This window comes from Bacteroidota bacterium, from assembly GCA_037133915.1.
In the GTDB taxonomy this organism is placed as follows: Bacteria; Bacteroidota; Bacteroidia; order Bacteroidales; family CAIWKO01; genus JBAXND01.
Map to the genome: position 1 here is coordinate 1 of JBAXND010000027.1, position 55,165 is coordinate 55,165.

At 43.6% G+C, this 55,165-nt stretch carries 41 protein-coding genes; 22 read left to right on the forward strand and 19 right to left on the reverse strand.

The window, feature by feature from the left end; genetic code table 11:
* Positions 1-79 precede the first annotated feature (79 nt).
* A complete protein-coding gene (locus tag WCM76_10155) occupies positions 80-1,492 on the reverse strand; it encodes an aldehyde dehydrogenase family protein (GenBank protein ID MEI6765994.1) in 1,413 nt (470 codons plus the stop codon).
* A gap of 142 nt (positions 1,493-1,634) precedes the next feature.
* Here WCM76_10155 and WCM76_10160 point away from each other — a divergent pair, with 142 nt between their 5' ends.
* The 9 genes from WCM76_10160 (at position 1,635) to WCM76_10200 (ending at position 11,710) form a co-directional block, all read left to right on the forward strand.
* On the forward strand, positions 1,635-2,408 hold the full coding sequence (locus tag WCM76_10160) for an enoyl-CoA hydratase-related protein (GenBank protein ID MEI6765995.1): 774 nt from the start codon (positions 1,635-1,637) through the stop codon (positions 2,406-2,408).
* 71 nt (positions 2,409-2,479) lie between these two features.
* Positions 2,480-3,817 carry a 3-hydroxyacyl-CoA dehydrogenase family protein gene (locus tag WCM76_10165; protein ID MEI6765996.1) on the forward strand — a complete coding sequence of 446 codons (1,338 nt, stop codon included), beginning with the start codon at positions 2,480-2,482 and terminating at the stop codon, positions 3,815-3,817.
* 24 nt (positions 3,818-3,841) lie between these two features.
* Positions 3,842-5,077 (forward strand): 3-ketoacyl-CoA thiolase, encoded by a 1,236-nt coding sequence (locus WCM76_10170; protein ID MEI6765997.1) that lies wholly within the window; start codon positions 3,842-3,844, stop codon positions 5,075-5,077.
* A gap of 126 nt (positions 5,078-5,203) precedes the next feature.
* On the forward strand, positions 5,204-6,421 hold the full coding sequence (locus tag WCM76_10175) for a hypothetical protein (protein ID MEI6765998.1): 1,218 nt from the start codon (positions 5,204-5,206) through the stop codon (positions 6,419-6,421).
* Between the two features lie 33 nt (positions 6,422-6,454).
* Positions 6,455-7,171 carry a head GIN domain-containing protein gene (locus WCM76_10180; GenBank protein MEI6765999.1) on the forward strand — a complete coding sequence of 239 codons (717 nt, stop codon included), beginning with the start codon at positions 6,455-6,457 and terminating at the stop codon, positions 7,169-7,171.
* A 20-nt stretch (positions 7,172-7,191) separates the two neighbouring features.
* Positions 7,192-7,767 carry an RNA polymerase sigma-70 factor gene (locus WCM76_10185; GenBank protein MEI6766000.1) on the forward strand — a complete coding sequence of 192 codons (576 nt, stop codon included), beginning with the start codon at positions 7,192-7,194 and terminating at the stop codon, positions 7,765-7,767.
* 5 nt (positions 7,768-7,772) lie between these two features.
* Complete coding sequence (locus WCM76_10190; protein ID MEI6766001.1) at positions 7,773-8,792, forward strand: FecR family protein; 1,020 nt, start codon at positions 7,773-7,775, stop codon at positions 8,790-8,792.
* The gene (locus WCM76_10195; GenBank protein MEI6766002.1) at positions 8,773-10,629 is read left to right on the forward strand and encodes a hypothetical protein; all 1,857 of its coding nucleotides are present in this window, start codon (positions 8,773-8,775) and stop codon (positions 10,627-10,629) included. Before WCM76_10190 ends, WCM76_10195 begins: the two co-directional genes overlap by 20 nt.
* A gap of 136 nt (positions 10,630-10,765) precedes the next feature.
* Entirely contained in the window at positions 10,766-11,710 is a 945-nt protein-coding gene (locus WCM76_10200) for a nitronate monooxygenase (protein MEI6766003.1), read from the forward strand.
* Here WCM76_10200 and lipB read toward each other — a convergent pair.
* Positions 11,690-12,421: a lipoyl(octanoyl) transferase LipB gene (gene lipB / locus WCM76_10205; protein ID MEI6766004.1), complete on the reverse strand. Its 732-nt coding sequence runs from the start codon at positions 12,419-12,421 to the stop codon at positions 11,690-11,692. The genes WCM76_10200 and lipB overlap by 21 nt on opposite strands.
* Before the next feature lie 216 nt (positions 12,422-12,637).
* Between lipB and lysS the strand changes: the two genes are divergently transcribed.
* Positions 12,638-14,359: a lysine--tRNA ligase gene (lysS, locus tag WCM76_10210; protein MEI6766005.1), complete on the forward strand. Its 1,722-nt coding sequence runs from the start codon at positions 12,638-12,640 to the stop codon at positions 14,357-14,359.
* On the opposite strand, the gene WCM76_10215 is transcribed toward lysS, so the two are convergent.
* Complete coding sequence (locus tag WCM76_10215) at positions 14,348-14,839, reverse strand: hypothetical protein (protein ID MEI6766006.1); 492 nt, start codon at positions 14,837-14,839, stop codon at positions 14,348-14,350. The two genes, lysS and WCM76_10215, sit on opposite strands and share 12 nt — an antisense overlap.
* 283 nt (positions 14,840-15,122) lie before the next feature.
* Positions 15,123-15,995 (reverse strand): T9SS type A sorting domain-containing protein, encoded by an 873-nt coding sequence (locus WCM76_10220; protein MEI6766007.1) that lies wholly within the window; start codon positions 15,993-15,995, stop codon positions 15,123-15,125.
* 171 nt (positions 15,996-16,166) lie between these two features.
* Here WCM76_10220 and polA point away from each other — a divergent pair, with 171 nt between their 5' ends.
* Positions 16,167-18,968, forward strand: coding sequence for a DNA polymerase I (gene polA / locus WCM76_10225; GenBank protein ID MEI6766008.1), 2,802 nt, complete (start codon positions 16,167-16,169; stop codon positions 18,966-18,968).
* Between the two features lie 36 nt (positions 18,969-19,004).
* On the opposite strand, the gene WCM76_10230 is transcribed toward polA, so the two are convergent.
* Both WCM76_10230 and WCM76_10235 read right to left on the reverse strand, forming a co-directional pair.
* Positions 19,005-20,417, reverse strand: a complete 1,413-nt coding sequence (locus tag WCM76_10230) for a hypothetical protein (protein ID MEI6766009.1) — start codon at positions 20,415-20,417, stop codon at positions 19,005-19,007.
* A 78-nt stretch (positions 20,418-20,495) separates the two neighbouring features.
* Positions 20,496-21,038, reverse strand: coding sequence for a DUF6141 family protein (locus tag WCM76_10235; GenBank protein ID MEI6766010.1), 543 nt, complete (start codon positions 21,036-21,038; stop codon positions 20,496-20,498).
* A 200-nt stretch (positions 21,039-21,238) separates the two neighbouring features.
* On the opposite strand from WCM76_10235, the gene WCM76_10240 reads away from it, so the two are divergent.
* The 6 genes from WCM76_10240 (at position 21,239) to WCM76_10265 (ending at position 29,338) form a co-directional block, all read left to right on the forward strand.
* Positions 21,239-21,997 carry a CDP-alcohol phosphatidyltransferase family protein gene (locus WCM76_10240; GenBank protein MEI6766011.1) on the forward strand — a complete coding sequence of 253 codons (759 nt, stop codon included), beginning with the start codon at positions 21,239-21,241 and terminating at the stop codon, positions 21,995-21,997.
* Between the two features lie 46 nt (positions 21,998-22,043).
* Complete coding sequence (locus WCM76_10245; GenBank protein MEI6766012.1) at positions 22,044-22,400, forward strand: DUF6150 family protein; 357 nt, start codon at positions 22,044-22,046, stop codon at positions 22,398-22,400.
* A gap of 206 nt (positions 22,401-22,606) precedes the next feature.
* Entirely contained in the window at positions 22,607-23,563 is a 957-nt protein-coding gene (locus WCM76_10250; protein MEI6766013.1) for a TIGR01212 family radical SAM protein, read from the forward strand.
* A gap of 181 nt (positions 23,564-23,744) precedes the next feature.
* On the forward strand, positions 23,745-25,652 hold the full coding sequence (gene dnaK, locus WCM76_10255; GenBank protein ID MEI6766014.1) for a molecular chaperone DnaK: 1,908 nt from the start codon (positions 23,745-23,747) through the stop codon (positions 25,650-25,652).
* Between the two features lie 201 nt (positions 25,653-25,853).
* Positions 25,854-28,262: a T9SS type A sorting domain-containing protein gene (locus WCM76_10260; protein MEI6766015.1), complete on the forward strand. Its 2,409-nt coding sequence runs from the start codon at positions 25,854-25,856 to the stop codon at positions 28,260-28,262.
* A 20-nt stretch (positions 28,263-28,282) separates the two neighbouring features.
* The gene (locus tag WCM76_10265) at positions 28,283-29,338 is read left to right on the forward strand and encodes a T9SS type A sorting domain-containing protein (protein ID MEI6766016.1); all 1,056 of its coding nucleotides are present in this window, start codon (positions 28,283-28,285) and stop codon (positions 29,336-29,338) included.
* Positions 29,339-29,529: 191 nt separating this feature from the next.
* Here WCM76_10265 and WCM76_10270 read toward each other — a convergent pair whose 3' ends face one another.
* The 8 genes from WCM76_10270 to WCM76_10305 all read right to left on the reverse strand — a co-directional run bounded on the left by WCM76_10270 (position 29,530) and on the right by WCM76_10305 (position 43,463).
* Entirely contained in the window at positions 29,530-30,477 is a 948-nt protein-coding gene (locus tag WCM76_10270; protein MEI6766017.1) for an FISUMP domain-containing protein, read from the reverse strand.
* A gap of 484 nt (positions 30,478-30,961) precedes the next feature.
* Positions 30,962-37,144 carry an alpha-2-macroglobulin family protein gene (locus WCM76_10275; protein ID MEI6766018.1) on the reverse strand — a complete coding sequence of 2,061 codons (6,183 nt, stop codon included), beginning with the start codon at positions 37,142-37,144 and terminating at the stop codon, positions 30,962-30,964.
* A gap of 125 nt (positions 37,145-37,269) precedes the next feature.
* Complete coding sequence (locus WCM76_10280) at positions 37,270-37,770, reverse strand: cupin domain-containing protein (GenBank protein ID MEI6766019.1); 501 nt, start codon at positions 37,768-37,770, stop codon at positions 37,270-37,272.
* Between the two features lie 3 nt (positions 37,771-37,773).
* The gene (locus tag WCM76_10285; GenBank protein MEI6766020.1) at positions 37,774-38,430 is read right to left on the reverse strand and encodes a porin family protein; all 657 of its coding nucleotides are present in this window, start codon (positions 38,428-38,430) and stop codon (positions 37,774-37,776) included.
* Positions 38,431-38,477: 47 nt separating this feature from the next.
* Positions 38,478-40,613: a Tex family protein gene (locus WCM76_10290; protein MEI6766021.1), complete on the reverse strand. Its 2,136-nt coding sequence runs from the start codon at positions 40,611-40,613 to the stop codon at positions 38,478-38,480.
* Positions 40,614-40,692: 79 nt separating this feature from the next.
* Positions 40,693-41,595 carry a hypothetical protein gene (locus WCM76_10295; GenBank protein MEI6766022.1) on the reverse strand — a complete coding sequence of 301 codons (903 nt, stop codon included), beginning with the start codon at positions 41,593-41,595 and terminating at the stop codon, positions 40,693-40,695.
* 172 nt (positions 41,596-41,767) lie between these two features.
* Entirely contained in the window at positions 41,768-42,559 is a 792-nt protein-coding gene (locus WCM76_10300) for a DUF4476 domain-containing protein (GenBank protein ID MEI6766023.1), read from the reverse strand.
* 82 nt (positions 42,560-42,641) lie between these two features.
* Complete coding sequence (locus WCM76_10305) at positions 42,642-43,463, reverse strand: type 1 glutamine amidotransferase (GenBank protein ID MEI6766024.1); 822 nt, start codon at positions 43,461-43,463, stop codon at positions 42,642-42,644.
* Positions 43,464-43,522: 59 nt separating this feature from the next.
* Here WCM76_10305 and WCM76_10310 point away from each other — a divergent pair, with 59 nt between their 5' ends.
* Positions 43,523-44,611 carry a chorismate mutase gene (locus WCM76_10310; GenBank protein MEI6766025.1) on the forward strand — a complete coding sequence of 363 codons (1,089 nt, stop codon included), beginning with the start codon at positions 43,523-43,525 and terminating at the stop codon, positions 44,609-44,611.
* Between the two features lie 50 nt (positions 44,612-44,661).
* Here WCM76_10310 and WCM76_10315 read toward each other — a convergent pair whose 3' ends face one another.
* Both WCM76_10315 and WCM76_10320 read right to left on the reverse strand, forming a co-directional pair.
* Positions 44,662-46,050, reverse strand: a complete 1,389-nt coding sequence (locus WCM76_10315) for an aminopeptidase P family protein (protein ID MEI6766026.1) — start codon at positions 46,048-46,050, stop codon at positions 44,662-44,664.
* A gap of 94 nt (positions 46,051-46,144) precedes the next feature.
* Positions 46,145-47,440 carry an aminopeptidase P N-terminal domain-containing protein gene (locus WCM76_10320; protein ID MEI6766027.1) on the reverse strand — a complete coding sequence of 432 codons (1,296 nt, stop codon included), beginning with the start codon at positions 47,438-47,440 and terminating at the stop codon, positions 46,145-46,147.
* A 169-nt stretch (positions 47,441-47,609) separates the two neighbouring features.
* Here WCM76_10320 and WCM76_10325 point away from each other — a divergent pair, with 169 nt between their 5' ends.
* The 3 genes from WCM76_10325 to WCM76_10335 are packed head-to-tail and all read left to right on the forward strand — an operon-like array spanning position 47,610 to position 51,059.
* Entirely contained in the window at positions 47,610-48,260 is a 651-nt protein-coding gene (locus WCM76_10325) for a succinate dehydrogenase cytochrome b subunit (protein MEI6766028.1), read from the forward strand.
* A gap of 34 nt (positions 48,261-48,294) precedes the next feature.
* On the forward strand, positions 48,295-50,235 hold the full coding sequence (locus WCM76_10330) for a fumarate reductase/succinate dehydrogenase flavoprotein subunit (GenBank protein MEI6766029.1): 1,941 nt from the start codon (positions 48,295-48,297) through the stop codon (positions 50,233-50,235).
* Positions 50,236-50,285: 50 nt separating this feature from the next.
* On the forward strand, positions 50,286-51,059 hold the full coding sequence (locus tag WCM76_10335) for a succinate dehydrogenase/fumarate reductase iron-sulfur subunit (protein ID MEI6766030.1): 774 nt from the start codon (positions 50,286-50,288) through the stop codon (positions 51,057-51,059).
* Positions 51,060-51,131: 72 nt separating this feature from the next.
* Here WCM76_10335 and WCM76_10340 read toward each other — a convergent pair whose 3' ends face one another.
* The 3 genes from WCM76_10340 to WCM76_10350 form a co-directional block, all read right to left on the reverse strand.
* Complete coding sequence (locus tag WCM76_10340; protein MEI6766031.1) at positions 51,132-51,797, reverse strand: ferritin family protein; 666 nt, start codon at positions 51,795-51,797, stop codon at positions 51,132-51,134.
* Between the two features lie 56 nt (positions 51,798-51,853).
* A complete protein-coding gene (locus tag WCM76_10345; protein MEI6766032.1) occupies positions 51,854-52,291 on the reverse strand; it encodes a DUF2231 domain-containing protein in 438 nt (145 codons plus the stop codon).
* Positions 52,292-52,478: 187 nt separating this feature from the next.
* On the reverse strand, positions 52,479-54,632 hold the full coding sequence (locus WCM76_10350) for a S46 family peptidase (GenBank protein MEI6766033.1): 2,154 nt from the start codon (positions 54,630-54,632) through the stop codon (positions 52,479-52,481).
* Positions 54,633-54,735: 103 nt separating this feature from the next.
* Here WCM76_10350 and WCM76_10355 point away from each other — a divergent pair.
* A partial coding sequence (locus tag WCM76_10355; protein ID MEI6766034.1) for a hypothetical protein occupies positions 54,736-55,165 on the forward strand: 430 nt, incomplete at its 3' end.

Consider the following 55,165-nt stretch of genomic DNA (forward strand, 5'->3'; position numbering starts at 1 on the left):
CATTTTTTCATTTTTTCATTTTTTCATTTTTTCATTTTTTCATTTTTTCATTTTTCACTCCCCTACGTCGCAACCGCCTTCACTTCACCATTATCTTCGGCTCCAGCATATCCAGCATGGCGTACTTCACGCCTTCACGGCCGAGACCCGAATCCTTGATGCCGCCATAAGGTGTATGGTCAACGCGGAAAGTCGGACCGTCGTTGATAATCACACCTCCCGCGTCAATGTTGTTGAATGCATAATCTGCTTCGCGCATATCGTTGGTGAAAACTCCTGCCTGCAGTCCGAAAGCAGAGTCGTTGATGCGGTCAACCGCTTCTTTGAAATCATTATACGATTCCAGAATTACCACCGGACCGAATATCTCGCAACAGCAAACGTTCATGTCTCGTTTTGTCGCGGTAAGTACGGTTGGCTCCATCATAGTGCCGCTGCGTCTGCCGCCGCATAACAATTGCGCACCCTCTTTTATGGCATCGTTTACCCATTGCTCTACCCGAATGGCGTTTGCTTCATCAATCATAGCGCTGATATCTGTTTCCGCATCCAGAGGATTGCCCTGTTTCAGCAGCCTTACTTTTGCAATAAACAGTTTGCTGAAATCTTTGATTACCGATGCATGCACATATATGCGCTGCGTGTGGATGCACACCTGTCCGGCATATGCAAAACCTCCGACTACACATTTTGCAACAGCACTTTCAAGGTCACAGGATGGAGTTACAATAACGCCTGCATTTCCTCCCAGCTCAAGAACAACTTTTTTCTTTCCCACATCATTCTTCATTTTCCAGCCAACTTCGGGACTGCCTGTAAACGTAAGCAGTTTAAAACGTTCATCGGTAACAAGCAGGTTTCCGGTAATGCGATCCATCGGAAGTATAGAAACGACGCCTTTCGGAAGTTCGGTCGCATCAATTATTTTCGCAACTTCAAGCATTGTGAGCGGTGTGGAAGTGGCCGGTTTCAAAATAATGGGGCAGCCTGCCGCGATGGCGGGAGCTATCTTGTGGGCCGAAAGATTCAGTGGGAAATTAAAGGGTGAAATGCCGGCTACAAGTCCAACAGGAAAATATTTTACAAGTCCTTCGCGACCTGCTGCTGCAGGCGTCCAGTCGAGGCGCAGATACTCCATAGGTAGACGCTTGCTTTCTTCAGCGGCCACGATAAACGTCTGAATGCCGCGATCAACCTCAACTAACGCATTTTTTATCGGCTTACACGCTTCTGCCGAAAGTACCGCGGCAATATGCTCTTTGTTCTTACGAATACCTTCTGCAATGCTCATCAGAATTTTATATCGCATATACGACGGCATTTCTTTCATCGCGGGAGCGGCTTCGGTCGCGGCCTTTATGGCGCGTTCAAGTTCTGTCTGTCCTGCAAGATAGGTTACACCCGCTTCAGACCCGTCGAACGGATTCCTGACGGTAATCCTGTTTTCAGTTGTGATGAATTCACCTGCGCAATAAATGAGAAAATCAGTCATGGTTTAAAAGTATTTAACATTGCCAAAATTACGATTTAGAACGGATTTTTAATTTTATAAGCCGTTAAGTTTTTTTAACATTTCAATCCGTATATCTTAGTAAATTTGTATTTTACATTCACACAAACCAAAACAAACAAGCATGGACTATAGTATTTTAAAAATAACTATCGCCGAAGGCATTGCCACCGTAGTGATAAGCCGCCCCGAGGCGATGAACGCTCTGAATACGCTATTTTTCACTGAATTGAACGCATTTCTTGATGATGCTGCGGGCAACAGCGGAATTAAAATAATTATCCTTACCGGCGAAGGAAAAGCTTTTGTTGCCGGTGCCGATATTGCCGAGATGGTGAATAAGAACAGTGCAGAGGGAACTGCCTTTTCAAAAGTCGGGCAGGATACGTTTGCACGTCTTGAAAATATTGATATTCCGGTAATAGCTGCTGTCAATGGATTCGCGTTGGGTGGCGGTTGTGAACTCGCCATGGCTTGCGATATCCGTATTGCAAGCAACAAAGCCAAATTCGGACAGCCGGAAGTGAATCTCGGACTAATTCCCGGTTATGCCGGAACCCAGCGTTTGGCAAGACTTACAAGTCTTGGAAATGCATTAATGATGCTCTATACCGCCGATATGGTTACTGCCGATGACGCACTCAGAATGGGTCTGGTTCAAAAAGTGGTAGAGCCCGAAGCACTGATGACGGAGGTTACAGAGCTTGCAAAGAAAATAATTACGAAAGGACCTCAATCGGTAAAACTTATAAAATACGTTACACGTAAGGGGTTGATGATGGATTTCAACAAAGGCTGTGAACTGGAAGCGGAAAAGTTCGGGACACTTTTTGGCACAGGCAGTGAAGGAGAAGAAGGCATGAAAGCCTTTCTGGAAAAAAGAAAACCTTCGTGGTAAATCAGTAATTACGAATCTGTTTTTAAGGAATCATGTATCGTGGAATTAAGAAAAATCAATAATTATACAATATGACGTACGAAGAAAGATTGCAGAATGTGACGGTACTCGGTGCCGCGGGCAAGATGGGAAGCGGAATTTTACTGCTCACTGCGGTAGAAATGGCCGACCTGAGCCTGAAACCGGAGAACAGCGGAAAAACTTTTGTCCTGAATGCCATGGATGTGTCGCATGCAGGACTGGCGGGGCTGATGCGCTATCTTAAAGTGCAGGTTCTTAAAGTGGCTGAAAAGAAAATAGGGCAGTTGCGTAAAGTCTATGAGAATCGTGCCGACCTCATTGAGAATGGTGAAATCATCGACCAGTACGTCTTTGATGTGATGAATGTTGTAAGACCTGTCACTTCTCTTGAAGCAGCCTATGAGTCAACCCTTATTTTTGAAGCCATTATTGAAAATCAGCCGTTGAAAGTGAAATTGCTTTCGCAGATTGATAACAACAATCCTCATAAACCATGGGTTTTTACAAATACCTCATCGATTCCTATTAAAGAACTCGAAGATCAGGTGAAGCTTGACGGCCGGGTACTCGGTTTTCATTTCTACAATCCTCCCGCAGTGCAGAAACTCGTGGAACTGATTGTGACCGATAAAACAAAACCTGAACTGCTTGAGTTTGCTCATGCGTATGCGAAAAATCTGAAGAAAATCATTGTCCCGTCAAACGACTATGCCGGTTTTATCGGTAACGGACATTTTATGCGCGATGCATTATACGGCATCAATGAAGCATTACGGCTGTCAAAAGAAGTAAGTTTTGCGGAAGCTGTTTACATGGTAAACAAAGTAACACAAGATTACCTGATTCGTCCGATGGGCATCTTCCAGCTGGTTGATTATGTGGGTGTGGACGTGGTCAAATTTATCATGAATGTAATGAATCCGTATCTCAAAGATGAAGACCTGCACAGCCCCTTGCTTGACGAACTCATGGAGTCGGGCGTAAAGGGTGGTCAGAATTCAGACGGCTCGCAAAAAGACGGAATTCTGAAATATGAAAAAGGAAGAGTTGCTGGAGTGTATGATCCTTCAAAGAAACAGTATGTTTCTGTTTCCGATATACAGGCAAAATGCGACGAAAAGCTCGGGAAAGCTGCGGAGTCATTGCTGCCGTGGAAGGCTGTTGTGGGAAGAAAAGATAAGGACGAATATTTCAAAAAGTATTTTACGGAATTAAAATCGCTGAAAACTTTTGGTTCTGAACTCGCATGCCGCTATGCAAACCGTTCAAAAGAAATTGGTGAAAAGCTGGTAAGCGATGGCGTTGCTTTGAAACCAGAAGATGTGAACACTGTACTGCTCACGGGTTTCTTCCATGCGTATGGCCCAATCAACAATTATTTAAATTAAGAGGAGGACACGACAATGCAAAAAATGAGAACAAAGGTTTATATGGCCACCGGATTCAACACCACTTCAATGGGAACGGGACGTAAAGAATTTCATCCCAAAAAGGAGCGTCCCGGTTTGGAATATTACATAAAAGAGGCAGGACAGGGAACGCTGAAAATGATTGGTGGTGCGCAAAATGTGGATGAATGCGTGATTGGGAATTTTATGGCATCACGTTTTAATAAACAGGCACATCTCGGCGCATTCATGGGCCATATTGACGAAGGGTTGCGCTTCATACCATCAACACGCGTTGAAGGTGCTTGCTGCTCAGGTGGTCTGGCACTGATGAACGGTATCCGTTCTGTGCTTGCAGAAACTGCCGATGTGGTGCTGTGCATGGGCGTTGAAGTCCAGAACACCGTCAAAGCAATATATGGTGCGGACATCCTTGCCGGTGCCGGTTGGTTTGCCGAACGCAAAGCCGGACATGCTTATTTTTTCCCGGGGCAGTTCAGCAACAGAGCCGGCGCTTATTACGAAAAATATGGTCGTGAGAATACACGCAAAGCTCTGGCACGCTGGTATCGGAATGCTATTGAAAATGCCCGCCTTTGCCCGACGGCACAGGAATATCATAATACAATCAAAGACCTTGAAGCTACCGGGCTCACCGAACCCAATCCCAAAGGTTTTGTTGATTCACTGAATGTGTTTGATTGCTCAAAAGTTTCGGATGGCGCATCAGCCATTGCTATTATGTCTGAAGCCGGTTTAAAGAAATGCGGTATTGCACTCAAAGATGCTGTTGAAATCAAAGGCTGGGGACATGTTGTGGATGATATCACACGCAAACCTGCTGACCTCACTTCTATGGATACTACTGCAAAGGCCGTTCATGAAGCGATGAAAACTGCCGGCATCACCAAAGAACAGATTGGGACGGTTGAAACACATGACTGCTTTACGATTGCCGGTATCATGGCTGTTGAGGCCATCGGATTTGCAGAACACGGCAAAGGTCCCGATTTTGTACTTGCCGGAAATACGGCACGCGATGGTAAAGTGCCGTTCAACACTACCGGCGGACTGATTGGCTGGGGGCACCCAACGGGCGCTACAGGAGTGCATCAGGCAGTAACCATTTGGGAACAGCTCACCGGAAAAACAGGGGATGCCCAAATTAAAATCGATCCTCAGCGTCCTTACGGATTATCGGTAAATATGGGCGGCGATGATAAAACACTCGTTTCTATCGTTTATAAGAAAGCGGAATAAATATTATTTTTCTTTACAGAAGGCCCGTCAATAAAGAGACGGGCTTTTTTTTTGAAAATATTTTCATAAGTGATTGGGGGTTTTTTGTTTGATTCCGTCTTCATAGCAGAACAAAAACTTCTGAACATGAAAACACGCCTGGTAACACTTCTCATTTTACTTTTAATAATTCAGACTTCTAAGAGTAGCGCAGACAATGACTCAACACTTACAAGACGATTTCAAATCTCTTTCATTTCGCCTGTTTCCACAAATGGTATGGAATGCGGACGTTGTGTGAACAATTTTTCGTTGAACATGTTTCTTGGATTTTCTTCCGGTACAGAAGGTCTTGAAATCGGCGGATTTGCAAATATCAATAAGCATAATACCAAAGGATTTCAGATTGCCGGCTTTACGAATTATTCGGGTGGAACACTCAATGGTTTTCAGATTGCCGGTTTCGGGAACATTGTTGCCGACTCCTCGAATGGATTTCAGGCAGGCGGTTTCGGATGTTATACCGGACGCTCACTCAAAGGAATTCAGTTGGGTGGCAACAGTTGTGTAACGCTCCGGAATCTTGACGGTATGCAGATTGGCGGATTAGCCAATTATGCAGGCAGTGTTAAAGGAGCACAGATTACGGGTTTTGCAAATGCCTGCATAGGTAAGCTGGATGGCTTTCAGGTTGCGGGTTATGTGAACTATGCCGACACAATGAAAGGTGCACAGATTGCCGGTTTTGCAAATGTTTCAAAGAAGTATGTAAAGGGTATTCAGATTAGCGGTTTCTTCAATTATGCCCGTAATATCAAAGGGACACAGATTGGTATTGTGAATATTGCCGATAGCGTGAAAGGCGTTAGCATCGGCCTGATTTCTTTTATCCGTAAAGGTTACAGACGTTATGAATTTGCAGCCAACGAGGTTTTTTATCTCAATGCCTCCTTTAAAACTGGAACGAATAAATTTTATAATATTTTCTCTGCAGGTGCGCGCTATGATCATCAACACGCCGGATGGGGGATAGGATACGGCATCGGAACCCAGATAGATTTTTCCAAAAAAATCTTTATGAATGCAGAAGTGAGCAGCTATTATCTGTCGTACGATAATTACATTGTTACCGTTGCCAATAATCTGAATCGCGTGAATGTGGATTTTGGTCTGCAGCTTTCAAAGCATTTTGATGTGTTTCTGGGTGCTTCATACAACATCTATATCTCTCAATGGTACAACCCCGATACCGGAAAATATGGCCAGCAGATAGCTCCTTATAAAATGGTTTCGGAAACATGGGCCGATTCTGATATGCACATGTGGATTGGTGGCCAGGCAGGCATTCGCTTCAAGGAATTTTAATAGAACTCACAAATAATTTAATTCAATAATCAAATGAAAACAAAAATTGGCGGCATCTTGCTGATCGCTGCGATCGCAACCGCAACAACATTCACATCATGTAAAAAGGACACTTACGGAACCGGTCCGGTTGTTTCACAGACCTTGAGTTTGCAAACAATTACAGGAATCAATAACTGCATTGATGCCGATGTTTACCTGAGTCAGGGTACGGCGCAGGAGGTGCGCATTGAAGGTCAGGCTAACATCATTGACCATATCAGACAAGGCGTTCACAACGGAACCTGGGATATTGAGTTTGACCAGAATATTCACAGCCATCGAAAAATTACCGTGTATATCACTATTGCGAATCTCAGTGCAATTACCATCAGCGGCTCGGGAAATATTTACAGCGGGACCTTCGATTCGGTGGATGTCGTGCATTTCAACATCAAAGGGTCGGGAAATATTGAAGCAGGAATTCATGCCAATTCGGTGTATACTGAAATTGATGGCTCCGGAAATGTTTCATTGAGCGGAACTGCCGCATATGAAGAAGTTAAGGTGAATGGTTCCGGTGATGTCGGGGCATTTGCGCTTGGTGCTGTCGATACAAAAGTTTACATTTACGGCAGCGGAAAAGTTGAAGTTAATACAAGTCAGTCGCTGTATGTAAAAATAAATGGCAGCGGTGAAGTTTATTACAAAGGAAATCCTTCCATTCAAATGGATAACAACGGTTCGGGTTCAGTTTATAATTCAAACTAAGCCGGAGTATAATTAGGTATATGGTTGAAATAAAGGCGCAGGAAAGCAGAACGGAAACAGTCGACATGGTGGCTTTTGAGAAATTTTTCAAAAGCCACTATTCCGGCTTGTGCGGATATGCCTTTAAGCTGATACGGGACGTCGCAACAGCCGAAGAAGTTGTGCAGGATACCTTCGTTAAGATATGGGAGAAACGAGCCGCGCTGAACATCACATCGTCCTTTGAATCATACATTTTCAGAGCACTTCATAATAATTGCATGAATGTGATTCGCGAAAACGCCAGAAGGAAGGACATGGAGAAGGAAGTGAAGTTGATGACCGAATATTTTGATGAACCGGAGGACGATAATCAGCTGCGCCAAAGCTTGCTTGAACAAAGAATTATTGCTGCTATACATGGTTTGCCCGAACAGTGCCGGCAGGTTTTTGAACTGAGCAAAATTGAACGGTTAAAATATAAAGAGATTGCTGAAAAAATGAATATTTCAGTGAAGACGGTTGAGAACCATATGGGCAGGGCACTGAAAAAACTCAGAGACGATCTCGCTGATGAAGTGTTTATAATGATGATTTTTTTATTTGCGAAACAATAAGCACCATGACTGATTTTCACGACACTGAAATGGTTGACCTTCTGGCAAAATATTTTGCCGGAGAAGCTGATGCCGATGAGGCTTCACGAATATTGTCGTGGAAAGATGCATCGCCCGGCAACATCGCTGAATTTGAAAAAATGCAGCAGCTGTGGACTTCGGCCGATGAGGTCGACTGGGCATCGGCACCTTCTTATAATGCAGAAGCCGCATGGGAAAATATGCAGTTCCGGCTGGATGACAGCGCTGATATTTCACAGAAAAAATTCAAAATATTTTCTTTGAAAACACTTTCGCGAATCGCAGCCATACTAATTATTACTGCTGTTTGCGGATATGTTGCGTGGTACATGAGTACAAAACCTCAAGACATCATCCGCATTGCTTGTTCTGGCGAAAACGTAGAACAAACGCTCAGCGACAGTTCGGTTATAACCTTGCGTAACAACTCGGAGCTGTCCTATTCACATGCGGCCTTTGGAGTTAAAGACCGCAAAGTAACCTTCAGGGGAACCGGTTATTTTAAAATTGCTGCCAATAAGGAAAAGCCTTTCACCATTGACCTGCACGGGCTGAACGTGAAAGTTGTGGGTACTGAATTCAACATCGATTCACGGGCAGATTCTGATACAGCAACGGTTTCGGTAATTAAGGGAACGGTGATGATGTACGACAGCCTGGGTCATAAAGCAATACTCACGGAAGGTCAGCAGGGGTTGTATTCTCGAAAAAATGCGGTATTGATATGTCGCACCAATACGGATAAAAATGTGGCCGCATGGAAAACAAAGACAATAATTTTTGAACGTACTGAAATCAGGGAAGTGGTGAAGGTGCTGGAAATGGTCTATGGACATAAGATTACCGTAAAAAAGAACCAACTCAACTATTGCCGCATTACCGCGACTTTCAGCAACGAAAATCTTGATAATGTTATTCATATTATTGCGGTTACTTTTAATATGAACGTCAAACGCGATGCGGAAAATTATATTCTTGACGGAGATGGCTGCCAGAATAACTAAACTACTGTGTGCTTTACTGCCGGTGTTTCTTCTGTGTTCAGAGTCAAAGAGCATTGCTCAGAATATGCCTTCGGCAAGGGTTATCTCTTTAAATGCATCTGCTCAACGGCTCGATGCAGTGCTTCAGAATATAGCATCACAGGCCGGGTTCAGCTTTTCGTACGACGCAGACTGTGTACCTTTCGACAGCATAATCAGCATTAATGTTCAGAATCAGTCTGTGGGAAATGTGTTAAAAAAGCTGCTTCCTTCACGCAATATCTTTTCAGATAAAGGCAATTATATCATAGTGCAATGCGCCAAAAAGCAGAAACGTGCATCAAACCGTAAAAAAATTACGGCGTACAGCGTAAGCGGCTACGTAATTGACCGCATCAGCGGAAAGCGTATTCCTTATGCCAGCGTCTATGATAAAAGCAATCATGCTCTGGCCCTGACCAATGATTATGGATATTACAGTTTGTTGCTTCCGGGCGAAAGCGAGAAAATTCGGCTAAGCATAAGTAAGAAGAATTATTTGGATACGGTTATCATTGTGCGCCCTGCCGATGGCGGGAACGAGATGAATGTAGAGATGATGCCGCTGATAAGCCATGTGGTACCCATAAAGGCTGCAACAATACCCGAACAACGGCAAATCGAAGATGTGGGTTTGGTAAAAGCTATCGTTCCTGAGAAACAGCTAGAACAATCAAAAAATATTGCCGTAACCGAACAGCGCACGTTCAATATTTCGCTGCTTCCAACACTCAGTACTAACAGACTCTTTAGCGGAATTGTGGAGAATAAAATATCATTCAATGTATTAATCGGATATAATAATGGAGTGAACGGTTTTGAAATGGGCGGTCTCGCCAATATCGATAAAAAGGATGTTAAAGGTCTGCAGCTTGCCGGCTTGGCCAATCTCGTGGGAGGCAGAACAGAGGGAATTCAGCTTGCCGGACTGGCAAATTTTACGCTTGGAAGAGTCTACGGTATCCAGCTTGCCGGAATTACGAATCTGCTCATGGATACGCTTACCGGCATTTCTGTCTGCGGATTGGCAGGTTTCTCAAAGTCAGTGATTACCGGTGTGCAGGTATCGGGTTTTGGAAATGTAGCTGTAAATAACCTTGACGGGATGCAGCTTGGAGGGTATTTGAATGTTACACTTCAAACAGTGAACAAACTGCAGGTTGCGGGATTCTCGAACTATGCCGGAGCTGTAAAAGGATTGCAGATTGCCGGTTTTGCGAATATTGCCCGTAATAGCATGCGGGGCGCACAATTGGCAGGATTTTTTAATTATGCACGCAGGGTTGACGGAGCGCAACTGGGTATTATTAATATCAGCGATACGTTGAATGGCTTTGCACTTGGATTGCTCAGCTTTTCACACTCGGGTTTTCATAAACTGGATATTACAGGCGGCGAAACGTTTTATGCGCAGGCAACGTTCCGCACCGGAATGCCGCTGTTCCATAATGTAATCAGTGCTGGTTACCGCCCATCATCCGGTAATATGTTTGCTGCAGGATACGGACTGGGCTCGGAAATAAAATTTGGAAAACGCGCAAGTATGGATGTTTCATTAATCGCGTATAAGATTTTTGACAATGGCTTGAAAGCAACTCACGATGCATTGTTCTCTTACGAAATGACACTCGGCATCCGCCTGACAAAAAAGCTTGCAATTATCGCAGGACCGGCTTTGTATTGTAACTATCAGCAAAAACTGAGCGGTCAGGAAAGTTATAACAAATCACTTTCTCCCTATTCCATTTACATGACGGAAAACTCGGCTTCATATTTCAACTTCTGGGCAGGAGGCAATCTCGGAATACGCCTGTTTTGATTCATAATTTTCCTGTTTCTTTTTTTATCTTTGCGAATATTGAATAGCTGTTTTGTCATTTTTTTTGAATACAAATTGCTAATTATTTATTTTTTTTTAATCCCTAATCCTCAACCCCCAACCCCCAACCCCCAACATGAACAGAATAACCGAACTTTTTAAAATCAACATTCCTATTATACAGGCAGGCATGATTTGGTGCAGCGGATGGGAACTCGCATCGGCCGTAAGCAATGCCGGTGGTCTTGGTCTGATTGGCTCCGGCAGCATGGATCCTGATATTTTGAAAATACACATCAGCAAATGCAAAAATGCCACGGACAAGCCTTTTGGTGTGAATATTCCCTTGCTTTTTCAACATTCGGAATCCTTTATAAATTTGGTTATTGAAGAAAAAGTTCCTGTTGTTTTTACCTCGGCGGGAAGTCCGTCGAAATATACTTCAAAACTTAAAGAACATGGTATTACCGTTGTACATGTGATTGCGAATACTAAGTTTGCCCGAAAATGTGAAGAAGCGGGTGTGGATGCCATTGTTGCCGAAGGCTTTGAAGCCGGTGGTCATAACGGTATTGAAGAAACTACCACCATGACACTGATTCCGATGATACGCGATGTGGTGACTGTTCCGTTGATAGCTGCAGGCGGCATAGCGACCGGCCGTTCAATGTTAGCGGCATTTGCGCTTGGCGCTGAAGGTGTCCAGATTGGAACCCGCTTTGTGGCCTCCGCGGAATCCTCAGCTCACGAAGCATTCAAACAAGCGTTGATAAATTCTAAAGACGGCGATACGATGCTGGCGTTGCGCAAGGTGGTTCCTGTGCGTCTGCTGAAGAATAAATTTTATAACGAAATCAAAGCCGCCGAAGATGCAGGTGCGAATCCGGAAGAATTGAAATTACTGCTGGGTCACAGCAGGTCACGCAAAGGTATGTTTGAAGGCGACCTTGAAGAAGGCGAGCTTGAAATCGGTCAGGCATCGGGATTTATCAAAGAGATAAAACCGGCAGCACTTATTATTGATGAAATAATGAAGGAGTTTATGCTTGCAAAGCAAGAATTAGCTGGCCTGTTTTGGTGAAAATGAATTATACTCTTTCAGGTCCATATCAAACACTTCGCAGAATTGTTTTTTTACGGTTTCTTTTACCTTGTCCATATCCTGCAATGCGCCCAGTTCACGCGCTAACGAAGTCACCGACTTATCTGTGAAACCACAAGGGTTAATATAGTTGAAATAATTCAGGTCGGTATTTACATTGAATGCAAAGCCATGCATAGTAATGTAACGGCTGCTTCGCACACCAATCGCGCATATTTTACGGGCACGGGGCGTATCCGGATTCAGCCACACACCGGCTGCTTTTTCCATGCGACTCGCTCTGATGCCATATACTTTTAGCGCACGGATAATGCTTTCCTCAATATTGTAAATATAATTACGCAGCGACATTCCGAACTGTTCCAAATCAATCACCGGATAACCGACTATTTGACCGGGACCATGGTAGGTGATATCTCCACCGCGGTTTGTTTTGAAAAAGGTGGCTTCCTTCGACTTCAACTGCAGGTAATCCAGCAGCAGGTTCGATTCTTTACCGCTTTTTCCTAACGTATAAACATGCGGGTGTTCACAGAAAATCATGTAGTTGTCAGGAACAATAGCTACACTCGAAGTGTCAGGCATTCCCTTAATTGCGAGCGACTCGGAAAACAGCTCTTCCTGCAGAGAAAGGCATTTTTCATAATCTATGAGTCCCAGATCGCGGAATTGTGCGTTTACCATTATCATTTCTGTCTTAATTACAAAGTTAATACTTCTGATTGTAACGGAGTGCTCCGTTTTATAAATTGTCCTTCTTCCCCCCGGAATTACAGCCTTGTACGCATCACAAAAAAAAAGGTTCCGGACAGGTTAATTTTTTGGTTCCGTTACCGGAATATTTTTTTCAAGGCGTTTGTGTATCTTTGCGCAAATTTCCGGTTAACCGGAATAAATCATATTATTATGCAACTCAGTGAACAGGAAACCATTCGGAGGCAGAGCCTCGAAGAACTTTATAAACTCGGCATCAATCCTTATCCTGCCGATACCTATAACTGCAATGCTACGGCTGCAGATATTAACAATCAATTCAAGGCTGAATCAGGTCTTTATCAGGATGTCGCAGTAGCCGGACGTATCATGAGCCGCCGCATCATGGGCGCAGCTTCGTTTATGGAGATTCAGGATGCTTCGGGACGTTTGCAGCTCTACATAAAACGCGATGATATTTGTCCCGATGAAGACAAAACGATGTACAATACCGTGTTTAAAAAGCTCCTTGATATCGGTGATATTATTGGTGTGAAAGGATTTGTATTTATCACTCAGATGGGCGAAATTACGCTGCATGTAAAGGAGTTCAAACTCCTGAGCAAATCGCTGCGTCCGCTGCCTATTGTTAAAGAAAAAGATGATGTGTTATTCGATGCATTTACTGAACCGGAACAACGCTATCGTCAGCGTTATGTCGACCTTATTGTGAATCCCGGCGTCAGAGAAACTTTTGTGAAACGTGCAAAGCTGGTAGGTTCAATGCGTTCATACCTCGCCGAAAAAGGATACCTTGAAGTTGAAACACCCGTATTGCAGCCCTTATACGGTGGTGCTGCTGCACGACCTTTTAAAACGCATCACAATGCCCTCGATATTACGTTGTATCTCAGAATAGCTAACGAGCTTTATCTGAAACGTTTGATAGTGGGCGGATACGAAGGCGTATTTGAATTTGCCAAAGACTTCCGTAACGAAGGAATGGACCGTTTTCATAATCCGGAATTTACGCAGATGGAACTTTATGTGGCGTATAAAGATTATGAATGGATGATGGATCTGGTGGAAGAAATGGTTGAGCGCATTGCGCTTGATATTCATGGAACCACCATTGTTGAAGTCGGTGCACATAAAATTGATTTCAAACGTCCGTGGAAACGTTTTACCATGTTTGAAGTAATCCGGCATTTTACGGGTATTGATATTTCAGCTATGGATGAAGCCGCTTTGCGCGAAACTGCTGCAAAACTGAACGTTGAACTGACGCCGTCCATGGCAAAAGGAAAGATTATTGATGAGATTTTTGGCGGAACCTGCGAACCCAATCTTATTCAGCCCACATTCATCACCGATTACCCTGTGGAGATGTCGCCGCTTGCCAAAAAACATCGCAGCAAAGAAGGCATGGTGGAGCGTTTCGAAGCAATTGTGAATGGTAAAGAACTCTGCAATGCGTTTTCTGAACTGAATGACCCCATTGATCAGCGCAACCGCTTCGAATCACAGCTCGAGCTCGGCAAAAGGGGCGATGATGAATCTATGGTCCTTGACGAAGATTTCTTACGCGCACTTGAATACGGAATGCCGCCAACAGCTGGCCTTGGCATTGGTATCGACCGTTTATCGATGATTATAACAAATTCAAATTCAATTCAGGATGTGCTGTTCTTTCCTCAAATGAAACCTGAAATTGTAGCTGTTGCTACAGAAGGCGATGATCTTGTGTCGAAAGGTATACCTGCCGAATATGCTGAACTGATTATGAAGGCAGGATTTGCAACACCAGAAGCACTGAAAACTGCGAATCCGAATAAATTATTCAATGATATCTGCGGACTTCGCAAAAAACTCAAACTCGACATCAAAGCGCCGACTGCTGAAGAAGTAAAAGACTGGGTTGCCTTAGTGAGCTGATAGATTCATGTCACAATCGCAGGGCGGATAAAACCCTTTGGTGATGGTTGTATATTCTTCGACGAAGCGTGCTTCGTCGTGTTCGGGCTGCGTTGTGAGCATATACGAAACACCTAAGGGCAACTTTACATCGAGCAGATTTCTGAGCCCCGTTTTTTTCTTGCTTGAAAGAAGTGACAACAGCCGTTTTTTCAGGCTGCCATCCACTGAGCTTCCGGCATATACCAGAAAGGTAAATACATTGTCTTTATTATTGATGACGAGCATCGGATCCGAATCCTCAATTTTTTTACGGTTTGCTTCCGTCACATTAAAATCAGCGGTCCAGTAAACCGAGCCGTCGTCATCGCGCTTCAGTATGAACTGCACATCTCCGGCGGTACGAAGTCTGTAAATGCCCAGTTCGTCCGGTAAAAAAGCGTTAACCGTTTCTTTATCAAAGACCATCCAGTCGCTCCAGCCAATTTGTTTTGCTTTCATAAAATGCAATTTATATTATCTTTTATCTTTTTACTTTTGACTCTCGACATTTGCGGCGCATGAGACATCATAAATTCCAATCAAAATCATTCGTGCGCCCCCGGTATCTAATCAATCATTCCTTCTACTGACCTTAAACCCCTCCGGGGTAATGCTCAGATAATACATTTTATTTTATCTTTTATCTTTTTACTTTTTACTTTTGACTTTTGACTTTTGACTCTCGACTCTCGACTCTCGACTTACGACTCCCGACTTACGACTATCGACTCTTGACTCTCGACTATTTAATAATAAACTTCCCACTTTCAACACTGCCACTACATTCTGCTCTGTAAAAATACATTCCTTTTTTATAATCGGCGGCATGTAATAAAAGATATGGTTTTGCCCGGCAATCTAAAGAGCTCACACATCTGCCGTTGATATCAAATATTTTGAAAACCCCGCAATCATGATGGTTTAACTCAATTACAGAAATTCCTGTTACAGGATTGGGCGAAATTGAAATCACCTCAGGCAATGTAGTATTTTCCTGAGTTCCGCTTACCACACAGTTGTTGAAAGCCGGATTGGTCCACACAATCGAAGTTTTACTGTGTACGCAGGTAACATGATATTCAAGATCTGCTACACAGAAGTTCCAGTGCGGTTTGATAAGTGAAAAACTGCTGCCGATGCCTTCGATACTGTATTCGGGCATTCCGGATAAACTGAGGCCGTAAATCTGCCGCATTTTCAGTGCGCCATCTATGTAAACCGAATCGACCGAATCAACCGCATAGAACATGGGAGCGCAAACGTATGATTGCGATGAATCGCCTTTGTGAAGCGAAAAATCAGCAATGGTTTCTTCGGGTCCGCAACCTATATCCCAACTTCTGAAATACACTTTTTTGTTCAGTGTATCCTGCCTGATTCCGCCTTCATACGTGGATAGTGAAAAAGCGGAATCACCGGAACTATAAAGTTTTTTATAATTGTTGGCACCAAACACCGTATCGCCTTTCATTCGTAAATACGCGGTGGAATAGTTATTGGCGAAGCCTATACTCAAGACCGTCCATGTGTACGTGCTGTCAATATAGCGTGCTTCCTGTGCAAACAGTGAAACCGGCAATAGAAAAAACATGAGCACTTTGAATTTTCGAATCATATTTATCGTTTGCTTTTAATGCAAATGTAGTCAGGAACTAAGAATTAGGAACTAAATATTTTATTTCTACTTTATGAACTCTCGACTCTCGACTTACGACTCTCGACTCTCGACTTATGACTTTCTACTATTTCCCGATTATTTGACTAATTTTACCACAAAGAACACTTTATGCCCGACGATAAAAGATTATTCCTGCTTGACGCCATGGCTCTTATTTACCGTGCGTACTATGCATTAAATAAAAATCCGCATGTCAATTCAAAAGGACTGAATACATCAGCAATTTTGGGTTTCGCGAATACCATTTATGAAGTATTGAAAAATGAAAAACCTACTCATATTGGCGTTGCATTCGATACACAGGCACCGACGGTAAGGCATGATGATTTTGCTATGTATAAAGCAAATCGCGAAGCCATGCCTGATGATATCTCTTTGGCGCTTCCTTACATCAAAAGACTTATTGAGGCATTCAATATTCCTATAATAATGATGGAAGGCTACGAAGCGGATGATATTATCGGCACACTTTCTGTAAAAGCTGAACAAGCCGGTTTTACTACCTATATGATGACTTCCGACAAAGATTTCGGGCAGTTGGTGACCGAAAAAACCTTCATTTATAAGCCGGCTAAATTTGGGGTGAAGGCTGAAGTACTTGGTGTTAAGGAAGTCTGCGAAAAGTTCAGTATTAAAGAACCGAAACAGCTCATTGACCTGCTTGGTTTATGGGGCGATGCATCTGATAATATTCCCGGTATTCCCGGATTTGGCGAGGTCACGGCAAAAAAACTGATTGCTGAATTCGGCTCTATCGAAGAGCTGATTCGCCGTTCATCGGAGATATCGAATCCGCGTTGGCGCAGTCTTGTGGAAACGCACAAAGATATTGCACTGCAGTCGAAATCGCTCGCTACCATCATTCTTGATGTTCCTGTTGAATTTCACGAAGAGAACCTGCATCTGGGCGAACCCGACCGTGAAGTGTTGCGGGAGCTGTTAGATGAACTTGAATTCCGAACGTTTGCAAATCGCGTGTTTACCGATTTAAGTGTGAAGGATGGTGTGAAGCCTGCACCGGTACAGCAAACTCAGCCATCAGCACAATTCGACCTGTTTTCTTCGGCCGATGAAAAAGTGGAAACCGTTTCCAACAAGCGTGGCATTGCCGATGTGGCGCATGATTATTATTTGATTGATACGCCCGAAAAACGTCGGCAGCTGATTGAGAAATTAAAGTCCGTAAAGAGTTTTTGTTTCGATACAGAAACCACGGGCATTGATCATGGCAGAAGTGAACTCATTGGCTTTTCATTTGCTATAAAGCCACACGAAGCCTGGTATGTGGCACTTCCCGAAAATTACAATGAGGCATATGCCATTGTTGCTGAATTCAAAGATTTATTCGAAGATGCAGGAATAGCAAAAACAGGGCAGAATCTGAAGTTTGACATTGCGATGCTCCGCTGGTATGATATTGAGGTAAACGGAACTCTGTTCGATACTATGATAGCGCATTACCTGCTGCAGCCCGATCAGCGGCACAATATGGATTTCCTTTCCGAAACATACCTCGATTATTCACCTGTACCTATTGAATCGCTGATAGGCAAAAAAGGGAAAGGGCAGGGGAGTATGCGCAATGTACCCCTTGACCAGCTTTGTGAATATGCTGCCGAAGATGCCGATGTTACGCTGCAATTACGTAATGTTTTTCTTCCGGAATTAAAGAAGACAAACACCGAGCCCTTGTTCAATGAGATTGAAACACCTTTGATACCGGTGCTCGCAGCCATGGAAGCCGAAGGTATTAAAATTGACAAGCAGGCACTCAACGATTATTCCGCACAACTGCTTAGTGAAGTAAAGCAGCTTGAACTTGATATTTTTCAGATGGCCGGAACAGAATTCAATATTTCTTCGCCAAAGCAACTCGGCGATATTTTATTCGACCGCCTTAAAATTGCCGAAAAGCCCAAAAAGACTGCAACCAAACAATATTCCACGGCTGAAGATGTGCTGGCAAAACTCTTGAATAAACATCCCATTGTTCAGGCCATTCTCGATTACCGTTCGCTTACCAAACTGAAATCGACCTATGTCGATACCCTTCCGGAGATGATTAACCCGCGTACCGGTCGCGTTCATACCTCGTTCAATCAGGCGGTGGCAGCTACGGGCAGGCTCAGTTCAAACAATCCGAACCTGCAGAATATCCCCATTCGTACTGAACGTGGACGTGAGATCCGCAAAGCCTTTGTACCCCGAAACGATGACTATGTGCTGCTTTCTGCCGACTACAGCCAGATAGAATTACGCATCATCGCTTCTATCAGTGGCGAAAAGCATATGATAGAAGATTTTAAAAATGGTCTCGATATTCATGCTGCTACAGCCGCAAGGGTTTATGGTATTGATGTGGCTGACGTCACTAAGGACATGCGCCGCAATGCAAAAATGGTGAACTTCGGAATCATTTACGGTATAAGTGCTTTTGGACTGTCCGAACGATTAGGCATTCCCCGAAAAGAAGCAGCCGAAATCATTGAACAGTATTTCGAAAAATATCCTTCTATCAAAAAGTTTATGAATGATACCATTGAATCTGCGCGTAAAAACGGATACGTTGAAACAATTAAAAATCGCCGTCGTTACCTGCGCGATATTAATGCCGGAAATGGCGTAATCCGCGGATTTGCCGAGCGAAATGCTATCAATGCTCCTATTCAGGGCAGTGCTGCCGACATGATAAAAATTGCCATGATTAATATTCACAAGTATCTCCGCGAACATAAAATGTTATCCAAAATGGTGTTGCAGGTGCATGATGAGTTGGTGTTCGATGTGCATCAGTCGGAACTTGAACAGCTGAAACCTGTTGTGATTCGCCTTATGCAGGATGCTGTTCCCTTATTGGTGCCTGTAGAAGTGGATATTAATTCGGGCAAAAACTGGCTCGAAGCACACTAATACTTAGACAACAGATATTAGACATAAGAGATAAGACTATTTTCCTGAGCCGGACAGCTTTTCCACAATTTTCAAATATTTTTCTTCGGCACGTATCTTTGTGAATGAGGTATCGTTCTGCAATCTCGAAAGATCATTAAAACCAAGCTCAACAGCTTTTTCAAGAGACGTGAGCGATTTCTCTTTTTCACCTTTTTTAAGGTATAAGGTCGCAAACATGTACGCGTATTCAGAATTATCAGGGTCGATAATACTGTACAGCTCAATATAGCGTTCGGCTTCATCAAGCCTGTTCTGCTGCAGCAGCGCATTGGCTGTTGAATATGCCGCCAGACTCAGGTATTCGAGAACGCGCACGGTCAAGTGCTTTTCATCTGTATTTTGCGATTTTTTTACAAATTCGTTCAGCCTGGCAGTTTCAGCTTTCCACCACTTGGCATCTTTTTCCTGAAGAGATTTCATGTACTCCGATTGCAGGTACAACTCTTTCTTTTCACTGTATTCAATTTCTTTTTGTTTCTGCTTAACTGCAGCAGAAGCTTCAAGTTTTGCAAGGGCTTCTTTCTGCTTTGTTATGTCGGCAAGTCCGTCAAAATAGCGAACCAGCTTAACATACAGAAGATATTCTTCATATTTTTTTCCGGCCGAAGATGCAGAATCTATTTTTTGTTGCGCCACACCCAGTGCCGTTTTTATATAATCATCATTCTTTGCCAGCTTGCCATCTTTCATTGCCATCAGTTCGAAGAAAACAAACGCTTCGCTTACCATTGCTTTGGGTGGCCACGCATGCGTTCCGTCAAAGGTGATGAGCTGATGACGAAATGCGTTTTTTTCAAGTGCACGGTCAAGGTTCACCATTTCGGCGTAGTTCATATCGTCGGTACCACCAAAACCAATAAAATCGAATTTCTGACTGATAGGTTTTTCTGTCTGCGGAAATCCTGCAGAGCATCCGATAACGCCCGAAATCCCACCTCTCAGAATGGCTGCACCGCTTGCAACTCTGGCGCCTCCCGAAAATCCTGCAGTGTAAATTCTTGTGCGGTCAACAGAAAATCGTGTGAGTAAATCACCCAGCATAATATCATAAAATCCAAGATTGGCCTCAAGCGATTGTCCGTTGCGCGAATTATTTGACCCGGCAATGATGTACCCGTATTTTTCTGCCTGTTCGCGGAATAATTCAACCGGTATATTACCGGTACCATGTGAATCAAAGGCCAGAATTATGGGGTATTTTTTAAGTGAATCATAACTGGCAGGAAGGTATAATGTGTAAGTAACGGTCCGGTCTTTTTCGCAGCTTACAGATGCTGTAATGGCGCCTTTTTCAAAAACAGGATCAGCGGCGTTGATTTTTTTATTGTCTCTGCCGGACGTGCATCCCGGTGAAACTGCTGATATCATTGAAAGGATGCACAGAGCGGCGATATAAAACCGTTTCATAATTCTAAATTTAGTTTGGTCGCAAGATAAAAAAAAACCGGACATAAAAATGCCGGTTTATGAATAATATTAAGACTTTTAAAGTCCCGATTTATCGTACATCTCGAAATTTTTGATGCCTGTTTTTTCTTTTATCGCGATGATTACATTTTCCATGGATGCCCTTTTCTGAGTACCGAACAATACCTTTTTCCCGTTTTTAAGCTCAATCTGAAGCCCCCAGTTGCCGCTTACATTAAATGCTTTTCCATGGGAAGAACCAAAGCGAATACCCCAACCGCCGTAATCGCTGATGGGATGATATTCACGCATGTAAACCTTCTCAATTTCATTCCATGGAATGAAGTGATAGCGCAGCATAAATGGAAAAAACTTGTAATATATGCCGTCGTCGCATATTTCGGTGATTAGCTTCATGGTGAATGTAAAAATGAAAATTACCAGAGGAATGCCACCGAGAGCGAAAACGTTGTAAATAGATATAACGTGGGGTTCAAAAGGACTGCTGATAACTAAACGTTCAAAAATTATAAATCCGTAACCAAGAACTAACAAGCCAACAATCGCCCAAATCCACCACTGCCTTACTTTTTGTACTTCTCTGAATATAATTTTACTCATTGCACCCCAATTTGAGAATTAACAGAATTTTATAATACTAAGTGCTTGAAAAATATATTGATGTGATAATTAAGTAAAATTCCTTAGTGATATATTAACAGGCAAAGTTAGCAATATTTATATAGCCATTATGCGTTTGCAAAAATATTATTCAAATGAGTATATTTGCAAAGATTAGAAAAAAATAATATCCCGTTACAATGTGGCTTAAACGCAATATCCCGAATTTTCTTACCTGCATGAATCTGGTGTGTGGTTGTGTGGCTATTCATTTTCTATATGGAGGTCATCTGGTTACAGCTACATGGTTGGTATTGGCAGCAGCGGCTTTTGATTTCAGTGATGGCTTTGTGGCTCGTCTGCTGCATGTCAAATCAGAAATCGGGAAGCAGCTGGACTCACTTGCCGATGTTATTTCATTCGGACTGGCACCCGGAGTGGCCATGTTTATGCTGCTTCAGCTGAGCCTGAGTGCCTGGCCGGTCGGACTTCCCTCATACACGCCCTTTCTGGCGTTTATAATTCCTGCATTTTCTGCGGTCAGACTTGCCATTTTTAATGTGGATGAGCGCCAAACATCTTCTTTTCGCGGGCTGCCCACACCTGCAAATGGCATACTTATCATGTCATTGCTTCCGCTGATTTCAAAACAATACCTGTCGCCGCTCTTTCCCTGGAATGATTATCTGTTCTTCTTTATACTGCATCCGGCAATTCTGATTTCCGGAACCTTGCTGCTTTCCTTTTTATTGGTGTCCAATGTGCCTTTATTTGCTATGAAATTCAGCGGCTTTGGATGGAAAGGAAATCAACTTAGATATATTTTTATTATTACATCATTGGTGTTGATAGTTTTGTTTTATTTTGTGGCAGTGCCCATGGTTATACTGTTGTATATTGTGTTGTCGCTGTTTCAGTATAAGAGTCTTAAAAGCGCTGAGCAAAAATCGGCGGAATGATTATTGTGTTTCCAATCAATGAAATTATAACCTAAATCAGGAAAAAATGAAAAAACACGCCTTCTTATTCAGAGTTACTGCAATGCTTGCAGTATTTGTTCTCATGATCGGTGCAGTAAACGCACAAAAAGTATTCTCCTGCGAATACAAAAGCGATGCAAAAGTGAAAGTATACGTAGCCGACTATAAAAGTGATGCCGATCTGGTTGTATATAAATGTCAGTATTCAAGCGACGCAAGCGGCAACGACGGGCTATGGTATTTCTGCAATTATAAGAGCGATGCAAATGTCACCATTTACTTCTGCGACTATAAAAGCGATGCCGATCTGGTGATCTTTTTTGCCGACTATAAAAGCGATGCAGGCTGGAAAAATTCTTCCAAAAAATATTTATTGTACTAATAATGCGAATCAAGGGATAGATTTTCTCTTTGTAACTCCGCGATATCTCAGTGTTTCTCCGTGTCAGTTTTTTTTATTTCACAGAGGTGCACTGAGAAGGCGCAGAGAGCCATAGAGTTAGATTATTAAGTCTGGATTGGCATTGAAAGCATCATTGTATCACAAATTGAGGTTATCCCTTGCGGGGAATCTCATTTTTTTAGTTTATGAGCAACTATCCATGGGGTGGAATCCGCCGCTTTAATGCCTTTTCGGAACACTGTAAGAAAAAGTACGGCACACGACTTCAAAAACTGAGCATCGACGCCGGTTTCAGTTGTCCCAACCGTGACGGCTCTTTGGCCCTGGGCGGATGCACCTTTTGTAATAATGACGCTTTTAATCCTTCGTACTGCCTTCCCGGGAAATCAATAACCCGGCAAATTGACGAAGGTATTGCCTTTCATAAAGTGCGTTATCGGCATGCCGGACAATACCTGGCCTATTTTCAGGCATATTCTAATACGTATGCCTCCATCGAAAAACTGAAAACAATATATTCTGAAGCTCTTGTGCATCCTGATATTTCAGGAATTTCTATTGGTACACGCCCTGATTGTATCGACGCCGAGAAACTGGATTATCTGCAGGAATTATCAAAAAATCACCATGTTTTTATAGAGTTTGGCGTGGAATCCTGTTATGATGAAACACTGCTCAGGGTTCATCGTGGTCATGATTTTAGCGCATCCTTAAAAGCCATCAGGGCAAGCGCTGAAAGGGGCTTGCATACAGGCGTGCATCTTATCATGGGCCTTCCGGGCGAAAGCAGAGAACAAATGCTTGCTGAAGCTGACATTATTTCGGAACTGCCTGTGAACAGCATAAAAATTCACCAACTGCAGATTATCAAAGAAACGGCCATGGCACTGGAATTTGAGCAGCATCCGCAGCACTTTCAATTGTTTGCACGCGATGAATACATTGAATTCGTAATTGATTTTCTGGAACGCCTGCATCCTGCAATTACGGTTGAACGGCTTACCGCCGAAGTTCCGCCCCGCTTTCTGGCCGGCCCCGCCTGGGGCTTAATGCGTGGCGACGAGCTGCTCCGGCTCATTGAAAAGAGAATGACCGAACGCGACACATGGCAGGGCAAGCATTGCAAATCTGTTATGGTGTAGCTGCCACAAAACAAGCACTTTTTATTATCGCTGTCGTTTTGTCATTAAATCGTGACACCAGTCAGGCCTGTACTATTATTTACTGTCAGAATTACACTCTATTGACAAAAATACGGCTTGGCACAACGATTGACAAAGGCAGGCATCAACACAGAAATATCAATTTTTAAAACCTTATAAAATGGGAAAAATCATTGGAATAGATTTAGGAACCACAAACTCTTGTGTGGCCGTGATGGAAGGCAGCGAACCTGTTGTTATTCCCAACAGCGAAGGAAAACGCACCACCCCTTCGGTTGTAGCTTTTACGGAAAACGGAGAACGCAAGGTAGGTGACCCGGCAAAACGTCAGGCCATTACCAATCCTGCAAAAACCGTTTCTTCAATAAAACGGATTATGGGCGAATCATACGACCGCATAACCAAAGAAATTTCACGCGTACCGTATAAAATTGAAAAAGGCGACAATAACACAGCCCGCGTGCGTATTGACGAACGTTTGTTTACTCCGCAGGAAATTTCGGCTATGGTGCTTCAGAAAATGAAGAAAACCGCCGAAGATTATCTGGGTACGGAAGTAACCGATGCAGTAATTACAGTACCTGCGTATTTCAGCGATTCGCAGCGTCAGGCTACAAAGGAAGCCGGTGAAATTGCCGGTCTCAATGTGAAACGTATTATTAATGAACCTACAGCCGCTGCGCTTGCCTATGGTCTTGATAAAAAGAACAAGGATATCAAAATAGCCGTTTATGACCTTGGTGGCGGTACCTTCGATATTTCGATTCTTGAACTCGGTGAAGGTGTGTTTGAAGTGAAATCTACCAATGGCGATACCCACCTTGGCGGTGATGACTTTGACCAGCGCGTGATTGACTGGCTGGCCGACGAATTTAAAAACGATGAAGGTATTGACCTGCGCCGCGACCCAATGGCATTACAGCGCCTGAAAGAAGCCGCCGAAAAAGCAAAAATTGAACTTTCGAGCTCAACACAGACGGAAATCAACCTGCCATACATCATGCCCGTTGACGGTATCCCGAAACATCTTGTGAAAACACTTACCCGCGCCAAATTCGAACAACTCTGTGACGATTTGATTCAGGCAACAGTGGAACCTTGCCGCAAAGCACTGAACGATGCAGGTATGACCACAAAAGATATTGATGAAGTGATTCTGGTGGGCGGTTCAACACGTATGCCGGTGATTCAGAAATTAGTTGAGGATTTCTTTGGAAAAGCCCCGTCAAAAGGCGTGAATCCCGATGAGGTTGTGGCCATTGGTGCTGCAATACAGGGCGGCGTGCTTACAGGCGAAGTAAAAGACGTGCTGCTGCTCGATGTAACTCCGCTTTCACTCGGTATAGAAACAATGGGTGGCGTTATGACCAAACTCATTGATTCAAACACTACAATTCCTATCAAGAAATCTGAAGTATTCTCTACGGCTTCCGACAGCCAGACATCTGTTGAAATACATATTCTGCAGGGCGAACGTCCCATGGCAACCGGAAATAAAAGTATCGGCCGCTTCCATCTCGATGGTATTCCACCTGCCCCGCGCGGTGTGCCTCAGATTGAAGTTACCTTTGATATTGATGCCAACGGTATTCTGAATGTGTCTGCCAAAGATAAAGCTACCGGCAAAACACAGCAGATTCGTATCGAAGCATCATCGGGGTTGAGCGATGCCGAGATTAAGAAGATGAAAGAAGAAGCTCTGGCAAATTCTGAAAGCGACCGTCAGCAGCGCGAAAGGGTTGACAAACTGAATGCCGCCGATTCACTGATATTCCAGACTGAAAAGCAGATTAAGGAATACGGAGATAAAATTCCGCCGGCAAAAAAAGAAGCCATTGACAAAGGTCTTGAAGAGCTGAAAAATGCTCATAAAAGTCAGGATTTGGCAGAAATCGATAAAGCTATGACCACGCTGAATGCTGCATGGCAAGCCGCCAGCGAAGAAATGTATAAAGCCACGCAAGGACAGAATCCGGAGCCGGGTCAGGAAAATCCTCCCCAGGATAAAAAAGGCGGTGACGAAGTAACCGATGTGGATTTTGAAGAAGTTAAAGACGATAAAAAATAATTGCCTGTTTTTAAAAGTGAAAAGCCTCCCGTTTGTGGAGGCTTTTTTTGAAACATCCAAATACACACAATGATGTTTACAACTTTCAAAATACTTAATATAAATTTAATGTAAAATGGTTAGATTTGCCAATCTTGATATTACTTTTGATAAGGTATATTCAAAGAAATTAATCCTTTAGTAAAACATAAAACACAAATTATGAAAACAAGAATTACGTTTGCAGCCATTTTGTGCATGCTTTTCGCAATGGCTATGCCCGTGAAGGCGCAAGTATCTATTACCGGAAACGGTAGTTATTTGCAGACTTTCGACGGTCTTATTAATACGGGCTCAACGCCCTGGGTTGATAATTCTACACTTGCAAACTGGTGGGCATCCAGAGCTCTTGGAACAAATACATTAACTGCCGGTGGTGGCGGTCAAACCTCAGGCGGATTGTGGAGCTACGGCAAGAACGGCAGCACTGACCGTGCATTGGGTTCACTTGCATCGGGCAGCACCGGAAGTATTGCTTTTGGTGTACAGTTTCAGAATAATACCACTTCTACAATTACCAGCGTGCTGGTGGCATATACCGGTGAACAGTGGAGAAAAGGCGGAGGCACGACTCCTCAGGCTGACTCTGTATGGTATAAAGTTAGCCCCACGCTGATTACGAGTGTTTCTCCCGGCGTAAATGCGGGATGGACCAAAGTGGCAGCACTTGATTTTTACAGCATCGTAAATTCATCACCGGGTGGTGCGTTGTATGGTGATTCATCTGCATACCGCACTAAATTTACCGCAGTAGCTCTGCCGGGTCTTTCACTGCCCGCCGGTTCATTCCTGATGGTGAAATGGGACGACCCTGACAATACAGGTGCTGATGACGGACTTGCTATTGACAGCGTAAATGTTTCATGGACTGTTCCTCCTCCCGATGTTACACCTCCTACCGTAGTTGATGCATGGGCACTCAACCTGAATCAGGTGGTGGTCGCTTTCGATGAACCTCTTGATGCAGCTACGGCACAAAACGCTTCAAATTACACATGGTCTTTTGGTACACAAACCGGAACAGCCGTTCTCAGACCTACACTCGATACCGTTGACCTTACCCTGAGCACACCGCTTATAAGCGGCACGTTGGATACCTTGTTTGTTTGCTGTGTAAAAGATGTGGCATTGAATACAATGACAGGCGTTTCTAAATTTGAAATAGTTTCTACAGTTCTTGATAACACTCCTCCTGTAGCAACCGATGCATGGGCAAACGACCTCACTCACGTGACAGTTACCTTCAATGAGCCCTTATTCCCGATGGACGCCGTTGATCCTACAAATTATAACTGGTTTTTATCTACAACTACCGGTTCCGTTTCACTGCGCCCCACACACGATACCGTTGATCTGGTACTGAGTGTTGGACTTACAAGCGGCATAACCGACACCTTGTATGTTAGCGGCCTCAATGATACCGCCCTGAATACAATGTCTGTAGTGTATAAATTCCCCATATTAATCAGTATTCTTGATACGTTCCCACCGGCTGTTATTGATGCCTATGCAACATCAGTCAGCAATGTTGTGGTGGTGTTCAGCGAACCGATATTTACAATGGGACCGGTGAATGTATCTGACTATTCATGGCTCAATGCCGTTACCGGAAGTGTAAGCTACCGCCCGACCGGTGATACTGCCGACCTCGTTCTGAGCACACCGCTGCTTCTGGGTGTTACAGATACGCTTATTGTATGCTGCGTAACCGATACTGCCCTTAATCCTATCGTTACACCTTACCGTTTACCGGTTATTTTTGGTGCTATGCCTATCGATACACTGGTTTATTGGGTATTCCCCAACAGTCCTGATGATACTCTTTCAGATGGTGGTATTCCTGCCAATCTTGGACGCTCAATAAAACGCGAACCTTCTTTTACGGGCGCTATTACATACGTATCCGGAGCTTCAAGTCAGGCTGCCAGAACACTGGGCTGGGACGGTGGTGACGGCACAAAATACTGGGTCGTTAACTTTACAACACTTGGTTATGACAGCATTCAGTTCTCATCAAAACAACGCTCATCAGGTACCGGCCCCCGCGACTGGAAAGTTGAATACAGTACCGACAATCTGTGGTGGTTTGACGTGAACGGTGCGACCGTTTCTGCAAAAGATAACTGGAGTGCCGGTGTTCTTCATAATGTGTCCACAAACTGGGATCTGAATAACAAACCGAACGTATGGCTCAGGTGGATTATGACAAGCGACAGTGCTGTTAATCCCGGCGCCCTTGTTTCAACCGGTGGCAGTTCACGTATTGATGATATTCTTGTTCACGGTCGTTTGAATCCGCTGGTAAATATCAACGATGCAAAGAATACCAGCACATCGGTGAACATCTATCCTAACCCGAATAACGGTAACTTCAGGATTGACTTTTCGCAGGATGCACAGCGTAATGACATCATGATTCTTTCCGCTACCGGAAGTGTGGTTTATAGCGCAACAGCCACTTCGGCTGCTGTTGATATCGACCTGACTTCATTCGGCAAAGGACTTTATATTATTCGCATTTCAGATCTGGCAAGTAATAAAGTTACCTTGAAAAAGGTGGTGGTTGAATAATTTTTAATAACCTCTGAGATATGAAAACGAATCAACTGAAATGGTTTTTATTTGGACTGTTTTTCGTGCTTACGGCACGCACAGTACAGTCGCAAATACTGATATCCGGGGTTAACTTCAATCCCAGCGGAACGGATTCTATCTATGAATATGTACAGCTTATTGCTACCGAAACTATCGACTTTTCAGTCGATAGTTTCTCGGTAGTGGTTGCCAACAACGGCACAGTCGGAGCAAACGGCTGGGCTCAGGGCGGCAGTACTTCTTATAAATTTGACCTGACAAGCGGCGTGGTTCATACCGGCGATGTATTTTATGTCGGAGGTGACGGCATGCTGATAGATGGTCTTGGCTCGGCCGATTTGAGCAGTGAGTTGTGGGTTCGTACTATTAATGTTACCACTACCAACGGCGACGGATTTGGAACAAAATCAAGTTCGGGTGTTTTTGGTAATGCCGGTAACAATGCCGACGGCATCGCAGTGTTTCAGGGTACGGTACTTACTGCCGCTTCTGTTCCCGTTGATGCCATCTTTTACGGCAAAGGCATAGGAACCGCTTATGCACCACCCAACGGATATACAGTGCCTACAGGCGATTTCTATGACAATACGCAGGGAATGTTTGGCGCCGGAACAAATACCTATTTTGTGCCCTTTAACAATAATGGCCGCGACACACTGCTCCGCTTCACGGGTGTGTACAACACCATTACAAACACCTGGGCAAACCACAGGGTGCCGACTTATACTTCCCTGACACCGGCCACTACCATACCGGATATTGCCACACAGATTGTGCTTGTTGACAACAGTTTTGGCATTGCCGAAAACAAAGAGATGAAAACAGGCATCAGCCCGAATCCTTCGGATGGTGTGTTTTATGTTTCCAACCCCAATACGGCCTTGATGAATATTGCGGTTTATGACATCACAGGTAAGGAAGTAATTAAACTGAGTTCTGCCGACAAAAAGATACTGCTCCAAATGACCGGAATGGTAAACGGCGTTTACTTTGTGAAAATCACCGACAGCAAAAACGGCACTCAGAAAACACTGAAAGCCGTGTTGCGCTGATTCATCCGTAATGATAATAAAAAAGAGAGCCGTCCTGTAAAGGATGGCTCTCTTTTTTGTTTGCCCAAACCTAGACCTTGCTCCCTGAAATGTTGACTTGGTCTCCTTAAAATTTAACTGCTGTCACGACATGCAAACGCTCGCCAACAGAACTTCACCGACGAATTCAAACCATCGTTATGTATTGTTGATTATTCTTTAATCAGTTTTTGCTGAACAGTGGTCGTATTGTTCGTAAGTCTGATAATATATATACCTTTTGACAATGAACTTATGTCAATTTCATTGCTGCCTCCAATTAATTCACTTTGAATAACAACAGCTCCAACGATATTATAAATTTGCATTTTTACATTTTCTGTCACGGTGTAATTTATATTGATTCTGTCTGAGGCCGGATTTGGAAATATCTTAAACTCTTTTTGAAAATTATTATTCTCAATATTGCTGGCAAAATCACATATACAGCGTACTGAAAAGCCATAAGTCTTCACATAATAATTGCGGTTAAACGTAGCCTTATCCCATCCCAGATTTCTTCTCCAGATATTATTATCGTCAAAGGGTGTGGATGACCAAAGATCGGCATGAGTCCCAATATTGAGAAAGGAACCATCAGGATAACGAGTACCTGCAGGCATGGCGCTGAAACCACTGCTATTGGATGCACCTGCATTTGGACTGTTCCAATGCGAATATCCCGCTTCTTTTATGTCACCGCCAATATGAGTACCTACCCAACCCGAGGCATTCGTATCAACAGTATTGTCGAGAAATTTTGATAAAACATTCCATTCCGGTTCACTAGGTACATGCCAGTTAAGCGGACAGATTTTACGAGGGTCGTTAACAGCGTACCAGTTATATAATCCTCCATATACCGGAACACTGTTTAATGAATCGTTGTCGTAGAAACTTCTTGCTCCGGTTGTGAGATTTCCCCATGAAGAATTGTCTGTTACATTAGGAATCGCATTTCCATTCCGGTAATGTTTTACCTTAAGGTTTTCTTTCATCCAGACTTGTGTCCCGATAGAAACGGTATTATATACATTTCCGTCAATATCAGTAACTGTTTGAGCCGGACAATTAAATGCAAAAAGTACAAGTGCCGCGAGGAGTAATTTTTTTATTTTCATAATTAATCAATTTAAATTTTTATAAAATAATATAAGTTTGATATTCTCGATACAGTCATGTTAATATGCTTATCCCGGAACTCAAATATTTGTCCGGGCGAGATACCCTTTTTAGTCTCCCTTTCAACTTATAATCTCAATACAAATATATAAAAATATCATATAAGTGTGTAATACTTCTGTTTTTTTTATTTCTGAATGATAACTCAGGGCATAGCAACCCCAAGGTGTTTCTCTCACAATCTATAATTACTTATTGCTGTTCATTTTTCCTTGCTGTCACGCTATAGAATTGCGCGCCAATAGCTTCGTTTGTGCCAAGACAAAAGAATCGATAAAATGATGAGAAAAGACCGGACATACTGGCCTGCTGTCACGACTTACAAACGCGCGCCATGAGAGTAAAACCGGTCAACGCTATTCAGGGATGGTCAACTATTCACTCTTCACTCTTCACTATTCACTCTTCACTATTCCCTAACCCCTAATCACCGACCTTCACCCGTATCCCTTCAGAATGCGCGCTGAACTCAGGGGCGTACATACATTCGATACTGGTGACGCCGTTTGAGAAATCGCCCTTGTGTGTCACGAACATCGGGTATTCAAACACGTAGGTTCCTTTCGGCATGTATGAGATGAAGAAGTTCGTCGCGGCATCGCGGGTGCTTTCGTAATATCCTAATCCGCCCTGATATTTGTACTGCGAGATTACGTTCACAGGCTCAAAACCCGAAGCACGCATGTCTTTCAGATGTACGTATTCCATGGCGCGGTCCACACGCAGTTCAATACGTACCTTCAGCTTGTCGCCTATCTTCAGAACGGTGGCTTCCGTTATAGGCTCCAACACAGGACCGGTGGGGCTTTGCCTTACCACAAACAGTTTTTTCTCCAGCTTTAAAGGCGTTTGTGCCGGCGTTATTTTATCGAGCTGTTCAAAGTACTGCCAGTACATGGCGCCCCATGCAACGCCCTCATCATGCTTGGTAAGCGTAACATTCCCCATCCCGGGCTTGATGTCGGCACCCGACCAGGATGCTTTAAAATAACCGGTTCCTGCTTCTACTTTTACGTTGTCCATGGTGGTCGGATCAATCTTTTGTCCGCCAAGGCTTATATCTACCAATTCACTGCTTACAAGCAAGTCAGTGCCACGCAGTAAGAGCGCGTAACAGGCTTCGGCAGTGGCTTTGGTGGTTTTCCAGTCCTGTGTCTGTTTTTGCTTCAGCAACCATATTTTTAATTCTTCTACTGATTTGGTATCGTTGGCAACTTCATCAAAACACTCTATCAGCAAGGCCTGTGTTTCAATGGGTGCTTCGTACCAGTAATATCCTTGCTGCATATCGCGCCAGTACATGCCGAGTTCTTCCGAATGAAGCGCTGTTTCTTTCAATGATTTTATAATGTCTGCCGGTGTTGCTTTATCATCGAGACGATTCAGCGCGAGCGCAATCATGCCGTTCATATATTTTCCGGTGGATGGCCAGTATTTCTGAGCCTGTCCTTTAAAATAATTAAAGGCAGTTTGATTATCACCATCCAGTTCTATGGCATCCATAAAATAACTGCGCGCATACAGATATTGAATTTGCGTATTGTCCAGATGATTTTCATTCATTGTTTTCGGATAATTCTTTTTGATGTAGGCATAGTCTTCTGCAATACGGTCGTCGAGATACACTACTGCCTTTTTCAGCATGCTCCACACACGCTGGTCGTCGCGTATTGATTTTATGCCCAGATGGTCGAGATGACCGAGTCCGGTAACAATATACTGTGTGATGTATCGGTCGTCGGGACCGCCGTCGAACCATGGCCAGCCGCCGTTGCTTGCCTGTTTGCGGATGAGCTTTGTCATGGCACGGCCCAGTTCGTCACTCATACGATTCAGGTCGAACAGCAATGCCAGACGCTGCTTCCGTTCGCTTTCGTCTTTTGCCTGCAGCACCCAGGGTGTTTCTTCCAGCATCAGCGATTTCAGTTCCTGATTTTTTTCAAGATTCGAAAGCAATGCATCAGGCGTATAGTTCTTCCAGCTGTCGAACACCTGTTTTATTTTAGGACTTGAGTTAATCACGAAGGATGCAATGCTGTTGGCATAAAAACGGTTGAACACCTGCTCCGAACATTCGTAAGGATACTCCATCATATACGGAAGTGCCTGAATAGCGTACCATGCCGGATTTGATGTGAATTCCAGCGTAAGCTTGAAGTTTTTCAGCGTCGTTGATGTTCCCGAATTGGCAAGTTTTGTAAAGGTGAAATTTTTGGTCTGTTTGCCGTTGATGGGCAATGGCAGTGCTTCTGTAACGAGCATACGATTGGTTAGTACCGGCAAGGGCATTTCTTCACCGTCGCTGAAATTTCCTGCTTTCGCAATTACTTTATAGGTGATGGCGCCGATGCCTTCGGGAATGGAAATATCCCATTCGGCCAGGGTGCTTTGTCCTGCTTTCACGGAAAAAGGTTTTGTTGAAATTTTATTTCCCATAATCTCGTTCAGCGGCTTTAGTGTGGCGGCATCAAAAAACTCCAGTGTTACATTTCCTTCGAGGTCTTTGTCGGACACATCAGATATTTTGGCGCTGAAGGTCATCTTATCATTCTCGCGCAGGAAGCGGGGCGGATTGGGCACTACCATCAGGTCTTTCTGGGTAACCAGCTCTTTTGTAATCTGACCGTATTTTAAATCTTTCGTATGTGCCAGCCCCATCATCTTCCATTTGGTAAGCGCTTCGGGCACGGTGAATTTAATAATGATTTCACCATTTTCATTGGTTTGAAGTACGGGGAAGAAGAAGGCTGTTTCATTGAAATTGCTTCTCACCTGTATGCCACCGCCTTCCTGTTTTCCGGCTTCACCCTTGGTTTGTTCGTCTCCGGTAAGTTTGTCGGTGGGTAAAAATTCAGTCGTTGTTCCGGTCGCTATGGTCATGTCGCCACCGCCGTCTTTTTTCCCATTTTTAGTCTGTGCCTGATCGGCGGCAGGTGCCGGTGCTTTTTCTTCCATAAGACCCAGAGAAGCTCCCTTGCCTTCGCCACCTCCATATCCGTAACCACTGCCATCATAGTCATAATACCAGCCGTTGTAATCATTATTCCCGAAATAATAGCCGAACCAGTTCAGGTAATCATAGCTGTGTATGATGGGAACAATGGCATTTTCAGGTCGTTTTATGGTTAATGTACTGATGGCAGTCCCGAAGGCGTTGGTGGTATTCCAGTTTCGCTGGTTGTAGTAATAGTTCCACAAGTTGAAATACCAGTAGTTGGCGCGGAATGCATCCAGAGAGCCGTCGTAAAGCGTTGCAAGCATTTCGGCCGCCAGCTTTTCACCTTTTTTATCTTTGATTTTTATCTTCCATTCTTCCTGTTGTCCGGGCAAAAGTTTATCTCTGAACGATTCAAATTCTATATCCAGTTCGCGATTCGTGTAGGGCACATACACCACGTTATCGAACTGATAGCTACGATTTTCCTTTACAAAAGTAAGATGGTAGGCAATGTTTCCGCGGTATTCTTCTTTGATGGGAATTTCAATCAGTTTTTGCTCGTTGCTCAGTGTAATCCATTCTTTTGAAATGATTTTTTCACGCGATTCTATTTCATAAAGTACGCGTACGTTCTCGGCTTTTGTACCAATAAGGAAGGTTGCTTTTTCGCCGGGTTCGCAGGTGCTTTTCAGAAGGCAGTGCCATGCAAATTCATTGGCAGGAATTATTTTTTCATCCGGTGCGAACACTTTGAAATACGATTTGCTCTCCACCTTTTCATCGTATTTATCGGTGGCGCTAATCACCAGCAAATACTGTCCGGGTGCCCATTTTGTAAGGTCGTTCAGTTTCAGAACGGAGTCTTTTCCGGTGTCAAAATTTGCATCAAGTATGGGTGCACCTTTTTCCCAGAGCGAAATGTTGGTTTCGTCCTTATAAATGTCGAGCGGAAATTTGGAATAATATTCATCCTTCGACATCACATATTTATCGGGCTGACTCCAGAGGCGGCTGCGGTATAATTTTTCGGGTTGCTTAAGCGGAAATACCTGTATGTTCACGGTGGTGTGTTCCGTTGCACCGTCCAGATTGGTCGTGGAAATCGGAAATTCTTTTTTACCGCTTCTATCCAGTTCAGCCGACAAACCCACGCTTACCTGAAGTGCGGTGTATCCCACGGGGACCGCTTTTGTGGCTGTGTGTGTCTCACCGTTGATATCCGTAATATCTGCAGTTATCGTATAGTAAAATACAGGTTTGTCTTCTTTGGGAATGCTAAGATCGGGCAGTGCTGTAAATTCAATTTTAACGTTGCCGTTTTCATCCGTTACGGCTTCTCCGCTGGCTATTTCAACAGATGCATTCGACGGGTAGGGGCGATACCAGTACCAGTCCCAGTAAGGGAAGCGTGCTTCGCGCACAACGCGGTATTTCACCGATGCACCGTCAATGTTGTTGCCGGCATATGCTTTTGCTTTTGCCGTTGCCGTTATTTTTTCGCCCAGTTTATATGTGCCTTTCACGGGTTCAAACGATGCTTCGAACTTTGGCCTTTTATATTCTTCAACATTAAAATATACGTTGCCATTGCCGTCGGTAAGGTACATCTGTCCTGTGATTCCGTTGGCCGGCGCCGTAAAACTGCCGTTCACCGTTCCGAATTCATTGGTCACAAGTTTTAGCGAAGTCACCAGCTGATAATTTACGTCATACAGCTGCACATCGGTTGTGTAACCCTGTTTAATGTTGTATTTCCCGGCTTTCGTCTGAAGAACAATTCCTTTGAAATAGATAGTCTGCCCGGGCCGGTAGATAGCCCTGTCGGTAAAGAAGAAGGTTTTTACATACGAGATGGTATCAGGCGGATAATACGAGTACTGATAAAAATAATTGCTGGTAATCAGCCGGTCTTTTCCGCTCATAAAATCAGCATAAAAATATTTGTAGCTGTAGTTGTCGGATTTAAACGGCGGTACTTCAAAGTGGCCGTCATTGTCGCTTGTAAATGATTTCCAGTCGCGGTATTCGTACAGGCGCGAGGTATAGCTGTATTCCCTCACAAAGGTCTGTATTTTGGCATCGGCTATAGGTTTCCCTGTATTTCTTTCAAGCAGATTGAATTCCATAGCGCCATCACCTTTTTCGCGATTGGCGTAGCTGATATTGGTACACCATGTTGCAGAGTATGCTACAGGTTTGTTATCAAACGAAAATTCATTATTGTCTGAAACAAGAATAATATAGTATCCATACGGGAGTGCAGGCATTTCAATTTCGGTGGAATGTTTTTGGAAATCCCCGTCATCGGGCAGTTTCACGCTCCACTGTTTATTGAAATTCATGCGGGTGTATTGCTCGGTAAGCTTTTCGTTGTAATAATTATCCCTGAGTTTGCGGTCTTTTTTAGGATCCATTTCGATGATGCGGATAAATATTTCGGGAGCATTGGCATAGGTTACAAGCACTCTGTAAGGCTTATCGGGAAGATTTGCATATTCAGTAGTGATGCTCAATTGTTTCTCAAGTATGAGTGTTTTAAGGTATTCGCAATTGTGTGCGCCGTCTGTTCCCGGAAATTTTTTTATCGTGCTTTCGCAGATTTCATAGGCTTTTTTATTGTTCCATTTATGTTTATCGGAGTCCAGAGGCGTGTATAAATCGCCGTCGGAATGATATTCAAATGCTATGGCATAAGCTATGTCGGCAGTTGCAGGACTGTCCGGATAACGGTCGCGTAAAGCGATAAGCGATTTCAGATACAGACTGTCTTTAATCGGACTCACGGAATTTTGATGAATGAATTGAAGTCGCTTCATATCTGCGTCTATCAACGCATCCGGATTCTGGTCGGCGCTATGGAATGCCAGCAATTCCTGAAATAATGTTACGGCATAATACTTCAACGAGAATTCATCGGCCGTAGTGATATTCATTTTTGTAAAAGCATCAGCCGGACCGAAGTAATCATCGCTGTTGATAATAAACTTATTGGCCGGTGATGTAAGTCCCGATTCTGAATTCATAAAGAAATCAATGGCACGGTGCGCCAGGAAGTCGAACAGTGTCGGTCTGAATTTGGCCGGTGCATCGCCTTTCAGAACGATGGCGTCATAGAGCTCAATGCGGATTTTCTGCTGCTCAACTGTATTTTTAAGTGACTGCCGATAATGGTAAATCACTTTCTCAATCAGCTTTTTCGCATCCCAGGTTAATAGGTCGTCCTGCTTGAAATCCTTTGTTTCTGTACGGTTCAGAATAGTGTAGCGATTCGTCTGATAATAGCCCCAGTATACTTCGGCAAGCATGGAATGCAAAATGGAACTTACCGGCTCTTGTGCTTCGGTAATTTCTGTTTCAAGTGCCTGAATATTTTTGACTTCCGCGTCTTCTTCGTAATCGGCTCTGAGCTTAAGCTTATAAATAACCGCTTTTACGAATTGAGCTGTGATTCCTTTTGTTTTGGAATCGTTGTAAATATATTCAACCACTTCCAGTGCCGACTGTGGCAGACTCTTTTCAATCAGTGAATCCGCTTTTTTCCATTCTTTTTCATAATCTTTGGGCGGAAGCATGAAATTTCCCGAACGATTATTTGAGCCGAATGCCATGGCATTCATATTCACGATGAGAGCAAGAATGCCCGTCAGCAAAAGGATACGTTTTAGCATAACAATATTATTTTGATTGAAAGATACGATTTTTTAAAATCAGAAGGCATTAAGAGCTGATTTTTATACAAATTCCATAAGTCAATAAAAAATTTACTGAATACCGGAATTTATTTCAATACTGTTTACCGTGTAAACTCAGTAATATGTGCTGCATGTTGAGGGAAGGCAATAATGAGGCTTTCACGACTGGCGAGTTCAAAATCGCTGAAGTCAAATCCGGGAGCAACGGTGCATCCTAACAGTGTGAATGCGTTTTCATCCACAGGTTTTCCGGCGAACCAGCATCCGGCAGGTATTGTGTACTGAAGGCAGGCACCCTCGGCAATATTCTTCCCGATCAAAATTTTCAGGAGATTTCCTGTACTGTCAATTATATAAAGCCAAAGCGGACAGCCATCGTGATAGAACCAGATTTCATCCGACTGCAGGCGATGAAACGCTGAAAAATCGCCGCCTTCAAGCATGAAATAAATGGATGTTCCGAAATGTCTGTCGCCGCTGTAGCGTGACGGAAGATGTGCTTTTGAAATAATTTCCGGCGAACGATATACTTCTTTGAACCAGCCGCCTTCAGGATGACGCTGCAGACCGAGTTGCTCAATCCATTGCTGTGCGCTGTTCATAGATTAATCCTGTTTCTTTTTTTTCTTAACCCGTTTGTGTCTTTCGGGAAGGTATTTTTCATTCAGCAGATACATCAGCCGCACCGTAATTACGTTGTTATACTGCTTGCGCTCCCAACCGCCGTTGTTATTTGGGTCAAATGTTCGTGTTCGGATGCTTGCTAAGGAGTAGGAGTAGCGCACGTTGAATTTAAGATGTTTATATAAGCGAAAACGCAAATCGGCAATGATGTCAAATTCATTTTTAGTGTACGGAAAGCGGTACCAGTCCTGTTTTCCGCCCCATTCAATTTCTGTTGCTTTCACGAGTCGGCCATACGAAACACCGAGACCAAACGTCCAGGTGTCGCGGTCTTCATAATGAAACATGAAGGGTGCTTCGAGGTAGGTCAGATTGCATTTATACCAGGGCAGACTTCCTGAATCGGCTGATGCAAATGGATATTTGCGAAAGGCGCCTTTTTCATTGTACAGGGTTTCAATTTCAAATGAAAATCGTTTGCCAATGGGCAGTATTCCCGCAACGCCGGCATGTATGCCCAATTTATTGAAGTTGTATACCTGATCGCCTTCTATCTGGGTAAGGTTACCGCCAAAAATAAATGCGCCTTTTATTTCACGGTCAATTTTACGGTCGTCTTTTTTGTTTTCTTGTGCCATTAGCGAGCAAGACAACACGCAAAAACATAAAAGTGTAAAAATATTCCTCATTTTGCTTCTTTCATTGAGAGGTTAATTCTGCGTCGTGCAATATCCACTTCCATCACTTTTACTTTCACTTTTTGGTTCAGTTTTATTACTTCGTTCGGGTCTTTCACAAAGCGGTCGGCAAGCTGACTGATGTGAACAAGCCCGTCCTGATGTACTCCAATATCTACAAATGCCCCGAATGCCGTGATATTTGTAATAATACCGGGAAGTATCATTCCCTGCACCAGATCTTCTATTTTTGTTACGTTTTTATCAAATTCAAAGATATCAAATTTTTCTCTCGGGTCGCGTCCGGGTTTTGCCAGCTCATTGATGATATCCGTTAGTGTAGGTATTCCCGTCTTTTCTGTAACGAATTCCCGCAGGTTTAATTGTTCACGAAGCTCTTTTTTTTCAATCAGGTCGGCAATAGTGCAATTCAGTTTTTTGGTCATTTGCTTCACCACTTCGTAGCTTTCGGGATGCACCGCCGAGCGGTCGAGCAGGTTTTTGGCGTCGCGTATCCGCAAAAATCCGGCAGCCTGTTCAAATGCTTTATCGCCCAATCGTGGTACTTTTTTCAGTTCGGCCCTTGAGCCGAATGCCCCGTTTTTATTGCGGTATTCAATAATGTTTTTTGCCAGTGCCGGACCTATTCCCGAGACATGACTGAGTAATTCCTTACTGGATGTATTTACTTCAACACCCACCAGATTCACACTATTCACAACTACGTCGTCGAGGCTGTTCTGCAGCAGCGTCTGATTTACATCGTGCTGATATTGTCCCACACCAATAGATTTTGGGTCAATCTTCACCAGTTCTGCCAGTGGGTCCATCAGCCGGCGACCGATGGAAACGGCGCCACGCACGGTGATATCATAGTCTGGAAATTCTTCGCGTGCCACCGACGATGCGGAATACACCGATGCGCCGCTTTCATTCACCATCACCGCCATCACATCTTTATTGAAACGCATGCGACGGATAAAATCTTCGGTTTCCCTTCCTGCCGTTCCGTTTCCGATGGCAATCGCTTCTATCTTATACGCGTCAACCAGCGAGGTTATTTTGGCGGCGGCATGTTTTACATCGCCCGATGGCGGATGCGGAAAAATGGTTTCGTTGTGCAATAATTTTCCTTGTCTGTCGAGGCATACCACTTTGCAACCGGTACGAAACCCGGGGTCGATGGCAAGCATGATTTTTTGTCCTAAGGGCGGTGCAAGCAGCAATTGGCGCAGGTTTTCGGCAAATACGCGAATTGCTTCAGCATCCGCCTTTTCCTTTGATAGCTGCCGCATTTCTGTTTCCATAGACGGTTGCAGCAATCGTTTATACGAATCTTTAATAGCCGCCTTCACCTGCAATGCCGCTTCGTTGTTGGCTTTTACAACAACACGCTCAATTATTTGAATGGCTTTTTCCTCTTCAGGAGAAATGCCTATTCTCAGGAAACCCTCGTTCTCACCTCGAAACATGGCAAGTATCCGATGCGATGGCGCCCGTTGCAGCGGTTCGGCCAATTCAAAATACGATTCATATTTATTGCCTTCAAGCTCTTTGCCTTTTACAACTTTTGAAACAATCACGCTTTCGCGGACAAACAAATTCCGGACGCGTGCCCGCACATCCTGATGCTCGTTCACATATTCGGCTATGATGTCGCGTGCACCGGCAAGTGCTTCATTCACATCGTTTACGCCTTTTTCTTCATCAACAAAATCTGAAGCTTTTGCCTCTATTTCAAAATTATTCTGAGCCAGCAATAGATTGGCAAGCGGCTCCAGTCCTTTGGCACGCGCAATGGTAGCGCGCGTTTTCTTTTTTTGTTTGTAGGGAAGATAAATATCTTCAAGCTCGCTCATGGTGGCTGCACCCTTGATGATGACTTCCAGCTCAGGGGTCATTTTTTCCTGTTCACGAATGGAATCAAGAATTGCCTCACGGCGCTTTTCAAGTTCTCGCAGCTGATGCAACCTGTCGCGGATAGCCATAATTGCCACTTCGTCCATAGAGCCGGTAAGCTCTTTACGATAGCGCGCAATGAATGGAATGGTGGCTCCTCCTTCAAGCAGCGCAATTGTATTTTCAACACCTTCTTCGCCTAAGTTCAACTCACGCGATATCTTTGAACTGAATTCTGATTCCATAAAAATAGGCTGATTACTTACCGTTTCCGGAGTAAATATTTACTGGCACGAAAATACAAAAAGAATCGCAGTCGTGATTCTAATACGTGATGATAAGCTCTTTGCCTGTGGCGTTTTTGAGTTTTGTATGGTCTTTCAGGAAGTAATCTATCGTACCGTCGCTGTAGTCATAATCATCGGCACCAAACTGCATGTTTACCCTTAGCGGGAAGACGAATATCTCCGCAATATTGTTGGTGTTTACTTTATCCAGCATAATGTCAATTTTCTGAGTATTTCCGCGTGGTACCGTATCACCCTCTGCCGGGGCGTTTTTAAAAACTTTATTAAACATCACTTCTTTTTTACTCAGTAGATTTCCATTTTTGTCTGAAAAATACAGGCAGAACCAAAGGTGTGAAATATCAATATTCGATTTATTGGTAAGCAAGAATGACAGAGACGCGGAGGTGTTGACGTTGTGCATATCGGTAAGGCAGAAATCAAAAAACGTGAGGGTGTCCTGCTCGTAATCTATCATATCCTGAGCCTTGGCTATAGAATCATTATACGCAGCTTCAACGGCAGCCACTGAATCCTGATAAGCCAGTTCCTGTGCATTTGGCTCAACAGGAGTTTCTTTCTTCATGTCAACCAACCACTTGTTTCTTATTTTTACAAGGTCAATTTTCTCATCTTTACCATTGATGGTATATCTGCAGCTTGCCTCATCATTGTTTATCTCACAACTGTAAATATCAATGCGAAGATCCTCAACCTTTGCAGTGTCACCAATGCCCGCACCTGCAAACGACTGAAGCATTTCAAGCATTTGCCTGGTTTGTTCCGTGCCCAGTTTTTTAGCGTTGTTATAATCCTGATGGTTCAAATAAATAAGGTATTCTTTGGTTACTTTTTTAATCTGTGTTTCTTCACTTACCTTGCATGAAACAATGCTTAATGCGAAAAAAGCTAAAAATAAAATGCTGATTTTGGTTTTCATAATTGTGGTTTGATGGTGCTGAAAAACTGTGGTTAATTAAAGATTCTTCGGAATACGTTTTGTATCCTGTGATTTGGAAGCAAAGCTACTTATTTTTAAAAGGCTTTGTAAGATAATTCAAAAAGAAAAACCGCCCTTTTGAGGCGGTCTCTTGATTTTAGAACGGTTGTATTTAGTGTCCCCTGAAAAAATCATCCAGTTCGTCTATGCTGCTTCCGAACACAAATGCCTTGTTCACCAGAAAGAATTTTTCTTTGTCAACAGTATAGGCGTAGGCAAATTTTGCCAGATCCAGTCTGCTTGATTCAAAAGTCATCATTTCAAGTAAATCACACACCTGTGCTGATTTAACACCGTTGTTGCTTCCTGCAATGGCCTGTTTGGCAATAGTTAACTTGGTGTCGTCAAATGGTGTTTTGTTCACCATATATTTAAGGTCAGCGAAATCGGCCGGAGCAATTCCCATGAATTTGTCGTATCCGCCGCTGTATCCGCCTCCATAACCGTTTCCATAACCATTCCCATAATCATCGTCATCACCGTGTCCGTAACCGTGACCATCCCCGTGACCACCGTGACCACCATGTCCGCCATGTCCGCCGTTTCCGGGAAATGGGCTGATGATAATCGGCTTTTCACTCAGAACAACATAGTCTCCTGAAAAACTTATCATGCTGCTGATTACGGCACCTTCAGGAATAAAAATAGCAGAAGAAAAGAACAACTTGGGAAAACGGCTGTTACCTGTGCCCGGTTTGAATTTATAAATCTTTACAAAATGTGAACCGGCCATAATTCCCGGAATTGTATAATTGGCCGATGCTGTTGAAAATTCCTGTCCGTCGATGATGATGTTGAAGGCAGAATAATCGAACATGCGGATGTTTAGTTCAGAGGGCATTGCAACGGCTTTGGTGAGCGGGAGGCCGAGCAGCAGCACGATGGTAAAAATTTTTGTTTTCATGGCCTTGTTCCTCCATTTATTAGTTTGACATGACCGTTCATTTCAATTGGCGTGCCAAATTTTTTTTGGAAGGAAAATTTCTTCAGAAGGCTGCTCTAAATCTGCGCACTTCAAACAGGAAAAGCCTTGCCAATGGGAGCGAGAGACTGCTTTTATGATCCAGACGTTCGGGATGATATTGTACGGCCATCATGAAAGGCTTGCCCTGTGGCTCTTTCCACTCAATGGCTTCAATAAGGCTGTCGGCGCTGAAAGCGGCCGGGATAAAGCAATCTGCCAGTTTTTTAATTCCCTGATGATGATACGAGTTGACCGTTCCTTTCATCAATCCGGAATTTTTTTGCAACATACTGCCGGCGACAATAGTGATTGAATGTTCGCAGGTATCAGTTTCGCACTGATGTATTTTTTCTTTTGAAAATTCAGTAGGCAAATCGCGGTACAAGCTACCGCCATATGCGACATTTAATTCCTGTAATCCACGGCAAATGCCCAATACGGGCAATTTAAATTCTTTAGCTTTTTGTATCAGCATAAATTCAATAGTGTCGCGCTTCCCGTCAATCCTGCATTTCCGTGCAGGGTCGTCTTCATTATAATAGCGCGGATCAATGTCCGGACCACCCGAAAGCAGCAGCCCATCGCATTTATCAATAATCTTCACACAGGAATCATACGGTTTGTGATACAAATCAATGCAGATGATATCGCTGTCGGCTTCCTTCAGCCATGACGCATATTTTTCATAGTTGGCGGTTCCGCTGCAGCGCGAAATGGCAATGGTCATTTTTATACGATGTGGCTTTTCTTTGCCGCCGGGTGTTTGTGTATCGCAGTTTACGAATAAGAAAGCCCCGATAATAAGGAGAAATGGAAGTACAAACCGGAGATGTGAAGGTCTCATAATTTATAGTATAAACTTCGGGTTCACAAAAATACCCTAATTTTGCATAGCAACGATTTATGAAAAAAGAAGCTGAAATAACACAACCCGAGGACTGGTTTTCCGGTATTAAAAGGCCATTGATAATAAGTGGGCCCTGCAGTGCTGAATCTGAAGATCAGGTGATGAAAACGGCTGTCGGGCTTGCCGGAACCGGTCGCGTGCATATTTTTCGTGCCGGAATCTGGAAGCCGCGTACAACGCCCCGTGCATTTAAAGGTGTGGGCAGCATTGGACTCGATTGGTTGGTAAAGGTTAAACAGCAAACAGGTTTACACGTTGCCACCGAAGTTGCCACACCGCAGCATGTTGAAGAATGCTTAAAATGTGGAATTGACGTGCTTTGGATAGGGGCACGCACTGTTTCAAATCCCTTTTCTGTTCAGGAACTTGCGGAAGCGCTGAAAGGAACAGACATTCCTGTTCTGGTCAAAAATCCGGTCAACCCGGATCTTGGATTGTGGATTGGCGCGTTTGAACGGCTGACGCGTGCCTGTGTGACGAAGATTGCTGCCATACATCGCGGTTTTTATCCGTTCGAACGTTCTCCCTTGCGCAATATACCCAAATGGGAAGTGCCTGTTGAACTGAAGAGCCTGTGGCCCGATTTGCCTATAATATGCGACCCCAGCCACATTGCGGGTTCGCGCGAAGCAATTGCCGGCATCAGCCAGAAAGCGCTTGATTTGAACATGGACGGGCTGATGATAGAATCGCATATTCATCCTGAAGCGGCTTTGAGCGACGCACAGCAGCAGCTGAATCCTACGGAACTTGATTTTTTACTCAAAACACTGACCTTCCGAACGGTTGCCATTGACAATAAGGAATTTTTAAACAGTCTGGAGCAGCTCAGAAATCAGATTGACTCTATCGATTCGCAGATTATTGAATTATTAGGACAGCGTATGGAAATTGTGGACAGAATCGGTATGTTCAAGAAGGAAAACAATATCACGATTCTTCAAATTAAGCGCTGGAATGCAATTGTAGCGGCACTTACAGCACAGGCTGAACATAATAACCTGCCCATAGAATTTGTCAGGAATTTCCTGCAACTCATTCATCAGGAAAGCATCCGGCGGCAGACCGAAATATTTAAAAAATAAAAGGACGGTGATTGAAAATTACCGTCCTTTTTCTATTCAAATTACAACAATTACGATTTCATCATAGCTTCAACTTCAGCAACCGTTTTTGGAACGGGTTTGCCCAAGACGCGGCAACCATCGGCAGTAACAAGAATGTCGTCTTCAATGCGCACACCGCCGAATCCGAGATATTCTGACACCTTATCGTAATTGATAAAATTCATGAATTTTTTTTCTGCTTTCCATTGTTCAACCAGTGCCGGAATAAAGTAAATGCCCGGTTCTACCGTAAGAACAAATCCTTCCTGAAGCCTGCGTCCAAGGCGTAGATATGCGGTTCCGAACTGGTCGATGCGTTTAATTTCATCGTCGTAACCAACATTATTTTCACCCAGATCTTCCATATCGTGAACATCCAATCCCATCATATGACCCAGGCCGTGTGGGAAAAACATGGCGTGAGCACCCTGTTTCACGGCTTCTGCCGCATCGCCTTTCATCAGACCAAGTGCACCAAGACCTTCGGCAATAATGCGAGCTGCCAGCAGATGTATCTGCTGATAAGGAATACCAGGCTTAATCGCTTTAATGGCTTCTGTATTGGCTTTGAGAACTATTTCGTAAATTTCTTTTTGTTTTTGTGTGAAGGTGCCGCTTACCGGAAGCGTGCGCGTATAATCAGATGCGTATCCGTTCTCTGTTTCAGCACCGGCGTCCATCATCAGCAAGTCGCCGTCTTTCATTATGTTTCCGTGATAGTGATTGTGCAGCGTTTCTCCTCGAACGGAGCAAATAACAGGGAAAGATACGGTTCCGCCTCCACAGAGTGCGACACCTTCAACGGCTCCTGCCACCTCACGCTCATAAATGCCTGGTTTTGTAGCTTTCATAGCCGTAGTGTGCATGGTATATCCGGTCATACATGCTCTTTCAATTTCTTCAATCTCATATTTGTCTTTAATGGACCGAAGTGCTACAACTGCTTTTACAAGGTCAGTTGAGGATTCTTCTTTCAGATTGGATATTTTAATATCTAACAGCGATTTGAGAAGAAATTTATTTTCGGCACGATACGGCGGCAGAAAGTGTATTTTTTTCCCTTTAATGATGGCTTCAGCCAGATATGAATCGAGTTCGGCAAAAGGCGCAGTTTCTGTGATTCCGGCATGTGAAGCCATTTCTTTAACCGAAGGCTGAACGCCCATCCAGATAATGTCTTCGATGTCTACATCGTTACCGAAAATAATATCCTTGTTTGCATCGCAGTCAATAATGCCGGCAAAACCTGGATGGTTCAGTCCGAAAAAATACAGAAAATTGCTGTCCTGACGGAAACGGTATCCGTTTGCGGGATAATTCATCGGCGATTCATCGTTTCCGGGGATGAGTATGATTCCGCTTTTCATGAGCTTGCGAAGCTTTTCGCGACGCGATGTGTAGGTGGTTGCTGGGAACATATTTTTTAGTATTTAGTAATTAGTATCAAGTCGAAAGTCCGTAAAGTTTGAAAGTTGATTATTCAATTGAGATTTTCATTTTCAAATTTTCAAATTATTTTTTTCTTTTCATCAGCTGTTCAATTTCTTCTACTTCGGCGGGCAGATTGGGCATGAGGTCAACCGGTCCTTTTGAAGTTACAAGTATATCGCTTTCTATGCGAATGCCAATACCTTCTTCTTTTATATACAGGCCCGGTTCGCAGCTCAGCACCATACCGGGTTTGAGTTTCATTTGTTTGGTGCCTACATCATGAACATCCATTCCCATGAAGTGTGAATTGCCATGCATGTAATAGCTGAAATACAGCGGCGCTCCCGGATCCTGCTTCTTTACCTGAGCTGCCGTGAATAGTCCAAGACCAATCATCTCGGCTTCCATAAGGCGGCATACTTCGCGGTTGATTTCATCAATGGTTGTACCGGCTACGATGAGTTTTTTTGCTTTTTTAAACGTTCTTAAAACTGCGTTGTAACAATCTTTCTGGCGTTTTGTAAATTTACCGTTTACCGGAATGGTGCGCGAAAGGTCGGCTGCATAATTGCCGTATTCGGCACCAAAATCAAGCAGCATCAGATCGCCGTCTTTCAATTTTTTATCATTTTCAATATAATGCAGCACGCAAGCACCTGCACCGGATGCCACGATTGGGTAGTAGGCATGACCTGATGCGCCCTTTCTGATAAACTCATGCGTAATGGAGGCTTCCACTTCGTATTCCCACAATCCGGGTTTTACAAAATCAAGCAGCCGGCGAAAGGCTGACTCTGTGATTTCGCAGGCTTTTTCCATCATGTCAATTTCTTCCGGAGCCTTGCACATGCGCATTTCAGTAATCAGCGGTGCGAGACGCTCATATTTATGCAGCGGAAATTCATTACGCAGTTTTTGTGCAAAGCGCAGATCGCGTGATGGAACATCCGTTGAAAAGCGGAAATCTTCGTTCATGTTCAGATACACGCTGTCGCTCTTTACCATCAAGTCTTTCAGCGTGCTTTCAAAATCATCGAGCCACTTCACTGTTTTCACACCCGAAAGTTTTCTGACCTCATCATGCGTATATTTATGACCATACCAGGTAACCATGCTTTCGCTTGTCTGCACCGTAAAAACAATCTCGCGCATGCTTTCAATAGGGTGGTTCGGACACAGGCACAATATGCACTTTTCCTGATCGAGCCCGGTCATGTATTGCATATCGGAGTTTTGCCTGAATGGAAATGTCTGGTCGCCGTTGCGAGGCATCTCATCATTTGAATTTATGATTACCAATGAGTTCGGATTGAGCTTTGATAACAGGCGCTTCCTGTTGTTGATGTAAAATTCAGGACGGATGGGTGTGTATCTCATATTCATTGCTTTTAATCAGTTAATTTATCAATTTAATGAAATAAAATATGAATTGTTGATTTCAAATCATATTTTTGTTTCAGAAATCAAAGTCTGGTGACCTTCGAATTTGGCAATAATATTAGTAATTTTTTTTGATAAAACATCTTAAGCTATGGGTAATGTTGTAATGAGGTACTCTTCAATAACAAAAAAAATCGTGATGGGCCTTGCAGGTCTGTTTCTTGCATTATTCCTGCTTGTGCATCTAAGCATTAACCTTTTACTTCTGGCCGGCGACGATGGAGCGCTGTATACCGTTGCCGTCGGTTTTATGAGTTCAAATATCGCCATAAAAGTTTTTGAGGTGGTTTTGTTTGGCGGTTTTTTCGTACATATCCTGTTCGGACTGATTGTTACCTTTAAAAACTGGGCATCACGCCCGGTGCGGTATTATATGACCAATAAATCAGAAACTTCCCTGTTTTCAAAATATATGTTTCATACAGGGATTATTATTTTTGTGTTCCTGCTGTTGCATTTTATTAATTTCTTTTTTGTTAAGCTTGGTTGGGTAAATCCGCCTGCCGGAGTTGCCCCCCATGATTTTTATACCATGTCTGTTCTGCTGTTCCAGAATAAAATTTATTCCATTATTTACATCGCTTTTTTCATTTTTCTCGGTTTCCATCTGAACCATTCCATACAGTCTGCCTTTCAAACACTGGGGCTGAATCATAATAAATATAATACGGCTGTTAAAATTTTAAGCACTGTTTATTCACTTATAATCTGTATCGGATTTTCTATCATTCCGCTGTATTTTATATTTTTCTTTTAATTATCACAAGCTGTAAATCCATAATATCAACGATATGACAAAGCTGATTTCCAAAGTTCCGGATGGCCCCTTAGCTCAAAAATGGACAAAATACAAAGCATCCTGTAAACTTGTAAACCCGTCTAATAAAAGAAAACTCGACATTCTTATTGTTGGAACCGGTCTGGCCGGAGCAAGTGCTGCTGCCTCTTTGGGTGAACTTGGATATAATGTAAAGGTATTCTGTTATCAGGATAGTCCGCGCCGTGCACACAGCATCGCAGCCCAGGGGGGAATCAACGCAGCCAAGAATTATATGAATGATGGCGACAGCGTTTATCGTCTTTTTTATGATACGATTAAAGGCGGCGATTACCGTGCTCGTGAAGGGAATGTCTACCGTTTGGCGGAAGTCAGCAACAGCATCATCGACCAGTGTGTAGGTCAGGGGGTGCCTTTTGCACGCGATTACGGCGGTTTGCTCGATAACCGTTCGTTTGGCGGTGCCCAGGTTTCGCGAACATTTTATGCACGCGGTCAAACCGGACAGCAGCTATTGCTTGGTGCATACAGCGCTCTCAGCCGTCAGATAAAGAAAGGAAGCGTAGCACTGTACAACCGTCGTGATATGCTTGACCTGGTAATGGTTGATGGCAAAGCGCGCGGTATTATTGTCCGCAATCTGGTAACGGGCGAAATTGAAAAATATTCAGGTCATGCCGTGGTTCTTGCTACCGGAGGCTACGGGAATGCCTATTTTCTTTCAACCAACGCAATGGGCTCGAACGCCACGCCTTTGTGGAGTGCGTATAAAAAAGGTGCCATGTTCGCTAATCCTTGCTTTACGCAGATTCATCCTACCTGTATCCCGGTTCACGGCGACTTCCAGAGCAAGCTTACACTGATGAGCGAAAGTCTGCGCAACGACGGCCGGATATGGGTGCCGAAAAACAAGGAAGATGTTGAAAAATTGCGCAAAAAAGAAATCAAACCGAATGATATTCCCGAAGTGGATCGCGATTATTATCTTGAACGCAGGTATCCCGCTTTCGGTAATCTTGTTCCGCGTGATGTGGCTTCACGCGCAGCCAAAGAGCGCTGTGATGCCGGCTATGGGGTGAGCCATTCAGGTCTTGCAGTGTATCTCGATTTCAAAGAATCAATTGCACGCCTTGGCCGAAATGTTATTGAAGAACGCTACGGCAACCTGTTTCAAATGTATCAGCAAATTATTGCGGAAGATCCTTATACAACCCCGATGATGATATACCCGGCAGTACATTATACTATGGGTGGTTTATGGGTTGATTATAACCTGATGACGAGTGTACCCGGACTTTATGCCATCGGCGAATGCAATTTCAGCGATCATGGTGCAAACCGTCTGGGCGCTTCTGCACTCATGCAGGGTCTTGCCGATGGCTATTTTGTGCTTCCTTACACAATCGGCGATTTTCTCGCTTCCGAGATTCACACCAAACGCATTCCAACCGATGCTCCCGAATTTTTAAATACCGAAAAAGCAGTAAAAGACCGCCTCAATCATCTTATCAGTATCAAAGGAAAACAATCCGTTGATTCTTTCCATAAACGATTGGGTAAAATTATGTGGGAATACTGCGGAATGGGACGCAACGAGGCAGGTTTGAAAAAAGCCCTGGAACTTATTCCTGAATTGAAAAAAGAATTTTACAGCGACCTGTTTATCCCTGCGAGTCTTGAGGAGTTTAATCCGGAAGTGGAAAAAGCTGCCCGGGTTGCCGATTTCTTTGAATTAGGTGAACTCATTGTGCGCGATGCACTCAACAGGAAAGAATCATGCGGCGGGCATTTCCGCGAAGAAATGCAAACCGATGAAGGCGAAGCAAAACGCGACGATGAGAACTTTGTGTATGTTGCCGCGTGGGAATATCAGGGCGAAAATAAAGAGCCTTTGCTGAATAAGGAAGAACTGACATTTGAAACGGTTCAGCTTACACAGCGCAGTTACAAATAAGTTTAGAATAAAGAGATAATTTTTCGGAAAAGTAATTCAACATCGTTTATATGAACCTCACTTTGAAAATCTGGCGTCAGAAGAGCGCCGCTGCAAAAGGAAGTTTCGTTACGTATAAGGTCACAGACGTTTCGGCCGACAGCTCATTTTTTGAAATGCTGGATGTGCTTAATCAGCAACTGATTGAAAAAGGTCAGGATCCTGTCTCATTCGACCACGACTGCCGCGAAGGTATCTGCGGTACATGCAGCCTTTACATCAATGGCAGACCGCACGGACCGGTACGCGGCACTACTACCTGCCAGCTGCACATGCGTTCATTCAAAGATGGCGATACTATTGCAATTGAACCCTGGCGTGCCAAGCCATTTCCTATTGTGAAAGACCTTGTAGTTGACCGTTCTGCCCTTGACCTGATTATTCAGGCGGGTGGCTATGTATCCGTCAATACCGGCGGAGTCCCCGATGCCAATGCAATTCCCATACCCAAGAAAAATGCCGATTTTGCAATGGACGCAGCTTCGTGTATCGGATGTGGCGCCTGCGTGGCTGCCTGTGCCAATGCATCGGCCATGCTGTTTGTCGGAGCCAAAGTATCGCAGCTGGCGCTTTTACCGCAGGGTAAAATTGAAGCTGGCGAGCGGGTTCAAAATATGGTGAAGGAAATGGATAAACTGGGATTTGGCAACTGCAGCAATATGTACGCCTGCGAAGCTGAATGCCCGAAAGAAGTATCGGTAAGCAACATCGCCCGGATGAACAGGCAATTCATGAAAGCCCGGGTTTGCAGTGAGAACCCAAGCAACAGGAGCTTCGGGTCATAAAAAGAAAAATGATTACCATAAAAAAAGCCGACTCTGTTTCAGGACGGCTTTTTTTGATACTTGTGTAATCTGTTATTTGATTACAATGTATTTTGCTTTTTCTGTTCCGCAGAGTTCACATTCGTTCTGAACATCTTTTGCGTCATAGGTGAAACCGCATTTCGGACAAACAAAATACTGTGATGCCAAAGATTTTGTTTTTTTGGCATTGAAAGCATCAAGTGCTGCCTGATACATTTTTACGTGTTTTTTCTCTGTGTCGAATGCCCAGTTGAAGCTCTTTACTGCTTTGTCGGCATTGTCGGTCTGTGCCTGAGTTATAAATCCCGGGTACATGGTTTGAACTTCGTAAGTTTCGCCTTTAACAGCCGCTTCAAGATTTTCTTTGGTGGTTTTTACACTGAAAGTATCGGGTTGAACTTCGGCTTTTTCACCCATTTCTTCCAAAACTTTCTTGTGATTTCCTGCATGGATACTTTCTGATTTTGAAGCAGCTTCAAATAATTTGGAAATCTGAATCTGACCTTCTTCTTTGGCTTTTTTTGCAAATGCATCATATTTTGCACTGGCAGTAGTTTCACCTTTAAGCGCAGCTTTGAGGTTCTCAACGGTTTTGTTTACTTTAACGGTTGTGTCCTGTGCCGGTTTGTCTTTGTTTTCCTGTTTGTTTCCACCGCAGCTTGCCATAAAGGCGATTACGGTAACGGCAATTGCCATAAAAAATAAGTTTCTCTTCATCAGATTAAGGTTTTGGTTATTAAAACTATTCTCATTCCTTTTCTTACTGCTAACTGCTATATCCCTATCATATAATTAAACACCAAACTTCCGCCCATAAATCCGGTATATCCAACCGTAATGGCGGCTACTGCAAACAAAATAAAAACCACCCATTTCAGTGCGCTTTTGTCTTTTTTTGCAATCACCAGATAGACTCTGAGTGCAGTGGCAAAAATCATAATCCACATGGTGATTTTAGCCCACAGCTCGTGTTTTTCTTTTAGCAATCCCTGAGGTGTTTCAGCTCCAAAATTGCTTGTGAAAAATTCGCCTGATAGAAATCCCGCTACTACTGCAAGTGTACCGAGTATCATCAACCAGAACCCGAACTTAGAAAGGCATGGCTCTTTCTTGGTGAAAAATAAACTTAAAACATCCGCGAAAAATCCTACCATAATAAGGACTATCGGGAAATGCACCAACATAGGGTGTAAATGCTCTGTACCAAACATAGGTTCCTCCTTTTTATGCAAAAATATGAATGTTCATCAACAATGAAAGAAAAATCTGCGTTTTTTGATTTAAAACAGTACGGTCGTCGTTCCTCCTCGCAATGACGCACTGTATTCGGTTCCTCCGTCATTGCGAGCGCAGCGAAGCCTGCCTGCTGCAGGCAGGCAATCCCCTGCAATTCAGATATTAATCCTTCACAATATTCATTTCCTCAATGAGGTTATGGGCACCTGCGAATTTATCAATGATGAACAGAACGTATCGAATGTCCATATTAATAGTGCGCTGCAGCTCCGGCTCAAATAAAATATTGCCACTCATGGCTTCCCAGTTGCCATCGAATGCTAATCCGATTAGCTCACCTTTACCATTGATTACCGGACTTCCTGAGTTTCCGCCTGTGATGTCGTTATCTGTCAGAAAATCGGTTTTCATTACTCCGTTTTCCCCGTAAGGACCATAATCTTTGTTTTTATAAAGTTCTTTCAATTTGGCGGGCACTTTAAATTCATCGCTCGTGGGGTCTTCTTTTTCCATGATTCCGTCAAGAGTGGTGTAGTAATTATAATGTACGGCATCTGCAGGATAGTAGTCACTCACTTTACCATATGTGAGGCGCATGGTTTGATTGGCGTCAGGATAAAACGTTCGGTTTGTCTGCATTTCACGAAGTCCGGCCACAAAAAGCCTTTTACCTTCGGCAAGTTTATTGTTTGACGGACCCATCAGTTTCCCAACATTATTATATGCTTCAAAAAATGCTTTCATAAGCTGGTATGAAATATCGCCTTCTATGCTTTTGGCCGATGGCTTCAGCATGAACTTGTCTATTTTTGCTTTGTAAGTGAAAATGGATTTGGCAAATATTGTTGCCGCCATTTTTGTGAAATCATATTTGAACTTTTTCGCATATTCTATAAAGAACAGCGGCTGCTGGTCTTTAGGAACATTTTCATAATAAAGTTTCAGCATCGAAGCCACTGTTTTTTGGTCGGTGAATGCATTATAATCCTTGAAGAATTTAACAGCGCCCTCTTTTAGTTCTTTTATTTTAGCATCTGTTTTTTCCTTATCAGCCGGTTTTACCTTGAGCAGTTCAGCCAGTGATTCGAAGCGCTTCGAAAACATCAGACCTTCACATCCGGTAATGGCTTCCATAAAATACAACCGTGCCAGTATATACTTTTTCTGTTCTTCATAACCGCTTGCAATGTTGGTCAGTGCCTGCCCGTATTTAGCTATGCGCACAGCATCTGCGTTTACCCATGCGGTGAACTTATCTTCAAGCTGCTTTTTCTTATCAGCCACTTTTAAGCGGTCAAGAGCTTTCATCACACCGATAAAATTCTTGTAATAATTTGAAATGCCCGCGTACTTTGACGAATATTGCAATTTAATAAGCGGGCTCTGTTTCATATCCTCACGCATAATAGCCAGTTTCTCACCACGCAGCATAATGCGCACCGGATAATTATCTTTCATATAAAAATCGATTCCGTACGATGTGAGATAACGTTCGGTCGTTCCCGGATAGCCCATTATCATTGCAAAATCATCCTTTTTCACGCCTTTAATTGAAATGGGTAATGAGTGTTTGGGCGTGATAGGAACATTGCTTTCTGAGTATTCTGCAGGCGAGCCATCAGCTGCACCATATACTCTGAACATACTGAAGTCGCCGGTATGACGGGGCCACATCCAGTTATCGGTCTCGCCGCCAAACTTGCCGATAGAAACAGGTGGTGCACCAACCAAACGAATGTCTTTATACACAGTATAAACGAATAAATAAAATTCGTTCCCTTCAAAAAAGCTCTTGACTACGGCTTCGTTGTTTGTTCCTGCCGTAGCTTCTTTCTGAAGTTTTTCGTAAATATCTTTGATGGCGGCGTTGCGTTCATCTTCATTCGATTTTCCGCTAACGGCATCGTTCACTTTTTTTGTAACATCTTCTATTCGTACCAGAAATTTTACTGACAATCCTGCTATCGGAAGTTCTTCTTTATAATTATGTGCCCAGAATCCATTCGTCAGATAATCCATTTCAACAGTGCTCTGCGACTGAATAGCTCCATATCCGCAATGGTGATTGGTCAGTAAAAGGCCTTTGCCCGAAATTATTTCTCCGGTGCAGCCATTCCCAAAAAGTACAATAGCATCTTTGAGTGAAGAGTTGTTCACACTGTATATTTCTTCAGCAGTCAGCTGAAGACCCATCTTCTGCATATCCACATAGTTAAGGCGGTCAATGAACAGCGGAAGCCACATGCCCTCATCGGCTTTTGCTTTAAAACCAAGACATAATATCAGGCCTAGTAAAAATAGTGATAACTTTTTCATGAGTTTTCCCGTTTAATATAGATTTACAGAGTGCAAATTAAAGGTTTTTACAGGAAAGCAGGCTTACATAAATATAAAAAATGTTGAATTTGCCGGTGTGCGGATGAAGAAGTTTATAACCATTTTATTACTTCTGATTACGGTATTATTGTTCTCATGCAATAATGCGTTCCACGATTCTTTTGCCCGGGATCGGACAGCGCGCAGTGGCGAATATGGACTTAACAAACGCACTGCCGGACGCTTGAATACCGGTCGTGGTTTTGGCTATGGTAATGATGGTCCGAAACGCAACAGTAGCGAAAGTAGCCGGGGACGTCATTCCGGCACCAGAAGTGGCGGCGGACGGAGTAAAGACCGCTATGAAAAAGCCTATGGCACGCATAAACCAAACTCTGGGATTTACGGTGGTGGCGACGTTTATGGCGGAAGCCGGCGCAGCAAGGGATATAGCCGCAATGGCGCGAAGCGCGACAATTGGGGCAGAGGCAATAAAAAAGACCGTTATGAAAATGCCGGTGGCACGCATAAAC

Coding starts and splice junctions, on each gene's coding strand:
- WCM76_10290 (MEI6766021.1), bottom strand. CDS start 40,613: ATGGAATCAGAATTCAGTTCAAAGATATCGCGTGAGTTGAACTTAGGC.
- WCM76_10285 (MEI6766020.1), bottom strand. CDS start 38,430: ATGGCACAAGAAAACAAAAAAGACGACCGTAAAATTGACCGTGAAATA.
- WCM76_10345 (MEI6766032.1), bottom strand. CDS start 52,291: ATGTTTGGTACAGAGCATTTACACCCTATGTTGGTGCATTTCCCGATA.
- WCM76_10280 (MEI6766019.1), bottom strand. CDS start 37,770: ATGAACAGCGCACAGCAATGGATTGAGCAACTCGGTCTGCAGCGTCAT.
- WCM76_10295 (MEI6766022.1), bottom strand. CDS start 41,595: ATGAAAACCAAAATCAGCATTTTATTTTTAGCTTTTTTCGCATTAAGC.
- WCM76_10185 (MEI6766000.1), top strand. CDS start 7,192: ATGGTTGAAATAAAGGCGCAGGAAAGCAGAACGGAAACAGTCGACATG.
- polA (MEI6766008.1), top strand. CDS start 16,167: ATGCCCGACGATAAAAGATTATTCCTGCTTGACGCCATGGCTCTTATT.
- WCM76_10270 (MEI6766017.1), bottom strand. CDS start 30,477: ATGAAAATAAAAAAATTACTCCTCGCGGCACTTGTACTTTTTGCATTT.
- WCM76_10220 (MEI6766007.1), bottom strand. CDS start 15,995: ATGATTCGAAAATTCAAAGTGCTCATGTTTTTTCTATTGCCGGTTTCA.
- lipB (MEI6766004.1), bottom strand. CDS start 12,421: ATGATAATGGTAAACGCACAATTCCGCGATCTGGGACTCATAGATTAT.
- WCM76_10175 (MEI6765998.1), top strand. CDS start 5,204: ATGAAAACACGCCTGGTAACACTTCTCATTTTACTTTTAATAATTCAG.
- WCM76_10160 (MEI6765995.1), top strand. CDS start 1,635: ATGGACTATAGTATTTTAAAAATAACTATCGCCGAAGGCATTGCCACC.
- WCM76_10275 (MEI6766018.1), bottom strand. CDS start 37,144: ATGCTAAAACGTATCCTTTTGCTGACGGGCATTCTTGCTCTCATCGTG.
- WCM76_10305 (MEI6766024.1), bottom strand. CDS start 43,463: ATGAGACCTTCACATCTCCGGTTTGTACTTCCATTTCTCCTTATTATC.
- WCM76_10260 (MEI6766015.1), top strand. CDS start 25,854: ATGAAAACAAGAATTACGTTTGCAGCCATTTTGTGCATGCTTTTCGCA.
- WCM76_10230 (MEI6766009.1), bottom strand. CDS start 20,417: ATGAAACGGTTTTATATCGCCGCTCTGTGCATCCTTTCAATGATATCA.
- WCM76_10215 (MEI6766006.1), bottom strand. CDS start 14,839: ATGAAAGCAAAACAAATTGGCTGGAGCGACTGGATGGTCTTTGATAAA.
- WCM76_10300 (MEI6766023.1), bottom strand. CDS start 42,559: ATGAAAACAAAAATTTTTACCATCGTGCTGCTGCTCGGCCTCCCGCTC.
- WCM76_10335 (MEI6766030.1), top strand. CDS start 50,286: ATGAACCTCACTTTGAAAATCTGGCGTCAGAAGAGCGCCGCTGCAAAA.
- WCM76_10170 (MEI6765997.1), top strand. CDS start 3,842: ATGAGAACAAAGGTTTATATGGCCACCGGATTCAACACCACTTCAATG.
- WCM76_10325 (MEI6766028.1), top strand. CDS start 47,610: ATGAGGTACTCTTCAATAACAAAAAAAATCGTGATGGGCCTTGCAGGT.
- WCM76_10190 (MEI6766001.1), top strand. CDS start 7,773: ATGACTGATTTTCACGACACTGAAATGGTTGACCTTCTGGCAAAATAT.
- WCM76_10180 (MEI6765999.1), top strand. CDS start 6,455: ATGAAAACAAAAATTGGCGGCATCTTGCTGATCGCTGCGATCGCAACC.
- WCM76_10350 (MEI6766033.1), bottom strand. CDS start 54,632: ATGAAAAAGTTATCACTATTTTTACTAGGCCTGATATTATGTCTTGGT.
- WCM76_10240 (MEI6766011.1), top strand. CDS start 21,239: ATGTGGCTTAAACGCAATATCCCGAATTTTCTTACCTGCATGAATCTG.
- WCM76_10340 (MEI6766031.1), bottom strand. CDS start 51,797: ATGAAGAGAAACTTATTTTTTATGGCAATTGCCGTTACCGTAATCGCC.
- WCM76_10310 (MEI6766025.1), top strand. CDS start 43,523: ATGAAAAAAGAAGCTGAAATAACACAACCCGAGGACTGGTTTTCCGGT.
- WCM76_10265 (MEI6766016.1), top strand. CDS start 28,283: ATGAAAACGAATCAACTGAAATGGTTTTTATTTGGACTGTTTTTCGTG.
- WCM76_10155 (MEI6765994.1), bottom strand. CDS start 1,492: ATGACTGATTTTCTCATTTATTGCGCAGGTGAATTCATCACAACTGAA.
- WCM76_10195 (MEI6766002.1), top strand. CDS start 8,773: ATGGCTGCCAGAATAACTAAACTACTGTGTGCTTTACTGCCGGTGTTT.
- WCM76_10315 (MEI6766026.1), bottom strand. CDS start 46,050: ATGTTCCCAGCAACCACCTACACATCGCGTCGCGAAAAGCTTCGCAAG.
- WCM76_10235 (MEI6766010.1), bottom strand. CDS start 21,038: ATGAGTAAAATTATATTCAGAGAAGTACAAAAAGTAAGGCAGTGGTGG.
- WCM76_10250 (MEI6766013.1), top strand. CDS start 22,607: ATGAGCAACTATCCATGGGGTGGAATCCGCCGCTTTAATGCCTTTTCG.
- dnaK (MEI6766014.1), top strand. CDS start 23,745: ATGGGAAAAATCATTGGAATAGATTTAGGAACCACAAACTCTTGTGTG.
- WCM76_10330 (MEI6766029.1), top strand. CDS start 48,295: ATGACAAAGCTGATTTCCAAAGTTCCGGATGGCCCCTTAGCTCAAAAA.
- WCM76_10200 (MEI6766003.1), top strand. CDS start 10,766: ATGAACAGAATAACCGAACTTTTTAAAATCAACATTCCTATTATACAG.
- WCM76_10245 (MEI6766012.1), top strand. CDS start 22,044: ATGAAAAAACACGCCTTCTTATTCAGAGTTACTGCAATGCTTGCAGTA.
- WCM76_10165 (MEI6765996.1), top strand. CDS start 2,480: ATGACGTACGAAGAAAGATTGCAGAATGTGACGGTACTCGGTGCCGCG.
- WCM76_10320 (MEI6766027.1), bottom strand. CDS start 47,440: ATGAGATACACACCCATCCGTCCTGAATTTTACATCAACAACAGGAAG.
- lysS (MEI6766005.1), top strand. CDS start 12,638: ATGCAACTCAGTGAACAGGAAACCATTCGGAGGCAGAGCCTCGAAGAA.